We start from the raw sequence: 57,671 nt of genomic DNA, 5'->3' as shown, positions 1-57,671 counted from the left end.
GCCCGCGCGGTCGGCATGACCCCGACCCAGGTGGACCTGGTGATGCGCGGGGCGGGCCTGCGGATGCCCCCGATGTCGCGCGCCGACATGTACCGCGAGCCGGGCGGCTTCAAGCTGATGGAGCTCAACACCGGCAGTTCGCTCGGCGGTTGGCAGATGGGCGAGTTCTCCCGGCCCGCCGCGCGCAACCGCGCCTTCCAGGAGTTCGCGCACGCCGAGCACCTGGTCCACCCCGACCCGATCGGGAACATCGCCTCGGTGCTGCGCGCCGAGGCCGCGCACGCGGGCTTCGAGCTGCCGGCCCGGCCGGTGCTCGCGCTGACCGAGTGGCCGGACGGGTTCACGTACACCAAGCCGTGGCTGGACTTCGTGGTGCCGGACTTCCTGCGGCACGGCTTCGACGCGGTGGTGTGCGGCCTCGACCACTTCGAGTACCGCGACGGCGTGCCGTGGGTGCACGGCCGCAAGGTCGACGTGGTGTACCGGATCTTCCTGCCCGGCGAGATGGCCGACGAGCAGCGCAGCTACGACCTGGTGGACCCGCTGCTCGACGCGGTGGACGCCGGTCACACGTTCCTGTTCGCCGGGCTCGACTGCGAGCTGTACGGCAACAAGGGAAGCCTCGCGATGCTGAGCGACGAGCGCAACCGGGACGCCTTCACCGCGGACGAACTGGCGCTGGTGGAGCGGATCCTGCCGTGGACGCGGTTCCTGCGCGACGAGCACGTGCACCGCGCGGGCGAGTCCGTGGACCTGGTGCCGTACGTGCTGGCGCACAAGGACAGCCTGGCGCTGAAGCCGACGCTGCTCTACGGCGGGGTGGGCGTGATACCGGGCTGGTCGGTGGGCCAGGACGAGTGGGAGGCGCGCGTGCGGGCGGCGGTGGACGGGCCGTTCGTGGTGCAGGAGCGGGTGCTCCCGGTGGCCGAGCGGTTCGCCGCCGAGGACGGCGAGGGCTTCGAGCGGATGGTCGTGGCGTACGGCGTGCTGATGGTGGGCGGCGCCTACTCCGGGATGCTGGTGCGCGGCACGCCGGATCCGACGGTGGGGATCGTGTCGATGTCCAACGGCGCCCAGATCGGCTGCTGTTACCACGTCGAGGACACGGCGGACGACGGCGTGGACGAGGGCGGGCGGGGCCCGGCGTGAGCGGCACCCGGTTCGGCGGGCTGTGGCGCGACGCCGACTTCCTGAAGCTGTGGGGCGGCGAGTCCGTCTCCCTGATGGGTGCTCAGATCACCCAGCTGGCGCTGCCGTTGGCGGCCGTGTACCAGTTCCACGCGTCCTCGACGCAGCTGGGCGTGCTCAACGCGGCGGGGTTCCTGCCGTTCCTCGGCGTGACCCTGTTCATCGGGGTGTGGGTGGACCGCAGGCGGCGCAGGCCGCTGATGCTGTGGAGCAACGTCGGCCGTGCCCTGCTGGTGGGCAGCGTGCCGCTGTGCGCCTGGCTGGGCGTGCTGCACATCGAGTACCTGTACGTGGTCGCGCTGCTGATCGGCGTCCTGACGGTGCTGTTCGACGTGTCGTACCAGTCGTACCTGCCCTCGCTGATCGCGCGGGAGCAGCTGGTGGACGGCAACAGCAAGCTCCAGGCGAGCGGTTCGGTCGCGCAGATCGGCGGGCCCGGCCTGGCCGGCCTGCTGGTCGGCTGGCTGACCGCGCCCTTCGCCCTGCTGGCCAACGCGTTCTCGTACGTCGTCTCGGTGTTCACCCTGGCCGCCATCCGGCGCCCGGAGCCCGAGCCCGAGGTGCCCGAGGAGCGTCCTTCCACGTTCCGCAGCATCGGCGAGGGCCTGCGGGTGGTGTTCCGCAACGGCTCGATCCGGGCGATCGCGCTGGAGGCGGGGACGTACAACTTCTGCTGGATGGCGCTGCAGACGGTGTTCGTCCTGTACGCGGCGCGCGAGCTGGGCATGACCCCGTCCACGATCGGCCTGATCCTGGGGGTCGGCGCGATCGGCTCCCTGGTGGGCGCGGCGCGCGCCAACTGGCTGAAGAACCGGCTCGGTCTGGGCCGCGCGGTCGTCGCCGAGCTGGTGCTCTGCTGCGCCGCGCCGGTCCTGATCCCGCTGGCGCCGGGTACGGGCCCGCTCTCGTACGCGATGTACGTGCTGGCGATCGCCGCCTGCGGCGCCGGTTCGACCATGTCCACCGTCCACGTCGTCAGCCTGCGCCAGGCCATCACGCCCGACCGGCTGCTCGGCCGGGTCAACGCGGGCTGCCGGTTCATCGCCTGGGGACCGCTGCCGCTGGGCGCGCTGCTCGGTGGAGTGCTCGGCGACGCGATCGGCCTGCGCCCGACCCTGTTCGTCACCTCCCTCGGCTTCCTCGTCGCCCTGCTGTGGATCGTCTTCTCGCCGGTGCCGAAGCTGAAGGACTTCCCGGCGCGGCCGGTGGAGGAGGAGCCCGTGCCCGAGAAGGCCTGAGCCGTCCCCGCCCGCCCCGCCCCCTTGCGTACCCCCCGTCCCAGAGGAGTTCCCCCGTGTCCACGCCCGCACCCGGACCGCTGTTCCGGCCCGCAGGAACCCATGACGGTCTGGAGAGCGTCCGGACCCTGGTCAACTCGGCCATCGACATCCTCCAGGAGGTCTCGGCGCAGCGCTCCGGGCCCGTCCCTCCGGGCGGCCCCGAGGGCGCCAGGAACGCCGCCGCCCAGGTGCTGACCGGGCCGCTGCTGCCCGAGGACGGCACCGACGCCGAACAGGTGCTGCTCGACCTCGTGCGCCCGTACGCGCAGTGGTCCGCCGACATCACGCACCCGGCCGCGCTGGCCCGGATGCAGCCGCCGCCGCTGGACGTGACCGCCGCCACCGAGCTGGCCGCCGCCGTGCTCAACCAGTCGCTGCACGCCTGGGAGAGCGGCCCGTTCGCCCTGGAGCTGGACCGCTGGGTGGTGGCCAGGCTCGCCGAGCTCGCGGGCTACGACCCCGAGGAGGCGGGCGGCACGCTCACCCCCGGCGGCAGCGTGTCCAACCTGATGGCGATGACCATGGCCCGCGACACCGTGCTGGCCGAGAAGACCGGCGCGTACCCCTTCCAGGGCGGGCTGCGCGCGCTGGACAAGACCCCGGTGGTGCTGTGCCCGGAGGGTGTGCACTTCTCCATCGAGCGCGCGGTGCGCCTCCTCGGCATCGGCGAGGACAACATCGTCACCGTGCCGCTGGACAAGTCGGGCCGCATGATCCCGGAGGAGGCCGACCGGCTGCTCACCGAGCTGCCCGAGGACAAGGTCGCGGTCGCCCTGGTGGCGGTCGCCGGCTCCACCGACCTCGGCATCGTCGACCCGCTGCCGCAGCTCGCGGAGATCGCCCGGCGGCACGGCGTGTGGCTGCACGCGGACGCCGCGTACGGCGCGGGCGCGCTGTTCTCGCCGAAGCTGCGCGGCCTCCTGGAGGGCGTCGAGCTGGCCGACTCGATCACGGTCGACCTGCACAAGTTCGGCTGGTCGCCCGCCTCTTCGGCGGTGCTGCTCGTGCGCCGCGCCGAGGCGCTGGTCTCCTTCGGGCTCCAGCCGACCACCTGCCTGAGCGCCGACGACGACACCTGCGCCGGATACATCGGCCTCCAGGGCTCCTCGCTGCAGACGACCCGCCGCGCGGACGCGCTGAAGATCGCGGTGACCATGCGCACGCTGGGCGCCACGACGATGGCCGCCATGGTGGACGCCTGCCACGGCCTGGCCCGGTACGCGGCGGACCGGATCGCCCGCGAGCCGCGCCTGGAGCTGTTCACCGAACCGCCGCTGACCGCCGTGCTGTTCCGCTACCTGCCGCAGGACGGCAGCGACCCGGACGCGTTCAACGGCCGGCTGCGCAGGCGGCTGATGGAGGAGGGCCGCACGCTGCTGGCCCGTACGCACATCGCGGGCGACGACGGCGTCAGCCGGGTCTACCTCAAGCTCATGCTGCTCAACCCGGAGACCACCCCGGCGCAGCTGGACGCGGTCCTCGACGACCTGCTGGCCGCCGCGGCGGAGCAGGACGGGGCGGGGCAGGGCTGACCGGGGCGGGGGCCGCGCCCGCCACCCGGCCCGGCCCCCGCCCTGTACCAACCAGCAACCAGAAGCCAGCAACACTCGCACGGCACTTGGCAGTTCGGCAGTCCGCACAGAGAGATCGGGAATGTCCGAGGTGAACTCCCCGCGTACCCCGTCCGCGCCCGCCCCCGTCGGGACGGACCCGGTCCGCGAATCCATGCAGGTGCTCCCGCGCGCCCTCGCAGGGCCGCTCACCCTGCTGACCGGCCGGCCGTACGCCGGTCAGCGCGCCCCCGGCCTCACCCCCACCCGGCACCTGGTGAACGCCCTGGTCTCGGTGGTCCTCGGCGTCGCCGCGAGCTGCGCCGGGCTCGCGGTCGGCGGCTGGTGCCTCCTGCTGCTCGTGCCGGGCTGGGCGATGGCTCTGCACGGCGCCCGCAACCTGCGCATGATGATCTACCACCAGTGCGCGCACCAGAACATGTGGCGCAAGCGCCGCGCCGACGAGCTGGTGGGCAAGCTGATCGCGGCCTGCCTGATGATCCAGGACTTCGACCGCTACAGCGCCGAGCACGTCGGCGACCACCACGCCCTGCACCACATGACCCGCCGCGACCCCACGGTCCAGGCGTTCCTGGTGACCCTGGAGCTGCGGCCCGGGATGAGCCGGGGCCGGATGTGGCGCCGGGTCCTGGGCAAGGCCGTCTCCCCCTGGTTCCACGCCCGCTTCCTGTGGGCCCGGGTGCGCTCGTACTACGCGTACGCGACCCCGGCCTGGCGGGCCGGGACCACCGCCGGGTACGCGCTGGTCGCGGCGGTCGTCACCTGGCAGGGCCTCTGGCCGTACGCGCTGCTGGCGTGGCTGCTGCCGATGACGCTGTTCTTCCAGGTCAGCAATGTCTTCCGGCTGTGCGTCAAGCACTCCTTCCCGCAGCCGGGGCAGGAGCCCCGGCGCGGCAAGGACTACTTCGCGAGCCTGACCAACGCCATCTTCATCGGCGAGCGCGCCCCTTCGGCCGAACTGCCCTTCATCGCGCGCCAGTTGGCCTGGTCGCGGTGGTGGCTCCGGATGGCGCTCGTGCACTTCCCCTCCCGCTACCTGGTGCTCACCGGCGACACCGTGGTGCACGACTTCCACCACCGGCACCCGATGAGCCGCGACTGGGCCGACTACGTGTTCGCCCGCGAGGCCGACCACGTCAAGGGCTCCCCCGGCTGGCCCGCCTACCACGAGGTCTGGGGGCTCGTGGCGGCCATCGACCACGTCTTCGACTCGCTGCGCACGGCCGACCCGGAGGAGTACGACGCGGGCCGCCTCGCCGAGGTCAACCACCGGGCGCTGTTCATGGCGTTCGAGGACTGACCCGCCCCGCCCCGTCCGCACCGCCCCCTTCGAGAGGAACCTGCCGATGCACCCCCGCCAAGGCCAGGGCGATCGCCTCGTCGTCCTCGGTGTCGCGGAGAGCGACGCCCACGCGGTCGCCAACCAGCTCATCGCCCTCCAACTGCGGGAGTACGGCTTCACGGTGGTCAACCTCGGGGTCTGCACCCCGCTCACCGACTTCGCCGACGCCCTGGACCGCCACCCCGAGGCCGAGGCCGTGCTCATCGGCAGCCTCAACGGCCACGCCCACCACGACCTGCGCGACCTGCCCGCCCTGCGCGCCGCGGGGCGCCTGGACCGGCCGGTGATCGTGGGCGGCAACCTCTCCGTCGGCAGCCGCAAGAGCGAGGCCGACCACCAGCGCCTGCTCGACCTGGGCGTGGACCACGTGCTGCCCGACGCCGGGGAGCTGGTCCTGCTCCTGGACCGGCTGCACGGCACCAGCAAGGCGGCCGAACCCCAGCATGGCTGACCTGGAAGACCTTCGGCTCGACCCCGAGGTAGCCGCCCAACTCCCCTCCTGGGGCGAGCTGGTGGAGCACCTCGGTGACCCGGGGCTGCCCCGGGTCGTGGACGTGCTGCGCGCCGCCGAGGCGCGCGGGCGGCCCGCGGTGCAGCCGCGCTGCGGGGTCGGCGGGCACGCCGAGATGCTGGACCTGCTGCACGCCCTGGAGGGTGCCGGGCCCGACGTCCTCTCGGTGACCATCGACTCGCACACCCGGCTGCGCAACTTCACCACCGCCCGCGAGGTGCTGCGCCGCGACCCGGCCGACCTCAACGGCTACCCGCTGGTCGCGCACGGCTGGCAGCGCGGCCGCGAGCTGGTCGCCTCCGTCGGCGTACCCCTGGAGGTGCGGCACGGGTCGCCGGACCCGCGCGAGCTGTTCGCGGTGTCCCTGGCCGCGGGGATCACCTCGTTCGAGGGCGGCGCGATCGGCTACAACCTGCCGTACTCCAAGAACGTCCCGCTGGGCCGCTCGCTGCGCGCCTGGCAGCGGGTGGACGCGGTCTGCGGGGAGCTGGCGCGCCACGGCGTCACGGTGGACCGCGAGCTGTTCGGCACCCTCACCGCCGTCCTCGTACCGCCGTCGGTGAGCCTGGCGATGACGCTCCTCGAAGGCGCGGCGGCCGTCGCGGAGGGCGTGACCTGCCTGTCGGTGTCGTACCCGCAGGGCGGCGAGGTGCACCAGGACGTGGCGGCTCTGCGGGCGGTACGGACCCTGGCCAGGCGCTACCTGGGCGCGGACGTCGAGGTGTACCCGGTGCTCCACGAGTTCATGGGCGTCTTCCCCTCGACGCCCGAGTTCGCCGGCGCGCTGATCCTGCTCGGCGGCCTGACCGCGCGCCTCGGCGGCGCGACGAAGGTCATCAGCAAGACGACGCAGGAGGCGCACGGCATCCCGGACGCGGCAGCCAACGCGGCCGGCATCCGCACGGCCGCGCTCGGCGCCTCGGACCTGATGGACTTCGTCACCGTCGACGAGGACCGGGTGGCCGAGGAGCAGCACTGGATCGAGCGCGAGGTCGCCGAGCTGGTGGAGCCGGTCCTGGAGGGCGAGGACCTGTTCGGCTCCATCGAGAAGGCCTTCACCGACGGCCGGCTCGACATCCCGTTCAGCGCCAGCGTCCACGCGCGCTCCGAGGTCGTGCCGCGCCGCGACCGGCGGGGCGCGGTGCGGTACGGGAGCGCGGGCGCCCTGCCGTTCTCCGGCGCGGTGCTCCGCCGCCAGGCCGCACTGCTGGCCGACGACCCGGCGGGGCCGGTGCCCGGCAGCCTGATGGCCGCGGTGCACGCCGACATCCACTACTTCCCGGCGAAGGAGAGCGCCCTGTTCCCCGCCCGTACGCCGGGTCCGACGCGCCCGCCGCACGCGGTGGCCCCGACGCCCTGAAGCCCTTCCCTCCTCCTGTCCGCACCTGAAGACCCCTCCCTGATCGAGTGATTGAGGTTCCGATGACGAGCACCGCAGACGCCTTCTCCCCTTCCCCGGCCGCACAGCCCGACCCGGAGGCGGGTGCCCGTGTCGTGGCCGACGACCGGGCGCACCTGTTCCACTCCTGGGCCGCCCAGGGCGCGGTCAACCCGATCCCGGTGGCCGCGGGCGAGGGCCGCTACTTCTGGGACTACAGCGGCAAGCGCTACCTGGACTTCTCCTCGCAGTTCATCAACCTGAACATCGGACACGGGCACCCCAAGGTGATCGCGGCGATCAAGGAGCAGGCCGAGCGGATCTGCATGATCGCCTCGACGTTCGCCAACGACAAGCGCGGCGAGGCGGCCCGGCTGATCGCGGAGATCGCGCCCGGCGACCTCAACCGGGTGTTCTTCACCAACGGCGGCGCCGAGGCCAACGAGCACGCGGTGCGCATGGCCCGGATCCACACCGGCCGCCCGAAGGTCCTCTCCGCGTACCGCTCGTACCACGGCGGCACCTCCACCGCGATCAGCCTGACCGGCGACCCGCGCCGCTGGGCCAACGAGAACTCGGGCAGCGCCTCGGGCAACGTGGCGCACTTCTTCGGCCCCTACCTCTACCGCTCGCACTTCCACGCGACGACGGAGGCGGAGGAGTCGGCGCGCGCGCTGGCCCACCTGGAGCAGGTGATCTCCTTCGAGGGCCCGAACACGATCGCGGCGATCGTCCTGGAGACGGTCGTGGGCACGGCGGGCATCCTGGTGCCGCCGGCCGGTTACCTGGCGGGCGTGCGGGAGCTGTGCGACAAGTACGGGATCCTGTTCATCGCCGACGAGGTCATGTCGGGCTTCGGGCGTACCGGTTCGTGGTTCGCGGTCGACCACTGGGGCGTGACGCCGGACCTGATCACCTTCGCCAAGGGCGTCAACTCCGGTTACGTACCGCTGGGCGGCGTGATCCTGTCCGACGCGGTGCACGACACGTTCCGCGACGTCGCCTACCCGGGCGGCCTGACCTACTCGGGCCACCCGCTGGCGTGCGCGGCGGCCGTCGCCACGATCACGGCGATGCGCGAGGAGGGGATCAACGAGAACGCGGCCCGCGTCGGCGCCGAGGTGATCGGCCCCGGCCTGCGCGAGATCGCCGAGCGCCACCCGTCGGTCGGCGAGGTGCGCGGCCTGGGCGTGTTCTGGGCGGTGGAACTGGTCCGCGACCGCGAGACCCGCGAGATGCTCGTCCCGTACGCGGCCGGCGGCGAGCTGGCCCGCCCGGTGGACGAGGTGGTCGCGGCGTGCAAGGACGGCGGCATGTGGCCGGTCTACAACTACAACCGGATCCACGTGGTCCCGCCGTGCACGATCACGGACGAGGAGGCGCGCGAGGGCCTGGAGATCCTGGACCAGGCGCTCAACGCGGCGGACAAGTACGTGGGCTGAGAGCACGTCGACCTCGCGGGTCGCGTCCCGGCGCGGGGACGCGACCCGCACCGCGTGCGGTGACGGCGCGCGGAGGTCTGAGGGGGGTGTGCGGCGGGGTACGCATGGGGTACGGCGAGCGCCCCGCAGAGGGGCGGGGTGAACGGGGGGCACGTGAGCGGATCGGACGCGGCGGACGGGCGGCCCGGCGAGCAGGACCCGGCGGGCGGGCCCACGACCAGGGCGGACGTCCTGGTCGTGCACGGCATCTGGAACCGCCAGCGGGGCATGACGCCCGGGCAGGCCGCCGCGGGCCTGGCCGGGGCCGCGCGGGAGCACCTCGCGCGCGGCCTGGCGGGAGCCGGGCTCGACCACGTGCCGCCGCCCTCCGTGGCCATGGCCTACTACGCGCACCTGCTGGGGGACGAGCCCCCGCCGGAGTCGGTGCCGGACAGGGCGTACGTACGCGCGTGGCTGGCGGCGGCCGGTGCGCCCGAGCCCGAGGAGCAGCAGGCCGCGCTCCTGGCACCCGTGCGCCAGGCCCTCGGGCTCCTGGTCCGGCAACGGGCCGGGGGCGGCGTCCTGGAACGGGTGCGGAAGGAGACCACCGAGCGGTTGTCGCGCCTCGTCCTGGCCTTCGTGCAGGACACCGACGCGTACACCTCCCGGCCCGAACGCCGCAGGGCGGTGCGCGACCTGGTGGCCGAGGCGGTGCGCGACAGCGGGGCGCGGGTCGTCGTGGCGCACTCGCTGGGCTCCGTCGTCGCGTACGAGACGCTGCACGCCCACCCCGACCTGGAGGTGGACCTCCTCGTGACGCTCGGCTCGCCGCTGGGCCTGCCCGCGCTGATGCGGAAGCTGGAGCCCGAGCCGCACGGGGGTCGGGGGGCGCGCCCGCCGGGGGTGGGCCGCTGGGTGAACATCGCCGACATCGGTGACCTGGTGGCCCTGCCGCCCCGGCTCACCGGGGCCTACCCCGTGGACACCGACGTCGTCACGGACATCGGCCTGCTCGACCCGCACACGCTCGGGGGCTATCTGGCCAACGGCCTGACCGCGGCGGCGCTCGCACCGTACCTTCCGTCCTGACCCGGGCCGCGGCAGCGGGGCTTGCGGGAACGTGCGACGGGGAAGCGGGTCTTCATGGGCGTCAGGTCACTGGTCATCGGGGCGGGCGGCTTCCCGGCACGCGTCGTGACCGAGGACGAACTCGCTTCGGGCCGCGCGGCGTTCGGCCCGCTGCCCAGCGTGGACCGGGCCGTGGAGGGGGTGGCCCGCGCCCTGGCGCGGGCCGGGACCGAGGCGGCCCGACCGCTGCTCGACCCCGACCGCGACGGGTTGTACGCGGCCTGGCGCGACGCCCTGGGCCGGGCCGGCGGCGACCCGCTGGTCGTCCACTTCAGCGGACACGGCGCCGCCGGTGTCGGTGACGGGCTCTACCTGGCGGTGCGCGGGTCCGACCCGGCGAGCCTGCGCGCCACCGCCGTCGAGGTCGACGGGCTCCTGAAGGACGTTGAGGGCGGTGCCGGCGGGCCCGTGCTCTTCCTGCTCGACGTGTGCGGCGCGGGAAAGGCGGTCGCCTCCCAGCTCGCCCACCGGATCAGCGGGACCGACCGTCGGGCGTGGGTGGTCGCGGCCTGTGCCGGGGACCAGGCGACCAGCGGGGCGCGCTTCAGCAGGGCCACCACGTTCGTCCTCGACCGGCTCGCGCGGGGCTGGCTGGACGTCTCCCCCGCCCTGGAGTACGTACCGGTGGACACCTTCGCCGCCGAGGTCGACCGGGAGCTGGGCCGCACCGCTGTCCGGGACGGCGCGCCCGGGCAGGCCGTGGTGCGGACCACGCACGAGGAGGCTGTGGTGTCTCCCCCGCCGTTCTTCCGCAACCCCGCGCACGCGAGCGACGCGGAGAACAGGTTCGTGGCACGTACGGACGCGGCGCTGAGACAGTTCGCGATCGACAGCGACCCCGGGCTCGACCTGATGCACTTCGCGGCCCGCGCGTCGGGGACGAGCCGGGCCGACAGTTGCCTGTTCAGCGGCCGGGCCTCCCAACTGCGCCGCCTGCGGGACTGGATGGACGACCCCATCGGGGCCCAGGAACCGCTGCTCGTGATCACCGGCGGCCCGGGTTCGGGCAAGTCCGCCCTGCTTGGGGTCAGCGTCTGCCTCACCCACCCTGCGCTGAAGCCGCTGCGGCCCCGCATCGTCACCCGGGTGCGCGGCTTCCGGCCTCGGCCCGACGCCAAGGTGGTCGCCGTGCACGCCCGGCAGCTGTCCACCGAGCAGATCGTCCGGTCGCTGCTGAACCAGCTCGCACCGCAGCAGGACCGCAGTGCGCAGGCGCACCTGCGGGCGAGCGGGACGGCCGACCGCGTCCGGCACCTCCCCGGCGCCGTCGGCGAGCTGGTCACGGAACTGCGACGGGCGGGGCGCACTCTGGTGGTGCTCGACGCGCTGGACGAGGCCGCCGACCCCGCGGCCGTCCTGCGTGACCTCGTACAGCCGCTCCTCGGCGGGCCGGGCGCGGGACCCGCGGTGCCCGGCTGCCGGATCCTGATCGGCACCCGTCCCTGGTGGGACACCCTGCAGGAGCTGCACCGCGTCGCGACCGAGCGGCCCGGGCGGATCATGGACCTGGACGCGCAGAGCCGCGAGGAGCTCACCGCCGACCTGACCGACTACCTCGGCGACCTGCTCTACCCCCACTACGGATCCGGCTCCGCGGCGAAGATCGCCCACCGCCTCGCGTACAACGCCGAGCACGGGGCGTTCCTCATCGCCTCGCTCTACGCCGACCACCTCCTGGGCGAGGCGGCGGCGGGGCGGATGTTTGACGACCTGGAGGTCACCCGGAGCCTGCCCTGCGACATCACCCAGATGTTCGACCTCCACGTGGCGGGCCTGGTGCGCGCGCGCCCCTGGACCGGCCCCGTTCTCTGGGTGCTCGGGCGGGCGCGCGGCCAGGGCATGCCCCTGGACCTCCTCCACCATGCCGCCTCGGCCCTCGCGCCGTCGCCCGGCGACGCCCTGGTCCCCACGCTCCAGGACTCCCGGGAGGCGCTCACCCACGCGTCGTTCTACCTGCGCACCTCCGTCGACAGTGACCACCGGCTGCTCTACCGCTACTTCCACCAGGCGCTCACCGACCACACCAGGTCGGCCACCGACGCGGGGAAGGTCCTCGCCGCACTCCTGGACACGGTCCCCTCCGGACCGGACGGCGCCCGGCTCTGGGCGCTCGCCCCTCCGTACCTGCGGCGCCACGCGGCCGCGCACGCCGTCGACGCGGGCCCGGCCGCGCTCGACGCGCTCCTGGAGGACCCGGGCTTCCTCCTGCACGCCGACCCGGACCAGCTGGTGCCGCTGCTCAGGTTCGCCACGTCCCCGACAGCCGTACGCCACGCCCACATCTACCGCACCAGCACCGGCCACCACCCCGAACGCCACCTCGTCGGCACCCGACGCGACCTGCTGGCGCTGGACGCCGCGGCCTGGCGTGCACCGGGGCTCGCACGGCGGCTGGCCACCACGGAACTGGACCACCGCGCGGCCCCGACGGTGCCGCGCTGGGCGACGAGCAGCACGGCGGACCCTGCGCGGTTGCACTCGCTCACCGGGCACACCGCTGCCGTGCACACCGTCCACGTAGTGCCGCGCGAGGACGGCGGACTACTGGCCGTCAGCGCGAGCGGAGCGGAAACCGTCGCGTGGGACCTGCCGTCGGGGTCGCGGCTGGGCGAGTACGCCGGGGTCAGCGGCAGCGCCCTGTCCTTGACGGTTCACGGGGACCACGGGATCGCGTTGCTGGCCACGCCCAAGGGTGCGCGCTCACTCGCTCCGGCGTCCGGCGTGGCCCTGCTCCTCCTGCGCGACCACGAACTGCGCACGTGGGATCCGGTCACCGGCGGCCTCCTCTCCACCCTCTCCACCCTCTCCGCGCAGGACGACTTCGCCGGCCTGTTCAGCGCGTGTGGATTGGCGGACGGGCGGACGGTCGCCGTGATGCCCGGAAGCCGCAACAAGGTGAACGCCCGCGAGACCGGATCCGGCTCGTGGCTGTTCTCCCTGGACGGACACGATCGCCCCTGCATCGCCGTGCACGCCCTGTCCGCGGGCCCGGGTCCGGCCCTGGCGGTCACGGCCAGCGCGACCGAGGCCATCGTCTGGGACCTCGACGCCAGGAGGAAGCTCCCCCGTCTCGTCGCCCTCCACCAGCGACTCACCGGCGTCGCGCTCGCGCGGCTGCCGGACGGGCGGGCCGTCGCGGTCACCGTGGCGAACAGGGGTCCCGCCGTCGTCTGGGACGCCCTCACCGGGCGGCGCGACCACACGCTCGGGGAGGATCCGCACCCCGCCCAGTGCGTCGCGACCGTCACGCTGCCCGACGGCCGCGCCCTGGCCGTCACCGGGTACGACGCCGCGGTGGCCCTCTGGGACCTCGCGACGGGTGAGCGGCTGCGCACCCTGACCGGCGCGCCCGGCCGGGTCGTCGCGGTGTCGGCGAGCGCGCTCGCCGACGGGACGCTGTTCGTCACCGCGGCGAGCCGGGACCTGGTCGTGGTCTGGCGGGTGACCGGAGACGAGTCCCAGGAACCCTTGCGCGGGGCCGGTGGAGGCGTGAACGCGCTCGCCGTCGCCCCCGAAGCCGACGGGCGCACCGCCCTCGTCGCCGCCGAGGCCGACGGCGCGCTGTCCGTACGCGACCTCGCCGACGGCGAGCACCTGCGAAGCCTCACCACCCACACCCGGGGTGCCACCTCCCTGGCCGTCGAGCGGATGGCGAACGGGCGCTGGGCAGCCGTCAGCACCGGTCTGGACAAGCAGATGCACGTCAGGGACATCAGCACCGGTGAGTCCCTGCACTCCGCGACCGCACATCCGCAGCCGGTCAACGCGGTACGCACCCTGCGGCTCTCGGACGGCCGTGTCGTGGCCATCACGACCGCCCACCGCGAGGCCTCCGTGTGGGACCTCGCCAGCGGAAGGCGGCTGCGCACGCTCGCCGGGCTGCACGGTCGAGCCGTCAACGCCCTCGCCTGCGCGCTGCTCCCCGACGGCCGCCCCTGCGTGGTCACGGCTAGCTACGCGGAACCGCTCGTCGTCAGGAACCCCGGGTCCGGCTCCTGGCTGGGCGAGCTGACCGGGCACAAGGCGGCCCTGAACGCTCTCGACACGGCCCCGGGCGGCGCCGGGGGCGTGCTGGTCATCGGCGGCGGGGACGAAGGCCACCTCTTCGTCTGGGAACTGACCGCTCCCGACCGGCCCCGCCGCATCCCGCTTCACCGGCGCTCGATCCGCGCCCTCGCCACCACGGAGCTCCCCGGCCACGGCACCGTCGTGCTCACGACCGGCACCGACCGCACGGTCCACGCCTGCGTGCTGGCCACGGGCGAACCCCTCTGCCCACCGGTCCGCCTCCCCGAGGCCGGCCGCGCGATCACCGCGACCGAGGACGGCTTCGTCGTGGCCTACGGCGACGACGTCGCCCGCCTCGCGTGGAACCTGCGCACGCCCCCTCCCCCCGGCCCGCCTGCTCCGTCCCCGCCCACCCCACCCTTCGGAGACACATGACTGACGACCGCACGCCCCCTCCCGTGGACCACACCGCCGTCCGCGTCGCCCTCTGGCGCGCCCTGCACACCCTCGTCGACCCGGCCCCCTACGTCCTCGACGACGTGGTCGGGCTGCGGATCGCGGCGCCCGGGGACGACTGGCGGGCGCGCCCCGACATGGACCCGGAGGGGTCGCGCACGATGCGGGCCTCCGTGGTGGCGCGGGCGCGGTTCGTGGAGGACCTGGTGGTGGGGCAGGGGCCGGGCAGTACGTGGTGCTGGGCGCCGGGCTCGACACCTTCGCCCAGCGCAGGTCCGACGTCGCGTCCCGGATGCGGGTGTTCGAGGTCGACCAGGCCGGTACGCAGGAGTGGAAGCGGCAGCGGCTCCAGGAGCTGGGGTACGGGGTGCCCGACTGGCTGCGGCTGGTGCCGGTCGACTTCGAGGCGGACGGGGACTGGTGGGAGCGGCTCGCCGAGGCCGGTTTCGACCGGGCGGCGCCCGCGATGGTGGCCTCGACCGGGGTGTTCATGTACCTCAGCGACGAGGCGGTCGCGGCGACCCTGCGCCAGGTCGCCCGGCTGGCCCCGGGGTCCGTGTTCGCCGCCTCCTACTTGCTGCCGCCGGAGCTGTTGCCGCGCGACGAGAGGGAGTTGCTGGAGGGCTCGGGGCGGGCGGCGCGGGACTCGGGCACGCCGTTCGTCAGCTTCTTCACGCCCGAGCGGATCACCGAGCTGGCACTGAAGAACGGCTTCCGGGAAGTGCGGACCGTCTCCGGGGCCGACCTGGCCGCACGCTACTTCGGCGGGCGCGCCGACGGTCTCGTGCCGCCCAGCGGCGAGGAGGTCATGGTCGCGACCGTGTAGGGACGGGGCCGCCTCCGTGCGGGGCCGGGGAACCGGCCCCTGCCGTGATGGCGTCCTCGCCTGGACCCGCATGTCGCTCGACCGGAAGGCCCGCCATGCCCGCCGCCCGCTACCTCTACCTGGCCCGTCACGGTGAGGCCACCGCCGACGAGAGCCGGCTCACCGACGCCGGACGGCGCCAGGCCGCGCTGCTCGGCGAGCGACTGCGGGACGTTCCGCTCGACGCCGTCCACCACGGGCCGCTCCCCCGCGCCGCCGAGACCGCGCGGCTGGTGTGCGAGCAGCTGGACGGCGTGGCCCCGCGGGTCTCCGAGCTCGCCGGGGACTACGTGCCGTACGCGCCCGTGCGGGACGAACTGCCGCCGGAGCACGCCGATCTGCTCCTCGGACGGATGGCCGGGTTCAGCGAGGAGGAGCGTGCCGAGGGGCCGAAGGCGGCCCTGCGCGCGCTCGACGCGTTCACCGGGCCGGTCGAGGGCGACGAGGCGCGCCACGAGCTGGTCGTCACGCACAACTTCCTCGTCGGGTGGCTGGTGAGCCGGGCGATGTACGCGCCCGGGTGGCGCTGGCTCGGGCTCAACCACGGCAACGCGTCGCTGACCGTCATCCGGTACGCGCCCGGGCGGCCCGCGTCCGTGCTCCTCACCAACGACATGGGGCACCTGCCGGGCGAACTGCGCTGGACGGGCTTCCCGCCCGAGCTGCGCGCCTGAGCGCGCGGGGCACGGCGTCGCGCTCGCGTGAGCGCGCGGGACCCGGCGTCGCGCTCGCGTGAGCGCACGGGACCCGGCGTCGCGCTCGCGTGAGCGCACGGGACCCGGCGTCGTGCGCCTGACCTCGTGGGCAACGGCGTGAGGGGCACCCGGCCGTCAGGAGCCGGGTGCCCCTCGGAGCCCCTACCCGGTCAGTCCCGCGTCACCCCCTTCCGCACGGCCGTCGCCGCGCCGTTCGGTGTGCCGTTGATCACGAACTGGGAGCCGGGCTCGATCAGGACGCTGCCCTGGGCCGAGTTGGTGACCGTCACGTTGGTGAGCGTGGCGCTGCCGCGCGCGCCGCTCATCGCGAGGATGCCGGACCCGTTGTTCGACTTGTCGATGGTCACGTTCTCGACCTTGACGCCGGGCATGGTGCCGCCGCCGGTCTTGAACTGGATGCCGTCGTAGGTCGAGTCGCGGATGTCGGTGTCGCGGATGGTGACGCCCGGGATGTCGGTGCCCTGCGCGAACAGGGTGATCGCGCCGAACTCCTGCGCCTCGCCCCAGAACGCGCCGCCCGTGCGGTACAGACCGTTGTTCGCGATCAGGGTCTGGCCGGAGAACGGGATCGGGTCGTGGTCGGTGGCGAGCATGATGCCCGGGTAGTTCATCGTGTCGTAGACGAGGTTGTTCTCGATGGTGTTGCCGTAACCGCCGTACACCGCGATGCCGTTGGCGCGCCAGGGCAGCTGGATGGTGTTGTTGCGGAAGTGGTTGTCGTGGCCGACGTCGACGGAGGTGTCCTTGACGTACTTGCTGGCCCACACCGCGAGCGCGTCGTCACCGGTGTTGCGGAACGAGGAGTTGTAGACGGTGGAGTTGCGGGTGCCGTTGGCGAAGTTGACGCCGTCGGCGTAGGTGTTGCGGATCCGTACGCCGTTGAACTCCAGGCCGTCGCCCGGTCCCCACAGCTCGGGGATGTTGGAGTAGTCGCGGCCGACCCAGGCGGCCACGTTGGCGTGCTCGATCCACACGTTGGTGATCTTGGTGTTCTTGCCGAAGCGGCCGTTGAGCGCGACGCCGCCCTCCGCGTTGCCGTCGCCGCCCCGGATGGTGCCGGAGCCGAAGATGGCGATGTCGGAGATCTTGGTGTTGTCGTCGATGTCGAAGCCGAAGTTGCCCTCGTGCGGGTGGTTGATGCCGCCCGCGTCCTGCGGCGGGATCAGCGAGTAGAGCTGGGAGTGCCACATGCCGGCACCCTTGATCGTCACGTTGGAGATGCCGACCTGGTTGTACTGGCCGCGGTTCAGCGGGTCGTCCGTGAGGATCTTCTTCTCCTGGCGCCACTGTCCGGCCGGGATCCACACGCAGGGGATGTCGCCCTTCTGGTCCGCCGTCACCGCGCGCTGGATGGCGTCGGCGTCGTCGAGGCCGTCGTTGGGCACGGCGCCGTACTCGGTGATGGAGGCGCACTCGGCGGGCTTGGCGGCCGGGGGCGCGACCTGCTCCAGGTCGACCAGGTCGATCACGTAGTACGCGGCGTTGTCGCCCGCGTCCCGCTGGAGGCGGAACTTGGTGCCGACCGGGTAGGTCTGGGCGAGCAGCGCGTGGGACTCGTCGAACAGCCGGCGGGCGTCACCGCCGGGGCGGTTGGTCAGGCCCTCCGGGTCGTCGGTGGAGCCGTACAGCCAGCTGTGCTTGGAGGACAGGGTGAGCTTCTGCACGAACTGGCCGTTGGCGTACAGGCTGATGGTCGCCTCCTGGCCGCCGCCGCTCGCCCCGTCCGGGATGGAGTTGCGCACGACCACGGAGTTGGACGGGGTCGTGGAGGTGAACTCCACGTACTGGCCCTGTGAGTTGAGCCGGACCGACTGGCGGCCGGAGGACTCGGTGGCGAAGTTGGTGTGGCCGAAGGTGCGCTCGGCGTCGGTCTGGAGCAGGGCTCCGGTGTACTGGCCGTCCTCCGCCTCGTACTCGGTGTACGGGACGGCGGCGCCGCGCCCGACGACCAGGGAGCGCGCGTAGGTGTTGTTGTTCTCGTTGGTCTCGGTGACCGTGCCGGTGGCGTCGGCGGTGGCGCTCAGGGTGGCGCCCCCGCTGGTGGCGGTCCAGTCGCCGCTGATGGCGACCGTGGCGGTGGCCCCGGCCGCGAGGGCGGGGGTGGTGCCGTTCAGGGTCGTGCCGGCGACGGTGAGCCGGGTGACCGTACCGGCCGCGACCGCGCTGGTGCCGCGGTTGTGGACGGCGACGGTGAAGGTGACCTTGACGCCGACGGCCGGGCTGCTCGGGTTGGTGGTGATGCCCGTGACCTCCAGGTCCGGGCCGGGTGCCTGGCCGACGACCAGCTTGGTCGCGGCGGTGCGGCTGTTGTTGGTGTCGTCCAGCTCGGGCAGGGTGCCGCTGGGGTCGACGACGGCGGAGACGGTGTAGGTGCCCTGGGCGCGCTTGCCGACCGCGACGGAGACCTTGGTGGAGGCACCGGCGGCGAGGGCGCCGACGGAGGCGCTGCCCGCGACGGCGCCTTCGAGGCTGACGCTGACCGTGGTGGCCGTGGACGCCGCGGTGCCGGCGTTGCGGACCGTGGCGTCGACCGTGACGGCGTCCGTCTCCGAGGGCGAGGCGGGTGACCAGCTGAGGTCGGTGACGGTGAGGTCGGGCGCGGGGGCCGCCGTGCCGACGACCTGGAACTCGGCGACCTGGCCGCCACCGCCGCCGCTGTTGGTGAAGAACTGCAGCCGCACGTCCGCGTACCGGCCGGACACGGCGATGTTCACCGTGTTCTTGTTGCTCGCCGGGTTGAACGTGTAGTCCGCGCGGTCCTTCAGCGAGGTGAAGTCCGTGGCGCCCGCCTTGCGGCCGAGGACCTGGATGGCCTGGGTGCGGGTCTGCCAGGCGGCGTCGGGGTTGAGCTTGACGACGACGCCCGACAGGTCGGCGTCGGCGCCCAGCTTGACGGTGAGGGTGGAGGGCTGGCCCGCGGCCTCCCAGTAGGTGGAGGTGCTGTCGTCGTTGGCGTTGGTGGCCGTGTAGTTCTGCGTGGTCGAGGACGCCTCGATGGGCTTGCGCAGGGCCAGGTTGGTCCCGGCGGGCGGCGGGTCGCCGGGGTCGGTGCCGCCGCCCGTGCCGCGGACCTCGACCTCCGACAACTGGGCCGCGTTCCAGCCGGTGTTGGCGCTGACCTGGACGCGTACGTAACGGGACTTGCCGGTCACGCCGAGCGTCACGGTGTTGGCGGAGGACGGCGAGAACGCGCGCCCGGCCGCGGCGGACAGGGTGCTGAAGGTGCTGCCGTCGGTGCTGCCCTGGACGGCGACCGTCTCGGTGCGGGCCTCCCAGGAGGACGGCAGTTTCAGGACGACCTGCTGGAGGTCGGCCGCGCTGCCGAGGTCGATCTGCACCCACTGCGGGAAGGAGCCCGCGGGCCCCTCCCAGTAGGAGGCCTGGCTGCCGTCGGTGACGTTGGAGGCCGGGTACTGGCCGTGCGCTCCGCTGGTGGTGACCGGCCTGCCGAGCGCGAGGTTCGTGACCTCGGCGGCGTGCGCGGTCCCCGGTACAAGGCCGAACGCGAGCAGTCCGGCCGTCAGCAGGCCGGCGAACAACCGCCGCCCCGGACGTCTTTGTCTCATGACGCTCATGAGTCCCTCTCGTTTCCTCTCCCTCTCGGCGCCCGGACCCGTCTCCACCGCCCCGTTCGGCGAGCAATCCGAAACTTGAGTGATTCCGTCAATCTTTTGCGTCGCTGAGGTGACAGGTTTCTAGCAGGTATCGACTTTGTCAACGGATCTGTACGCAGAGGCTGTTCGGGCCCGGTGCGGGGAGCGAGCCTCGCGTCAGCACCGAAAACCGGCCACACCGACGCGGCACGGACATCCGCCGAACGACCGCCCACACCGTGATCCGGATCACGAAATCGGACGTGTGTACCGGTGATTGAGCCCCGCGGCCCGGGGCACACGCATGTCAGGTCCCGCCGCGTTTCCCCCGTCGCGGCGGGGCCTCTTCGCTTCCCGGGACCCGACCGCCCGGGCACGGGGACCGCCCCGGCCGTCACGAAAGTCCAAGTCCGCACGGCGAACTGTCCGTGGACGCCCCACGGCCGCGTGAGGAGACTGCGGGAGTCGCGGCGGGCCCCTCACGCCGCGCGCCTCCCCTCCCCCACCGGACGGAGCGCTCCGTGACGCCTCACCTCACCCTTGCTTCAAGGCCGTTCACCACTCTGTCGGCCCTGCTCGCCACCGCCGCCCTCCTCCTCGCCGGAGGCGCCGGCGCGGTACCCGCGGGCGCCGCCCCGCAGGCGGCCCGCGCCGCCGCTTCGTACACCATCGCCGTCGGCTCGCCCGTGCCGTACACCCACCCGTCCGACACCCCGGCCAACGGGTACGTCGACAAGGACGGCACCTTCCACTTCCAGCAGTCGGCCGCCCTGTACGGCAAGGACGACCCGCGCCACTGGGAGTTCTTCTCCGGCACCGACTTCGACAGCGCGACGCGCGACGCCGCGATCAGCGACGCGGTGAACCCGGCGAACCCCCAGGACCGGAACGACGACACCACCTGGCGGTGCAACAACAGCCCGACGGGCCGCGAGTCGACGTACGCACCCGCGAACTCCGGCTACGCGCAGCGCAATTACTGCGACCTCTCCGGCGTGTGGGTCGACCCCGACACCGGGGACTGGTACGGGCTCGTGCACAACGAGTTCACCCCGCAGCCCTTCGGCGACGGCATCCACTACGACGCGATCGACTACGCGGTCTCCCGCGACCAGGGCAGGACCTGGGACGTCAAGGACCACGCCATCACGTCCCCGTACAGCACGAAACGCGGGGACAACACGGCCTTCCCGCACGAGACGTACAACTACGGGGACGGCGACCAGCGCCTCTTCGTGGACACCGCGTCCGGCTACTTCTACCTCTACTACGGCTCGCGGATCGTGGCGAAGAACGGCAACTGGGAGGACAGCCTGGCGCACGTCGCCCGCGCGCCCATCGCCGCGAAGATGGCGCCCGGTTCCTGGCGCAAGTGGTACGACGGCGCCTGGTCACAGCCCGGCACGGGCGGTCGCGAAAGCAACATGGTCCCCGTCGACGCCGCCGGCACCACCGGCTACACGCCCGTGTCCGGCGACTACGACCCGGCCAACGCCGGCACCGTCGCCCAGCAGATCGCGGCCGGTGAACTCCCGCCGAAATCACCCCTGTTCGTGATGAACATCGCCTACGACGCACACCTGGGCCTGTACGTCGGGGAGCCCGAGGCCGTGTCGGGCTCCGCGCCGCAGCGCTTCTACGTGACCGACGACCTCGCCACCCAGAAGTGGCGCCTGGCGGGAGACACCGGAAGCTACCGGACCAACTCCTGGTACCGCTGGTTCCTGGACAGTGCCAACCGCACCAACTCCCAGATCGTGGGCCGCGGTTTCCGCTCGTACTGCGTGTGGGAGTGCGCGAACGGCGCCAACGGCGAGTACGTCGACGTGACCATCGACTCCTCGACGCCCGCCGCTCCCCCGGTCGACGCCTCGCGCGCCCACCGCATCGCCGCGGGCGACGGCCGCGTCCTCGCCCAGGCCGCCGGCTCCTCCGCCACGACCTCGGTCGCCACGCCCACCGGATCGCCCCTGGAATCCTGGGTGTTCACCCCGGACGGGGACGGCTCGTACCGGATCTCCAACGCCTCCACCGGGCAGCTCCTCGGCGTCGGCGCCTCGTCCACGGCGGGCCGCGCCTGGGGCGCAAAGCCCAGCGCGACCGCCCAGGCCACCGGCAGGCCGGCCGTCGGCCAGCAGTGGTTCCTCGTCCCCGGCACCACCGCCGACGACGCCCCCACCGGCACGTACCGCCTGGTCAACCGGTACAGCGGCCTGGTGCTCGGGCTGTCCGCGAACGCGGCCCGCACCGCCGAGACCACCCCGACCCGCTCCTGGACCGACACCACGGGCAACCCCGTCGGCGGCAACCGCACCACGGCCGAGCAGACCCTCACGCTCTCGGCGACCGGCCCTGCGCCCGGCGGCGGCTCCCTGGACGGCGTGCACACCCTCACGGCCGGCGGCAAGGCGCTCGACGACCCGGGCCACAGCAAGGACCCGGGCACCCAGCTGGTCACCTGGACGCCCAACGGCGGCGCCAACCAGCAGTGGCGGTTCACCCGCCAGGCCGACGACACGTACCGCATCGCCAACGTCGAGTCCGGCCTGTGCGCCGACGTCGCCGACGGCTCCACCGCGTCCGGCGCCCGCGTCATCCAGTGGACCTGCACGGACGGCGGCAACCAGCGGTGGCGGGCGACCCGGCGGCCCGACGGCACGTACACCCTGGCCTCGGCGGTCAGCGGCCTGCCGATGACCACGGCGTCGACCTCCGACGGCGCCCCGGTGACCCAGCGGACGGACACGGGCTCCGCGCTCCAGCGGTGGACGGTGGGCTGAACACCGAGGTGCGGCACGTTGTGCGGTGCGGACCGGGGGCGTACGTCTCCGGTCCGCACCGTCCGTAGGCCGGGACGTACGTTTCCGGTCCGCACCGCCCGTCGGCCGGGCGTGCGGACCGGAGGCGCAGTCCGGGGGCGCGGGCCGGGGGCGTACGCGAACACTATGAACGCAAACGCCCGGCTCATGGCCAGGCGGCCCCACCCTTCCTAGCATCGCTGCCCGCGCCGCACCCACGTGGCGCGGGAACCCGGCCGCCGCCAGGAAGCGAGTCGTCGACCATGTCCAGCACCCGCTCGACCGCACCACGCCCATGGACCACGCCCCTCGGGCCACCCCGCGCCCGGCTGCGGACGCCGGCCCTCACCCGTACGGCCTCGACGGCCGCCGCGGCGGCCCTCGCCCTCGGCGCGCTCACCGGGGCACCCGCGTCCGCCGCCGACCGCGCGTCCGGCCCGGTCGTCGCCGCGTGCCCGGCCGCCCTCGCGGGCAAGGCCACCTGCTACACCGGCACCGACAGCCACGGCGCCCACTACGCGCTGGCCGTGCCCGCAGGCGGAAACGGCAGGACCCCCTGGAACGGCAAGCTCGTCGTCCACGCGCACGGCGGCCCCGACCTCGGCGACGCGTCCGACCCCGCCCGCAGCGTCGACGACCTGGGCCGGTGGGCGGTCGTGGTGGACCAGGGGTACGCCTGGGCGGGATCGTCGTACCGGCGCGGCGGTTACGGTACGCGGATGGCGGCCGAGGACACGGAGAGCGTGCGGCGCGTCTTCGTGGCGACGTTCGGCCGGCCCCGACGCACGTACGTGCACGGCCAGTCGTGGGGCGGGGACGTCGCCGCGAAGGTCGTGGAGACGTACGGGCGCGCGGGCGGGCCGTACGACGGGGCGCTGCTCACCAACGGCGTCCTGGGCGGCGGTTCGCGCGGTTACGACTACCGGGTCGACCTGCGGGTGGTCTACCAGTACTACTGCCGGAACCATCCCCGGCCCACCGAGCAGCGGTACCCGCTGTGGCAAGGGCTGCACGCTGACTCCACGATGACCGCCACCGGCCTGCGCGCCCGGCTGCGGGAGTGCACGGGCTTCGACGCGGCGCCCGGGGACCGCACCGCCCTCCAGCAGCGCAACCTGGACGACGTCCTGGCCGTCACGAGGATCCCGGAACGCACCCTTGAGTCGCACCTGCGCTTCGCGACCTTCACCTTCCGGGACATCGTCCACACGCGCCTCGGCGACCGAAACCCCTTCGGGAACAAGGGTGTCGTCTACTCGGGCTCGCACGACGACGCGGCCCTGAACGCCGGGGTGGAGCGCTTCGGCCCGGACCCGTCGGCCGCGCGGGACCTCTCGTACGACAGCGACCTGACGGGCCGGGTCGACATCCCCGTACTGACGATGCACGCGATCGACGACCCGACCGCGTTCGTGGAGCACGAGGCGGCGTACCGCGCCACGCTGGAGGGCGCGGGGCGGCAGCGGAACCTGGTGCAGACGTTCACCGACGAGCACGAGCACAGCGAGCTGAGCAACGCGGAGTACGCCAACTCCCTCGCCTCGCTGGACTCCTGGGTGCGTACGGGACGCAAGCCGACCGCCCGCTCGGTGGCCGCGTCGTGCCCGGCGTTCGACCGCGTCTACGGCACGGGCTGCTTCTACCAATCGGCCTTCCACCCGGCGCCCTACGCCTCGCGCGTCAACGCCCGCCCGGGCGGCCTGCGTTGGCCCGCGATGAGCGCGGCGCGGGAGCGGGCGTGGAGCAGGATCCCGGGGGTGGGGATCGCTCCGTAGGATCCGGAGGCCGACCCGGGGTGACGGCGGGGACGGGGACGGGGAGGTTGACTTCGAGTGCACTCCAGCTCATAGCGTCTCGTACCAGCAAGATCGACTTTGTCGAGGCAACCGGCCGAGCAGTCATCGGAGCATTCGAGCGCAGGAGGCACCACCATGAACCACGTCCCCACCCGCCACCTGGGCGGACTCGCGGTCTCCGCCCAGGGCCTGGGCTGTATGGGCATGAGCCACGGGTACGGCACCTCGGACGACGAGCAGTCGATCGCGACCCTGCACCACGCCCTCGGCCTCGGGGTCGGCTTCCTCGACACGTCCGACTTCTACGGCTCCGGGCACAACGAGGAGCTGATCGGCCGGGCCATCGCCGGGCGACGTGACGACGTGGTCCTGGCCACCAAGTTCGGCTTCGCCAACAAGCTCGGCGAGCCGACCCGGCTGCGGGGCGACGCAGCCTACGTCCGCGAGGCGTGCGAGGCGTCGCTGCGCCGCCTGGGCGTCGACCACATCGACCTCTACTACCAGCACCGGGTGGACCCGCAGGTGCCGATCGAGGAGACGGTCGGCGCGATGGCCGAACTGGTCGCCGAGGGCAAGGTCCGCCACCTGGGCCTGTCCGAGGCGGGCGCGGACACCATCCGGCGCGCGCACGCGGTGCACCCGATCGCGGCGCTGCAGAGCGAGTGGTCGCTGTGGACCCGGGACCTGGAGGCGGAGATCGCGCCGCTGTGCCGGGAGCTCGGCATCGGCGTCGTACCGTTCTCGCCGCTCGGGCGCGGCTTCCTGACCGGGAAGTACGCGTCGGTGGCGACCATGGAGGCGGGTGACGTCCGCCGTACGCAGCCGCGCTTCGCCGACGGCAACCTGGAGCGGAACCTGGCGATCGTGGCGAAGCTGGACGAGCTGGCGGAGGCGAAGGGCGTCACGGCCGGGCAGCTGGCCCTGGCGTGGGTGCAGCACCAGGGCGAGAACGTGGTGCCGATCCCGGGCACCCGGCGCGTGAAGTACCTGGAGGAGAACCTGGCGGCACTGCGCGTGGAGCTGACGGCCGAGGACCTGGCGGCGATCGAGGCGGCGGCTCCGGCGGGCGGGGTGGCGGGCAACCGGTACGACGACAACAGCATGGCGTTCGTGAACGGCTGAGCGGGCGGGCGGCGCGCACTCGGGAGGCTCGGGTGCTGGGAGCGGGTAGCGCGTACGGACGCTACAGCGACAACGAAAACGGGACCGGGCGGACGAGAGGTCTTCTCGTCCGCCCGGTCCCGTTGGCGTACGCGCGGTCGCGGGGGCACTCCGGGCCCGTGGGCGTAGGCGCGACCTCGGAGGCCGGGCGCTCCCGGCCCGTCAGGTGGCCGTGGACGCGCGGTGCTGCTCCACCAGCTCGACGGCCTCCTCCTCGGTGGCAACCGAGGGCGGCGAGCCGTTCAGCGGCTTACCGGCCGTCTCCGTCATGAAGAAGACGGCGATGGCGCCGACGGCACCGGCCAGCATCGTGTAGAAGGCGGGCATCAGGTCGTTGCCGGTGGCGCTGATCAGCGCGGCGACGACGAGCGGAGTGGTGCCGCCGAAGAGCGACACGGAGATGTTGAAGCCGACGGACAGCGAGCCGTAGCGCACCTCGGTGGGGAAGAGCGCGGGCAGCGAGGCGGACATCGCGCCGAGGTAGCAGACCAGGGCCAGGCCCAGGATCAGCAGTCCGGCGAAGACGAAGGCCGTGCCGCCGTGCTTGATCAGCAGGAACGCGGGCACCGCCAGGACGACGAACGCGATCGAGCCGGCCATCAGGACGGGCTTGCGGCCGACCCGGTCGGAGAGCCGTCCGACGCTGTTGATCAGCAGCATCAGGATCACCATCACCACGACGATGGACATCAGCCCGCCGGCCTCGCCGAAGCCGAGCTCGGTGAGGTACGTCGGCATGTACGACAGCAGCATGTAGTCGGTGATGTTGAACGCGGCGACCAGCGCGATGCACAGCGCCATCGCGCGCCACTGGCCGGCGAAGGTCTCGCGCAGCGTCCGCTTCGGGGCGTGCTCGACCGAGCCGGACTCCTCCATCTTCTGGAAGGCGGGCGACTCGTCCAGGCGCATCCGCAGGTAGAGGCCGATCAGCCCGAGCGGCGCGGCGACCATGAACGGGATGCGCCAGCCCCACGACTGCATCGAGCTGTCCGAGAGGACCGTCTGCAGGACGGTGACCAGGACGGCGGCGGCCGTGTAACCGATCAGGGTGCCGAACTCCAGGAACGAGCCCCAGAAGCCGCGGCGCTTGTCGGGCGCGTACTCGGCGATGAACGTCGCCGCGCCGCCGTACTCACCACCGGTGGAGAAGCCCTGCACCATGCGGCAGAGGACCAGCAGCACGGGCGCCCAGAAGCCGATCGTGGCGTAGCTCGGGATGAGGCCGATCGCGAGGGTCGCGGCCGACATCATGATCATCGTGAGCGCGAGGATCTTCTTCCGGCCGACGCGGTCGCCGAGCGGCCCGAAGAACATGCCGCCCAGCGGGCGCACCAGGAAGGCCGCCGCGAACGTCGCGAGCGAGGAGAGCGTCTGGGCGGTGGCGTTGCCCGACGGGAAGAACTCCTTGCCGATGATGACGGCGAGGTAGGCATAGACGCCGAAGTCGTACCACTCCATGGCGTTGCCGAGCATCGTGGCCTTGACGGCCCGCGAGACCTGCGCCTCTTCCGTGACCGTGATGTCCGACTTGCGCAGCCGGGGTCGACGGCGGCGCTCGGCAGCGCGGAACAGGGACCGGTGTCGGGACACGGCCTCCGGGTCCGGCTGCGGGTCGGCAGGGGGTGCAGGAGCTTCGGCACTCAAAACAGGATGACCTTCTGTCTCGTACTAACGCCTTACGTAGTAAGAATTTGCCACCCGCGACACGCCGGGCTGCGCGCCGAAGGTCCCGCCGACCAGGGCCGAAAGTCCCGTCGAGGTAGGGCCTAAAGTCACATTCCGGAACGATCATGCGCGGGAGGCGCGGTGCCGCCTGGCCGGTGTCCGGCCTTTGATGTAGGGGGCAAGGAGGCCTTGGTTAATGACGCTAACTAGGTAAATGGCGTTCACCGTGAGGGCTCGCTAAAGGCATAGGACGTTTGCATCACATCGATAGGCCGTTTGAGGGACGGAACGAGCGGTTTCAGGGGCCCTCGCAGCGGGGTCGGGTGCCGGCCTACGCCAGCGGGGTCGAACACCTACGTAGGAGGCTCGCCCCCCCTTCCCGCCCCGCCCTTCGCCCCCTCCCTCGCGCACCCCCGCCCCCAGCGCCGCCGCCCGCAACGCCTCCGCCACCCGCAGCACCGGCTCCGCCGGAACCCCGGGCACACGGGCCAGCAGCACCCGCCGCTGCTCCTGCGGCCCGCCGCGCACCGGCAGGACCCGCACCCGGCGGCGCGGCGTCCGCGAGAGCGGGCGACACGGTGGTCAGCCCGTATCCGGCGGCGACCAGGTGCAGCTTGGCCGGCCAGTCCCGGACGGTGTGCGCGATCTCCGGCCGCTCGTCGAGCCCCGGCCACACCCCCATCAGCCGGTCCTCCCACGAGGACGGCCCCGCGATCCACTTCTGCCCGCGCAGATCCGCGATGTCCACATAGGCGTCGCGGGCCGGCGGGTCGCGCGCCGACATCGCCACGCACAGCGGCCGCTCGGTGAGCGTCTGCAGGACCAGCGGCAGCGACTCCGTCCGGGGCCCGGAACGGCGGCGCCGACGCGAGCAGCGCCAGGTCCAGGCTGCCCGCTCGCAGGACCCGCACGAGCACCGGGGTCGTCCCCTTCTCTACTCACCACCCGCAGCTCTCTCCTCACCACCCGCAGCCCCGGGTCCGTACCCCGCAACGCGTCGAGCACCACCGGCAGCAGCGACGCCCCCGCGCTCGGGAACCAGCCGAGCCGTACCGTCCCGGATGGCTCCGGCATCCCTCCTCAGACCAGCCGCCGGATCTCCCCCCTCACCCGGTAGAACCCGCGCGTCGACGAGTGCAGCGCGTCCACCACGTACCGGGCGCCCGCCTGGCGTATCGCCCTCGGGAACTGGACGTTCCAGCCCGACTCGTAGCCGTCGGATATGACGTGCACCCGCAGGCGTCCGCCCGCCTGGACGCACTCCACGACCACCCCGGAGCCCGGCGCGGGTGCCGCGCTCACCGTGGCTATCGCCGCGGGGCTGGCCGGCGGCACGTACGTCGGCAGGGCGGCGGCGAGCTTGATGTCCTGGGCGACCGGCACCGAACCGGCCTCCGCGGCCTCGATGGCCGCAGGACTGGCGTCGACGCAGGCCAGGGAGCCATCGGTCGACACGAGATAGAGGCGCTCCTCGTGGTACTGCATCGACAGGGCGGAGCCGCCGCCGGTCGACAGCTTCCAGAGGCGCGTGCCGTCGGCGCGGAAGCAGTAGACGGAGGACGACGAGTCACCGGCGAAGACGTACTCGCCGCCCGGTGAGGTGGCGCAGGAGTACACCGCGGCGTCGCACGTGTACGTGGCCTCGACCCGCCCGTCCGTCTTGGCCAGGCGCTGTACGACCCGGCGGCCGGTGCCCGCGTACACGGCGTCGGACTCCTGCCAGCCGAAGAGGACGTTGCCCTGCGTGGCCGTGTGCCACAACTGGCCGGTGCCGTCGGCCGCGTACGCCGTCACGCCCGTACCGTGCCCGTGGTAGACGGCCCGGTCGTCGGCGCGCACCATCCAGGCGCTGTCACCGGCGGAGTTGCGGGACCACTGGAACTCGTCCTCGTGGTCGATGACGGTCAGACCGCCGTTGCGGTCCGCCACGTTGAGCACGCCCTCGTGGATGTCGAGCCAGAAGATGTCCACGTCATCCGCGATGGCGTACGCGGCGAACGGCACCTTGGCCGACAGGTCGTACACCCGGCCGTCGTCGCACCCGGCGTAGATCCAGAAGTCGTCGGCGACCAGGCACTTCACGCCTTCGGGCAGCGAGTAGTGCGCCAGGACCTCGCCGTCGTGGGCGAGGGAGTAGACGTCACCGTTCTGGTTGCCGACCCAGCAGCGGTCGTCGTCCACGTGGATGCCGAAGGCCGAGGCGCCGGTCCGGAAGCGCCACAGGACCGGGGCCGTCGCCCGCGCCGTCGAGGGGGCGGAGGTGACCTGGCGCCGCGTGACCGCTCGGGCGGCGCGCTGGCCCCGCACGGCGGGGGCGTACCCCTTGCGGACCTTCTCCCCTATCTTCTTGGCGGCCGCGGCCCGGGCCTTCTCGGGGGTGGGGAAGCTCGACTGCTGCAGCTGGCCGTCCGCGCCGATCCGCCCGTAGCGGACCGACACGCTGGTGCCCTGCACCGTCACCTCGTAGAACTTGTGGGCACCGCCGCCGTCCTCGGACAGCTCCAGGTACGTCGTCTCCGCCACCTGGCCGGTCTGCGCAGCACTCAAGGCACACCCCTCCCCAACAGCGGGGCAACCTGGCTCGGTTGGCCCCTTCACTGGAGACAACGCTACGGGGCACCACTGACAACGGCCCCCCGAGCCCACCCGCCCAGGCCGCCCGCCCCGCCACCAGGCATGACGCCGGAGGTCCTTCGAGGTGGTGGGCCGACCGGTCCAGGTTCAGGTCCGAGTCCATGACCGCGTACGGCAGACCCACGCCTCCCGCGACACTAATCGCGCACGACGCTCACTCCGCCGAGGAGCCCCCAGGCGTTGACGCGTACGGTCGGTCCGCCCGGCACGCTCGGGCCTTCGTCGCTGACGCCGCCGAGGCGGATGCCGGTGACCAGCACGCGCACGTCGGGGCGCACCCTCAGCTTGACGCCGCCGATCAGGCTGAGCTTGGTGATCTTCAGCTCGGAGCCGTCGGGAACGTCGACGCCGGTGAGGTCGATGTCGGCGCCGCCCACGAGCGAGACGGTGAGGGTCTTCTCGTGCACCTGCTTGCCTTCGAGGCGCGTGCCACCCATGAGACTGACGTGGACGTCGGTCTTGTCGGACGCTGTGCTCTCACCCTTGCTCATGCTGTCCCCCGTCGGCTCTTGCGGCTTCGTCATGCCCTAGAAGGTAAGGGCGGTGGCGCCCTCCGGCACAGTGTCTGGCGTCCGGGTCGGCATATGACAGATGTCAGGTGGGGGCGCTCCCGCAGGACACGGGCACGGCCCGAAGTCCGCACGGACGCGGCTCACTTCGAGCATTGGCCGGACAGCGGTCCGAGACCGGAGCGAGAGAGCCCGATGTGATGATGCGGCGACTCCTCCTCGGCCAATCCCGGGGTCTTCGGGTCGCCGCGCCGTCGCGTCGCCGAGACTTCGAGAGGCCGAGTGTTCGAGACTTCGAGAGGAAGTCACCGTATGCAGTTGTCGCTCACGTGCCTGCGCATCGCCGCCGCCGCGCTCGCAGTCCTGGCCCTGGGCGCCGGCATCACGATCCAGGCGTCACCCGCCGCGGCGGACGACGACTCGTCCCTGCACGGCCGGGGCAACACGGTCTCCATCGGCGCCGTGTTACCCGCCACGGGCAAGGCGATCACGATCGTCGTCACGTACTCCTGCGCGCCGTCCTCGGAGCTCTACCTGAGCGTGGTCTGGCGACTGGCCGACGCGCGCGATGCGCACGTCCGCAGTCCGCGCGGCGTGGGTACGGTGTACCACCCGGGTCTGACGTGCGACGGCCAGAAGCACGACGTCCAGGTGACGGTTCCGGTCCTGCTGGACGACAGCCTTCCGTTCGGTACGGGAGACCCGGTCCGGGTGACCGTACAGCTGAGCAATCCAGAGGGTGCACCGTACGCACGGACGGAGAGGGTCACGACCCTGTGAGGCACCCCATCGAAGACAGCTGAAGACACCCGCGGTCGCCTGTGCGATGCTCCCTCCGTGTCACAACCAGGTTCGGAAACACGCGTGCAGACGGAGCGGTTCACCGAGGTCGAGGCCGCGGACGGACAGCGGTTCCCGCTGCTCGGCTTCCCCCGACCGGAGAACGACAGTCCGGTGGTCCTCATCGCCCCGGCAATGGGCACCCCGGCGGGCTTCTACCGACGCTTCCTGTACGAGTTGCACGGCGCGGGCGCCACGGCCCTGGTCCTTGACCACCGGGGCAGCGGGGACCGGTCGCAGGCCCCTCGGGACACCGCCTACCACCACCTGGTGGGCGACATCGGCGCCGCGATCGGTGCGATCCGCACGAGCAGGCCCGAGGCCTCGGTCACGGTCTGCGGACACAGCCTCGGCGGCCAACTCGCACTGGTCCAGGCAGCCCTGGCCGGCGAGCGCGCCGAACCCGCGCCGGACGCCGTGGCCATCGTGGCCGCAGGTTCCGTCCATCACCGGGCGTACGGCTCACGCTCCCTCGGGCTGCTCGCCGCGACGCAGAGCGCGGGGCTGATCGCCACCGTGCTAGGCCACTGGCCCGGCCACCGCCTGGGCTTCGGCGGACGCCAGCCCACCGGGGTCATCCGCGACTGGGCGCACCAGGCGAGGACGGGCCGCTACCGGGTGAACGGCACCGACACGGAGGCCGCCCTCCAGCGCCTGCGCCTGCCGCTGCTCGCGGTGGACGTGGAGGGCGACCACATGGCCCCACCGGGCGCGGTCACCCACCTCTGCGACAAGGCCCCTCACGCCCGCCTGGAACGCCGCGCCTACACGCGCGCGGAGGCGGGCGAACCGGTGGACCACTTCCGCTGGGCACGCCACGGAGGACCACTGGCGAGGGACCTGGTGCAGTGGGCGCGGGCGTCGCGGGACGAGGCCTAGCCGGCGCTCTGCCCGCCCCACACCACGATGGGCTCAGCAGTTCACCCTCAGTCGGCGCCCGCCAGGTACGGCCGGATCCGCGTCACGAGCACCTCGGAAGCGGCGAACTTCAACTGGGTTTGCGGTGCCTGCACGATAACGTGCATCGCCTCCTCTTCCCGGACCATGGCGATGTGCGCGTCGCGCACATCGGCGTTCCACCCTGCGACAGCCAGGTCCCGAACCCCTGTGAAGCGCAAGAAGAATTCCACAGTGTTGTACGGCTTATCCGCCCAATCGGCCGGCGGGTTATCCGGAAGGACACGGGTGTCGAAACCAAATGTCACCGAGACGCCCCGCTCGTCGAACTGCGCATAGAAGAGCACGCATTCATCAAGCGCCGGCGGGTCTCCATAGAGCTCCGAGAGACCATTCTCCGAGAAAATCTTCGAGGTCCAGTCAGATGCGGCCATGGAAATTCTTCTCGTCGGTTGCGGGCAGTGAGCGGTAACGGAGAGAGTCCATCCGCTTAGTGAAGATTCTAGGCCCCTCGTCCGTTCCATCTACGCCCATCTTGAAGGCGCTCACGTGCCCCAGACGTACGGAGGAAGCGCTACGGAAACCCAGATCGACGCCGTCACCAGCCACACTCACGGTCACTCTTCCCTGTTCGCCCAGCGCCGCAATCGCCATGCGGACCGGAGCCACGGAAGGAGCCCAATCCCTCAAAACGAAATCTGACACAGCGATGAACTGCAAGTGGCACTGGACCGTGTCCACGTCCACGCCTTCCCACTGGGATGGCAAGGTGGAAGGGAAAGTGGAAAGGTCCACTCTCAACGTGACCATCGGACCGTGCCAGTCGAGATGAAAGGACCTCAGCCTAAACACGTCCAGCGGCGGCACATTTCCGTAGAAGGACGCCAGCTCCCCTGGGTTCAATAGCATGCGGTCAGCGTACATAGTAATAATGCGGCTCCGTACCGGGAATCTGTCCGTTTCGGGTGTCTTCGAACGGCCTCACGTGGACGTGTGACGGCTGATAGCCATCCTCCCCTGGTTTGCGATGACCGAACCAGTGGTCTTGGAATACCACGTAATCCTGACCGTTGGGATGTTCGTAGACTTCTTCACGATAGTAGATAGGCTGATGGTTCTCGTCCATCAACTGCTTCGCCCCCTGCCATTCAGGTGTCGTGGCAGGGACGTAGTCGTCGATCTCGATGGGAGTCGCCCCCTCGGGTATCCCGGCTTCTCGCAGGGCGTCCGCCTTGGCGGTCGCAAGGTCGGGTCGGACCTTGGACTCCGCATCTCCACAACCTTCCGGTGCGAGACCCAGCGGATCCGCCCAGGTGAGCGGATTGTCCACGTACGCGGTCGGATTGGGGGCGGGGGCCAAGCCCAGGGGGTCCGAGGACAGGTAGCGGGCGGTAGCGGGGTCGTAATAGCGGAAGTAGTTGTAGTGGAGCCCCGACTCCGGATCGAAGTACTGACCTGGGAAACGCAGTGGGGTGTATGCGGTGGCGTCGCGAGTCCAGGCAGTGGAGCCCCACAGGGTCGAGCGGCTGCGCCAGGCCAGCGATCCCGACTCGTCCACCAGTTCTGTAGGGGTTCCTACGAGGTCTGTGACGATGGCGAAGAATCGCCGCTCCGTGGAATCCGTTCGGCGCTCGGTCTGACCCAGTGGACGCGTGCCCGCGTAATCCCAGGTCAGCACCGTGTTCGTGGTCGCCTGTTCACATAGAGAGGCGCCGTCCCACGTGAAGTGGATCGTCTCACTGAGTGAGGACTTGGCGATCCGGCGACCGAGCGGATCGTAGGCGTAACGCCAAACCGTTCCGTCCGGAGTCGTCACCTCGGTCAGGTGATCTTCTGCATCCCACGCGTAGCGCCACGTTTCCGGCTTCTTGGAGAGCCGGGTGTGTTGGCGCAACGTGATACGGCCGTGGGCGTCGAACTCGTACCGCACGGATCCGGCTCGGGTCAGACGGGTACCGCTGTAGGTCCGCGAGCCCCTCGCCTCGTCGTGCGCATGGCCGCTCGGCCAGTGGGCCTCCGTCTGGTTGCCTGCGGCGTCGTAGACATACTGTTCGCTCCAGCGGCCCGAACGGACGGCCGTGACCCTTCCCGACGTATCGAGGTCGAAGTGTCGCGTGCCCGAGAACTCGTCCGTGACTGACAAAGGTGCGCCATCCGCCCGATAGGCATAGGCGCGGTGCTGGAGGCGTCCCCGAGGCGAGGTGACTTCCTGGGAGCTCAGCCTGCCCTGGCTGTCGAACGAGGAACACAGCGATACAACGCCTTCGACCGACCGGTGCACTTCACGGCCCAATGCGTCGTACGAGAAATCGACAACCCTTCCTGATGTGGTTAGCCGTGTTCTTCGGCCTGCCGCATCGTAGGTCCAATCGCTGACCGAACCGCCAGGAGTGGACCGGCGTATGCGCCGGCCGAGTGTGTCGTACGCATAGGAGACTGTACGGCCATTGACAGTTTCGGCCTTCAGCCTTCCCAGGCGGTCCCGAACGCGCTCCAGCCGGGCGTCCGGACCCGTGGCCATCGCCAGTGAGTCGAAAAGGTCATACTCGAAGGTCGTGGTACCGCCGTCGTCAGCGGCCTTCAGGACGATACGGCCAAGCGTGTCCCGACCGTAGTGGATCGTCTGGCCCAGTCCATTGGTCCGGGACAGGAGGCGCCCGGCCACGTCGTACGAGTAGGCCAGCGTACGACCGTCGAAATCGGTCTCCGCGACCGGACGACCCGCCTGGTCGTAGGTGTAGTCCCAGCTCAACCCCTGGGGGCCGGTTACCTCTATGAGTCTCAAGTTGGCATCGTAGGAAAACTCGTAGCGCCTGCCGTCCGGATCGGTACGGGACGCCGTCAAGTCGAAGTCTGTATAGGTGAAGCGGGTCGTACCCCCAGCAGCATCCGTATGAGCAAGGCAGTTCCCTTCCCCGTCATACGACCACGTCTCGACCGCGCCATCGGGTGCTGTGCGCCGGGCGGGCCGCCCCTCGATCGTCCATTCCATGTGGGTCACGGCGCCGATGGCGTCGGTAATCCGCACAGCCCGACCAAAAGCGTCGCGTTCGTACCGGGTGACGGCGCCCAGCGGGTCGGTGATCTCAAGCAACAGTCCACGACTGTCGAGTACCAGGTTGGTGACCGCACCCAGGCCGTCGGTCACGGAAGTGAGTCGACCCTGCTCGTCATACGCGAAGTGTTTTGTGGCACCTGAAGGTACGGTCACCGACGTGCGGTTGCCTCGTTGGTCGAAGGTCTGTCGTGTGACATTTCCGTCGGTAGCGGTGATGACCGTGGGGTTTCCGCATTCGTCGAATTCCGCCTGGGCGATCCGGCCATCTGGCCGCTCCAGCGCGACGATCCTGCCTGCGGCGTCATAGGTGGTCCGCGTGGTGTGCCCCAGAGGATCGGTACGGGAGAGCGGTCCGCGATGACGATCGTGCGTGTAACGGGTGATGGAGCCCAGCGCATCTATCTCGGCGACCACCTGGTCTCGGTCATTGATGAGGTGGCACTCGGTGTGCCCGTACGCGTCGGTCAGCGTGGTCATCCGCAACCCGGTCGCCGGGTCAGTGCCGTCCCAGGTGAAGCGGGTCTCAAGATGGCCACGGTCGCCTGCCTGGTAAGTACACCGGTCCTTCTCGTCATATACGTATTCGAACCGACTGTCGTTGCTGTCCGTCCAGGAAGTGATGCGCCCGAGGTGATCACAGGCGAATCGCGTGGCACGGTCGCGGGAATCGGCGACCTCGGTCAGGTGCCCCCCGGCATAGCCGTAACGCACGAGAGCCTGATCGGAGCCGTCCGGAGCGGCACCTGCCAGGTGCAGGGCCGTGACGCGACCATTCGCCGTGCCCAATTTGAGGTAGTACCCGCCATGGTGGCGGATGCCAAGAGGAGCGCCCTCATCGTCGTACTCGAACGCGATCCAGTTTCCGTTGCGATCCTTCAACTCTGTCAACAACGCAAGGGCGCCGTCATGGTCGCTGAAGCGGCGCACCAGACCACTCGACGGATCGGTCAGGGTGTACCCGTCGGCAACACGGTCGAGAGGCCACTGTCTTCCGTGTGTGGGAACGACCGGAACGCCGGGAGCCGGATGAGGGTAGGCCAGAACGCTCCCCTCGTCGCAGGCGAAGACCACTCCTTCGGCGTCGATCTCCAAGCGCTGGTCCACCGTGCTCGACCAAGTGGGCCCGAACCAGCGGCCCGAGCGTCGGGACGAGTCGTACACCCGCCGGAAGACCAGAGGCAAGAGGCCAGGAAGGGTGACGTCCGTTCGGGGCAGCAGAACGCGGCCTGTTGCGATGTCGACGGGGTCCCGTTTGCAGACCGTCTCGCTGCAGCGCTTCCCGTTGCTCTCAGGGCTCTTCTCGTGATCACCACGGATTCCTCCGGGCTTCTCGTGCGGCAGGTGTCTGCCCCCTTCACGCAGTCCCGCACGCAAACCACCGCGCACCAGACCAGTGCCCTTGGTCCCGATCAACTCGGGTACGAGCCTGCCGAGGAACTCGGAGGGGTCCCCCTTCGCCGAGTCCCAGGCGTTCTTGAGTACGCGATCGGGGTTGGCAGCGGAGGAGACCAACCCGGCGAGCGTGGTGTTGACACCCTTGTAGTACTCGGCCGGGTGGGTCAGGTTGTACATGTCTGTCGGGTTGACCGAGCGTACGAAGTTGATGAGCCCGGCACCGCCCTTCACGATGCCGCCGCCGAAGTGCGCAAGCTCGAATCCCTGGCCCAGGGCGTGATCCATCAGTTCCAGCTGCGCCCTCTCACGGCCCGTGGGCATCTCTGGCGCCTGCGCCACGGCAGTACGGATCGCTGCTCTGGCTGTCTCGCCGGCTTCGTTGCGGGACTTTCGGGCCTCGCTCAGGATCTCCTGGGCGCGCGCCCGCTTCGCCTTGCCGGTATCAGTGAAGTCCGTCGGTTTCGGCAGAGGGTTATCGTCCGCCCGGCTCGCTTCGTAGGCCAGGACCTCTTTGCGATGGGTGGCGGCGGCGGTTTCGGATTCCTTCGCACCCTCCTTGTAGAGGATGACCGCCTCCCGAGCCTTGCCCTGAGCAGTGACGACGGTGTGCCCATAGGACTCCAGCGCCTTGGCCGCGGCCTCCATCGCGTCGGCGGCACGCAGCCAATCCGTGGGCAAGGTCTGAAACTTTTCACGGAAGGAGTCGGCGGCCTCCCCCTTCCAATGAGCTGCGTCCAGCCGCTTCATCCCGCTGCCGACGAGGTCGAACGCCTTCTGGAAGTCCCTGAGGTTCCTGACCGTCGCGGTGATTCTCTCAGGATTGCCGTGGATCAGCTCGTTGGCTTCCTCGGTCTCCCCGAGCTGCTGTTCGCCCACCTCGGCACCGAGCGATGAGGCCGTCTGGTCACCCCAGTCCTCGACGGCGTCGGCCCAGTCGTGCGCACCGACCTTATCGAGGCCCTCCCCGGCTTTGTCCGTAACGTGGTCAATGCCCTCGCCGACGAGTTCCTTGCCCTTATCGATCCCGTCACCGATCTTGTCGATGCCCTTGTCGACCAGTCCGCCCCAGTCCACCATCAGCGGTTCGTCCCCCAGCGCGGCTGGTCTGCCTGGTCCAGAGTCGCCTGGTCAGGATCGAGATCGCGCTTGAGCCGCTCGTCCACGCGCTCGCGCACCGACGGGTCGATCATTCCCTGTCGCTCCATCGAGTCCAGCTGTGCGTCCATGACGTCATAACCGGTGTTCTTCCATGTCTGCTTGACATCGTCGTTCGCCCGCGAGAGCGACTCGGCGCTCCAGTCGGCTCCGTCCGATGCGTGCTGATCGCGGATCTTCTCCCAGCTCATCTGCTTCACTTCGTCCTCGGACAGGTGCGGATTGCCGTTGAGGGAGTTCACACCGATCTTGAAGGCATCCTTGATGTATCGCTCCTGTTCAGCGAACGAACCCGAAGAGAGACCAACCCCCTGCGCGAAGGAATTGCCACGGAGGGTGAGGGCGCGCACACCCCACTCCCATCGCCCGCAGAAGTTCTCCAGTTCCGCCGTCAGACCACCGTGGCCCAACTCGACTCCGGACAGAGCCAGATCGGAGAATCCACGACCCACCGATGCCTCGCCCGTCATACCGAGGTCCTTCAACTCGGAATGCGCCAAGTCGATGCCGCGCGCAATCTCTGCCAGCGCCTCCGGTGGGGCTGCGAGATCTGGTTCCTTACCGGTCATCCGGCCATCTCCCCTTCGCCGATCACGGCCACTTCGTCGGGAACGATCCCCACGACGGGGGGAAACAGCGTGCCCTCCGTACCGCCGGCGTCCAGGGCCACGCCACCCGGCTCCGGCAGCATCGGCACCATTACGTCAAGGAGCCTGGCGCCCAGGACACTCTGGTACGTCCACTCTCGCCCCGCCTCCCCACGAGCTGCCGCGAAGCGTGCCAAAGCCTGTTCGTCAGAGAACGCACAGATCCACCGGACCCCACCGAAATCGGAGGTCCACAGGCTGCCCTGCCCGTCGAACGGCACAAGCACCGCAGCACGCCGAAACTCTCCGAGCAGCCTCGCGAAACCTCGACGTGCAGCAGCTGCAGCCGTCGGCATACCTGCGGCTGGGGCCGTCCCCTGCACTCCTGGCTGAGCCTCCCCGGTTGCTCTCTCGAGCTCAGCCGACTCATCTTGGCCGGGCGGCTCGGAGTTCCCCCGGGCCTTGTCCGACGTTTCGAGCCCGTTCACGCCCGCCAGCTCCGTCAGACTCGCAAGGCGCAAACCTTCTCGCTCGTCCCCGTTTTCAGTCACTCCGGCATGCTGTCATGCGAACATTCACACGAGCAACGAGACAGAGATATCACGCGCACGAAAGGAGCGAACCGGCTCACTTCGCCGATCGAAACGACGTCACGTCCGGCAGGGTGACAGAACGACATCGAGACCGCATCTGTTCGGGCCGGACGCGTACTGCCTCGCGCTCGCCCCTGTGAGCAGTTGCAGCGATGGCGGAGCCACCGTGCACCCTCAGTCCTCGATCCACCCATGCGCCTGCGCCGAGTTCACCAACGCCGCCCGGATCGTCAAGATGTCCGTGCCGGAGAGCGTCGGGACGGTGCGGAGCAGCAGTTCCGTGACCTCGCGCTGGTACTCGTCCCTGCTCAGCACATCGCAGTCGCCGTCCTGCGGGTCCACGTGGCGCGCCACCGCGTGCGTGGCGGCCTGGGGCGGGTTGTCGGCGGAGAGGCGTACGAAAGCGGCCTTCGGGCCGCGGTCGCCCTCGACGATCTCGAACTCCAGCATGACTCCCGGGTGGACGCGCTCCTCGCCGAACGACAGGTCGTTGACGTGGAGGAATACGTCCTCTCCTCCCGTGTTCGGCGCGATGAAGCCGTAGCCACGCGCCGTGTCGAACCGCAGGACCTTACCCGTAACCACCACAGCAACCCCAAACCCCAGGACAGACACCTCTTTTGTCTGCCGCGTCCGGCGAGTTTAGTCACGCGCCACCGGCATGGCAGCAGGAGACCTCGTCATGTAGCTCGCAGGAGTGGCGTCCCCGGTTCACTCACCGCGAGCTCACTCACCGCGAGCGCGCGTACCGTCCCGGCGTCACCCCGACGACCCGCTTGAAGTGTCGTGTCAGGTGTGCCTGGTCGTAGAAGCCGACCTCGGTCGCCACCTGGGCGGCCGGGTGCCCGTCGAGCAGCAGACGGCGTGCCCGGTCCACCCTGCGGGCCATCAGGTACTGGTGCGGCGCGATGCCGAAGGCCCCGCTGAACGCCCGTACGAGATGCGCGGGATGCGCGTGCACCACTTCCGCGGCCTCGCCGAGCGTGACACCGCTCAACACGCGCGCGTCCAGCAACTCGCGCAGTTCGACGGCCAGTCCGCGATCCCTGCGGTGCACGGGCACGGCGAGCCGGGGACGCAAGTGGTCCCGCAGTCGCTCCTCGATCAGCGTCAGCCGGCTCTCGGCCTCCAGCTCGTCGCCGGGGTGTTCCAGGGCCGTGTGCAGCCGTCCGACGCGCCGGCGCAACAGCTGGTCGGCCATGTCGGGTGCGTCCACGGCCGCGCCGATGAACGTCTCGTCGAGCTGCGGCAGGTCCAGGTAGAGGACCCGCTTGCGGAAGCCGTGGGCGGTGGCGGGCTGGCCGTTGTGCGGAACGTGGGGCGGGAGCAGGGACACCGTGTCGTGGGGGGTCCCGCGCTCGCGGCGCTCCAGGTCGTAACGCACAGCGCCGTCGTCGACGATGAGCAGGGTCCACGCGTCGTGGACGTGCATGGGGTAGGCGTGCTCGGTGAAGTGGGCGTGGAAGACCTCCACGACCCCGGCGACGCGCGGGTGCCAGGCGGACACCTCCTGCGGACCCCGCGCGGGCTCCGGGCCCCGCGCAGAGGAGGCGGGTGGCTTCGACGGCATGCAAAGAACGTACAAGACCTTGGGGCGAGCCGGGAGCGAGCCTGAGGGCATGACGTACGAGACCGCCTCAGCTCCCGCCCCTGCCCCTCACTCCGCTGCCGCCGCCCCCGCACCCATGGCCACGCCGGACGACAGCGCCCCCGTGCGCTTCGACACCAAGATCGCGGTGCTGCTGCGCGACGACCTGGAGACCTGGCAGCGGCTCAATGTCACGGCGTTCCTGGTCAGCGGGCTCGGGCAGGCCGCCCCTGAGGTGATCGGCGAGCCCTACGAGGACGCGGACGGCACCGAGTACCGGCCGATGTTCCGCCAGCCGGTGCTGGTCTTCGAGGGCGCGAAGGAGACGCTGACGACGGCACACGGTCGCGCGCTGTCGCGTGGTCTCTCGCTGGCGGTGTTCACCTCCGACCTGTTCTCCACCGGGAACGACCGGGACAACCGTGCCGCCGTACGGGCCGTCCACCGCGATCACCTGGACCTGGTGGGCATCGCCGTGTACGGGCCGCGCAACGCGGTCGACAAGGTGCTCAAGGGTGCGCGAATGCATCCGTGAGACAGCCGGGCGCCACGGGCCCGTTCGTCCTTCCCTGGGACGCCTCTGGTGCGCCTCTGGGACGCCGCTGGTGCGCCTTTGGGACGCCCCAGGGAACTCGATCGTGCGCCCACGCCGTGATCACTAGGGTGGGCGTCCTCGCCCTTCCCGTCCCCCGCCCCTGGAGACTCCGATGACGCCCGCCCTCCTGGAGCTGAGCGCCGTGACGCTCGACTGCGCCGACCCTCTGGAACTCGCCGCCTTCTACCAGCAGGCCCTGGGCGTCGCGCCGCACGCGCGCTCGGACGCCGACTTCGCCGGGCTCACCCTGGCGAACGGCCTGTTCATCGGCTTCCAGCGCGTCGACGGCCACCAGCCGCCGAGCTGGCCCGGTCAGGGCGTACCGCAGCAGCTCCACTTGGACTTCGACGTGGACGACCTGGAGCAGGCCCGTGACGCGCTGGTGGCGCTGGGAGCCTCGGAGCCGGCGCACCAGCCGACGCCCGACAAGTGGCTGGTGCTCCTCGACCCGGCGGGACATCCGTTCTGCCTCTCACCCCGCAACCGCACCTGACGTCTCCGGAACAGAGCGCCGGACCAGGGAAACGATAAATGGAGCGGCCTCAGTCCCACCAGAAGTCCCAGCAGTCCGCACCCATCAGCCGCTCGGCGTACGCGTCGAGTGTGGCGTCCGGGCCCTGCCAGATGTTGTCCGGGCAGAACGCGAAGTGTTCGGCGGCGACGCGCAGCGCCTGCCCCTTGTCGACCGGCGGCGACGCCACGCTCAGGTGCAGCGTGGCGAACCCCACGCCCACCACCCTCACCCCGAAGCGGTCCTCCCAGCTCCGCAGGACGGCCGCGTACTTCCCGAAGTCGTTGTCGTAGTTCATCGGCCCCGACCAGCCGGCCGTGGCCAGCGCGTCGGCGCCACGCGCCGCCGCGACCAGGCCCAGGCGCACCTCGTCGCGGAAGTCGGTGAAGAAGCCCGCACACTCGCGTGCAGCCGCCTCGGGGTCGGCGGACGGCGTGGTGGCGGGGGCGGGACCGGGCCAGAAACGTCCGAAGGGAGCGGTGACCGCTGTACGCGCGGGCGCGTCGAGGACGCCGTCCTCGACGCGCGGGCTGTGCTGCTCCCACCACTGGGCGAGCAGTTCCTCCGCGTCGTGCTTCCCCGGAGACGTCATGCCCTCGGGGAACAACTCCCCCGTGGACCAAGGCCTGAAGTCCTCCTCGCCCGTTCTCAGCGGCTCCAGAAGCAGCGGCCATATCCCGGTTCGGGTGTGCTGGGCGTGCACGCGCTTCCACAGGTCGAACGCGACGGGCCCCTCGCTCACCCACAGCGCGGGCGCGTCGCCGTCCCCCTCGCCGGACAGCACGATGCGGCCGGGCGGAAGGGACACGTCGAGGCTGTGCAGCAAATCGGTGTTCATGACGGGGATGGTAGGAGGAGGGTCTGACAATGCCTACCGCTCCTCAGCTCCGACTCAGCGCCCTCGCACGCCACTTCGTCTTCGCGGAGGGCCCGCTGCCCGGCCTGCGGACCCACCACCCGGCGAGCACCAGCACCGCCGCCACCGCGTACGCCGTGGTCCCTACGGTCGCCGGGTCCGCGAAGGCCCGCCCGGTCACGTACTTCGCCGCGCCGGCCGCCGCGACCGCCAGCCACTCCCAGCGGCCGTCCAGGGCCACCAGCGCGACCAGAAGCAGGGCGTACCAGGAGTAGCCGGGGGTGAGCAGCAGGAACGCCGTGCCGGTCACCAGCAGCGCGCCGCTCCACGGCCGCTCGGGGTCGCCGCGCCACAGCACCCACCCGCACACCACCGCGAGGATCACCACCAGCACGGGAAGCGCCCAGTCGTCGGGCAGCAGCAGGCGCAACAGTGCGTAACGGTTGCCCGCACCCGCGTCGTCATAGCCCTCCTCCTCCACGTACCCGCTGAGGTAGCCGAACACGGAGTCGCGGGAGGCCAGGGCGTACGGAAGGTAGGCCAGGGCGACGAACAGGCCGGCCGGGACGAGTACCGCCGCCGCGTCCCGTACGCGCCGTACTCCTGACAGCGCTCCGGGCAGGACGACGGCAGGCATCAGCTTGGTGGCGACGGCCGCTCCCAGCAGCAGGCCCGCTCCGACCGCGCGCCGTCCGGCCGGCCGCGCCGCACCCGCCCCTCGCCGCGCGGCGACCAGCCCCAGTCCCGTCACTGCTAGCAGCACGCCCAGCACGTCGACGTGGGCGTTGTTCACCGCCTCGATCGACACGGCGGGGCACCACGCCCACAGGGCCGCCCGTCGCGGGTCGGCGCCACGGCGGCGCAGTACGACCAGCAGGACGGCCGTGACGGCCACCGACAGTGCGGCGCCGCCGATCTGGAAGGGCTTCAGGCGGCTGTCCTCGGGGGACAGCGCGTGGACGGCCAGGAAGTACCCCTCCGCCACGGGCGGGTAGATCGTGTGCACGGAGGGACGGTTCAGGCGTGTGCAGTGCGGGGCCGTCGGCTCCGGGTCCCCTGGTGGTGCCGCGACCTTCGCCCTCTCGGGCTGGGCGCACTGGGCTCCCGTCGGGAACAGCCACGCATCGCGCAGGGGCGCGAGCCGGGCGTCCCCAGGTGCGTAGTCGTACGGGGAGACACCCGCGGCCTGCACCCGGCCGTCCCACGCGTACCGGTAGGCATCGCTACTGGTGCGGGGCTCGGCCACCAGGCCCGTTGCCGCGACCAGTGCGGAGCCGGCCAGGACCAGCGCCACCACGCGCCGCAGCGGAACCCGGCGCACCGCCCAGGCAGCCAGTGCGAAGAGCAGCCAGCAGGCCGCGTACAGCCAGGAGAGGCCCGCCGGGTCGGTGTAGTACCCGTCGTAGCGCACTGTCACCACCAGGACGGCGATCAGCGCCCCGAGCGCGGTGACGGAGAGGGCGGTGGCGCGCCGGGCGTGCGACGTCCCGGCGGCGGCCGGTCCGGAGGGGGCGTGGGCGCTGTCTGTACGTGTTTCGGGCACGGTCCCACCCTCGCAGCGGCCACGCCCGGCTGCGGCGCCACAGACCCTGACGTCCGCGTTTCGTAAGGAGTCGCTGGCCCCACGCGAGGCCTTCGGCCGGTGTGATGGAGGGCATGAGCCACCTCCCCGCGTCCCCCGGAGGGCGCCCCCCGCGTGCACGGCCACGGTCGCCCCGCTTCAGGCTCCCGGCCGCGCTGAAGCCCTCTGGGCTGCGGCCGCCCGTCTTCGCGGGCCGTCTGCACGACGCCCGGACCGCGACCGTGCTCGGACGGTGGCTGGGCGCGGCGGTGCTGGTCTGCTTCGTCACGGGTGTCATCAGCCACTACCTCCAGCACCCTCCGGGCTGGCTGGCCGATGATCTGCCCAGCAGGCCCGCCTGGGGATACCGGTTCACCCAGGGGTTGCACGTGGCGAGCGGGATCGCCGCGATCCCTCTGGTGCTGGCGAAGCTGTGGGCGGTGTACCCGCGCCTGTTCGTCTGGCCGCCAGTGCGTTCGGTGAAGCACGCGCTGGAGCGCCTCTCCATCGGCGTCCTGGTGGCGGCCGTGCTGTTCGAGTTGTTCACCGGACTGCTGAACACCGTCCAGTGGTATCCCTGGCCGTTCTCCTTCGTCCCCCTGCACTATGCGGTCGCCTGGGTCATCGTCGGCGCCCTGCTGCTGCACATCGCTGTGAAGTGGGAGGACATCAGGGCGCACTGGGGGAAGCGGTCGAGTGGAACGCTGTCGCTTCCGGCGCAGGACACTCCGGACCGACGGTCCCTGTTGCTCGCTGTGGCGGCTTCCGTGGGCGCGGTGACGGTGACGACGGTGGGACAGTCGTTCACCCCGCTGCGCAGGCTCGATCTGCTCGCGCCACGCCATCCGGACCACGGCCCTCAGGGTCTTCCGGTGAACAAGACGGCCGCGGCGGCGGGAGTCACCTCTGTTCCGGAGAGTTGGCGGTTGTACATCGAAGGGCCCCGGCCGTACTCCCTCAGCCTCGCCGAGCTGCGCGGTCTTCCTCAGTACGAGGTGGAATTGCCGATCGCGTGCGTCGAGGGGTGGAGCAAGTCCGCGCGCTGGACGGGTGTGCGGGTTCGGGACCTGCTGGAGCGTGCCGGTGCCGGGCCGGGCGCGCGCGTGCGCGTGGAGTCGCTGCAGCGAGGCGGCGCGTACCGGGTGATGGAGATGGGTGCCTCGTACGCGCGCGATCCGCTGACGCTGGTCGCCCTGCGGTTGAACGGAGAGGTCCTGGCGCCCGACCACGGCTATCCGGCGCGCATCATCGCGCCGAACCGCCCGGGCGTGTGGCAGACCAAGTGGGTCGCGAAGCTGGAGGCGCTGTGATGTCGGTCGGGCGTGCGGTCACGGGTGGTACCGGCCTCGTGCTGCTGGGCTTCGGGGCCTGGCTGATGGCGGGGTTGCCGGCGCCGTGGGACGCGCTGGTGTGGCTGGCGGGAGCGGTGGCCGTGCACGACGGGCTGGTGGCACCGCTGGTGCTGGCGGCGGGGCTGCTGGTCGCGGCGGTACCGGCGCGCGGTGTGGTGCGGGGTTCACTGGTGGCGGCCGGGTGCCTGACCGTCGTGGCGCTCCCGGTGCTGCTGCGGCCCGGCACCCCGGCCAATCCCTCGGTCCTGCCGCTGGACTACCTGCGCAACTGGCTGCTGCTGCTCGCGGTGGTGGCCGGGGCGGGTGCCGGGCTGGCCTGTGTCCTGTGGGCCCGTCAGCGGCGCGCGGGACGCCGCAGCTGAACGAACCGGCGCTCCCCCGCCCGCCACCGCTCGGCGACGGCCCAGCCGGCGGTGGCGGCGTACCGCGTCAGGGCCCGGGTGCCCACGCGGGCCCACGGGAAGGCCCCGCCCCGGGCTCCGCTGCCGTCCTCGACGCGTACCTCGACGCGTTCGTCGACGTCGTGGGGTGCGGCCTCGGCGATGACCGTGCCGTCCGGGGCGGCGAGTTCGCCGGCGCGGCGCAGCAGGGCGGCCGGGTCGCCGCCGATGCCGATGTTGCCGTCGATCAGCAGGACGGTTCCCCAGGCGCCCTCGCGGGGCAGCGTGTCGAAGACGGACCGGCACAGTGCCTGGCCGCCGAGTCCGTGCGTGCGTTCGACGGCCGCTCGGCTGACGTCGATGCCCAGGACGGGGCGGCCGCGCTCCGCCAGCGCCGCGACCAGTCGTCCGGGGCCGCAGCCGACGTCGAGGACCGCTCCCGCGCAGCGCGTCAGTACGGTCGTGTCGGCGTCGTCGGCCCGCGCGCACCAGCGCTCGACCTCCAGGGGCAGCAGCCATCCGTCGCCACGCCGCAGGAACAGCGGGCCGCGTCCCGAGCGCAGCGCATCGGTGTACGGGTCGGCGCTCCAGGTCCGCGTCACGGTCGGGGACTCCAGGGCGTTCACCGGGCGCCTCCCCGCGTGAGCCCCTCGGATTTCCGTGCGAGCGCGGCGTGTTCAGTGGCGAACCGGCTGTCGGGGGCGAGGGCGGCGACCGCGCGGGCGTCCTCGGCCGTGTCGACGTCCCTCAGGGCGGGCAGGTCGCGGACGGTGAGTCCCGCTGAGGTGAGGCGCCTGCGCTGTACGGCGCCTGTCGTGGCGGTGGACATGGGGACGCCGCGTACGAGTTCCGGATCGGGTGCGGCGAGGCCGAGTGCCCAGAAGCCGCCGTCGTCGGCGGCCCCGAAGCGTGCGTCGCAGTCGGCGAAGTCCAGGCCGGCGGCCAGGAGCTCGGGAGTGACCTGGGGGGTGTCCATGCCGATGAGGAGGGCCGGACCGGTGCAGTGGGACAGCGCGGCGGCCAGGCGCTCGTCGAGTCCGCCCGGGCACTGCGGTACGACGTCGAACCCGTCGGGCAACCAGGGTCCGGGCCGTCCGTCGAGGACGAGGACGCGCCGCCGCGCCGGGGTGGCGCGTACCGCGTGCAGCGTGTCGGTGAGCGAGGCACAGGCGAGTCGTGCGGCCTCCTCGGGAGAGAAGGGTGGTGTGAGGCGGGTTTTCACACGTCCGGGCACGGGTTCCTTGGCGATGACGAGCAAGGTGCCCCGCGCGACGGGAACGGCCTCGGACTCCGTACCGTCCAGGCCGCCCTCCGGGTCCGTACAGCCCTTCACGAGGCGACCTCCCGCGCGGTGCCCGGACGGCGGTCCGCGCGGGCCGTCACGGGCGGTTCCCGGAGCACGCCGCGCATGTCCTTCACCGCGTGCCAGGTGCCCCGCCAGGTGCCGGTCACCTTGGACTTGCCGGTGCGCGGGCGGTAGGGGACGTCGTGTTCGGTCACCCGCCAGCCCGCGTCGGCCGCCCGCACCACCATCTGGAGCGGGTAGCCGCTGCGCCGGTCGGTCAGTTCGAGGCCGAGGAGTGCCTCGCGGCGGGCGGCCCTCAGGGGGCCCAGGTCGTGCAGGCGCAGTCCGGTGCGGTGGCGCAGCATCCGGGCGAGGGCGATGTTCCCCGCCCTGGCGTGCGACGGCCAGGCGCCCTTCCCTTCGGGCCGCCGTCTGCCCAGGACCAGATCGGCCCGCCCTGATGCCACTTCGGTGACGAAAGGGGCCAGGAGGCCGGGGTCGAGGGACGCGTCACAGTCGCAGAAGCAGACGATGTCGGCTGTGGAGGCGAGCAGACCCGCGTGGCACGCGGCGCCGAAGCCCCGTCGCGCCTCGCGCACCACGGTGGCGCCCAGTTCGAGCGCACGTTCCGCCGAACCGTCGGTGGAACCGTTGTCGACGACGATCGCCCGCCAGCCTCGTGGGACGCGTTCGAGGACCCAGGGCAGGGCGTCGACTTCGTCGAGGCACGGCAGGACGACGTCGACCGTGCAGGCAGTCCCGTCCACGCCGGACCGTAGGTCCGTCTCGTTCACACTGTTCACGTCTTTCACGGTAGGGATCGAAGGCCGCTGTTCACGGGCCGAGGACCTTACGAAACGAGGACGTCAGCCCTCCTGGGCGCGGGCGTCATCCCTCCGGGACGGAAACGGCGACCGTCCCCCGCAGCCCGGCGTGGGCGAACTCCGTCATCCCTTCGGTGAAGCCGACGGCCGGGCGCCATCCGAGATCGGCCCGCAGGCGCCGGGAGTCGGCCGTGATGTGGCGTACGTCGCCGAGCCGGTACTCGCCCGTCACGACGGGCGCGGGACCGCCGTGCGCCGCCGCGAGGGCCGCTGCCATCTCACCGACGGTGTGCGGTTCGCCGCTACCGGTGTTGTACGCGGTGAGCACGCCAGGCGTGCGGTCGGCGAGGGCCTCCAGGACGGCGACGTTGGCGGCGGCGACATCGCGGACGTGGACGAAGTCGCGGCGCTGGCCGCCGTCCTCGAAGACGCGGGGCGCCTCGCCGCGTGCCAGGGCCGAGCGGAAGAGGGCCGCGACCCCCGCGTACGGAGTGTCGCGGGGCATCCTCGGGCCGTACACGTTGTGGTAGCGCAACGACACGGCGCGCCCGCCTGTGTCACGCGCCCAGGCGGCCGCCAGGTGCTCCTGGGCGAGCTTCGTGGCGGCGTACACGTTGCGCGGGTCGGCGGGGGCGTCCTCGGCGACCAGGCCGGGCACGAGGTCGGTTCCGCACTCGGGGCAGAGAGGTTCGAAGCGGCCTGCTGCGAGGTCGTGCTCGGCGCGGGGGCCGGGCCGCACCAGGCCGTGCCGAAGGCAGGCGTACCGGCCCTCGCCGTAGACCACCATGGACCCGGCGAGCACCAGGGCGCGCACGCGCGCGTCCGCCGCGGCGGCGAGGAGCACGGCGGTGCCCAGGTCGTTGCAGCTCACGTACTCGGGTGTGTCGGCGAAGTGCTTGCCGAGGCCGACCATGGCGGCCTGGTGGCAGACGGCGTCCACGCCGTGCAGCACCTCTCGGACGGTGTCCGGGTCGCGCACGTCCCCGTAGGTCCACTCGGCACCGGGAACAGGCGGTACGGCGGACGGATCGGGCGGGCTGCCGTGGGCGCTGGGCAGCAGGGCGTCCAGGACGACCGCTTCATGGCCCCGCCGGACGAGGGCCTCGACGATGTGCGAGCCGATGAAGCCCGCACCTCCGGTGACGAGTACACGCATGCTTCGACGCTAGGCCGGAACGGACACGTGACGCGCTGTACGCGCACCGGCGTCATGGACCCGTAAGGATTGCGCGGGGCCGGCCGACGGGGGCCGGACCACGACGACCGGGCGGCGCGCGGGTGCGCACCACGCGGTCCCGGACTGCGAGACGGGCATGGTCAGACGACTCAGGCAGTCTTCACGAATTCCGCTAAATCCGGCGCGCGGCAAGAAAACCGTGGGCAGGGACCGCCAAAGCGCCCGCGATGTAACGGCCTTGCGAACGACCGTACGCCCGGTCACCGGCCTGGGGGACGCCAACTGTGCGGAACATGGGGGCGTTGTGCGCATCCCGTGACCATGTCCTCCACGGTGCGACTGTGTTGGATCTCGCCGGGCATCCCGTGGGATGGTGAAGACCTCAGTCCTCATCCGCTTGGGAAGCAAGGCGGGTAAGAGCAGGACGGCGCGAGGGGCTACTTCGTGACGAATCGATTCGTTCGCCGCAGCCATCGGCGTGACACGTCGGGCACGTCGTGCGCCCACGGCACGCGTGCCCCTTCACGCCCTCGACACGACTCGACGCCACCGTCCGGAACCGGGCACCATCTCCGTGTACGGCACCTCCTGCTCGACGTGCGGCCGCGGCCGCACGGTCGGCTCCCTAGCAGCGGAAGGTGGTGGGGTGCGCATCGCGCGTTCCCGAGTGACATGACTGCTCCCCGGCAGGCCGACGAACATCTGCGAGGCCGTTCCGAACACCTCGCGGAGGCATGGGACGACGCGCCGTACCCGGTGTTGATCGCGGACTTCTCCGGCGAGGTCCGTGCGGTCAACAGGGCGGCGTCCGTACTGCTGCCCGACGCGGACAGCGGCAGGTCCCTGGGCGACGTCGCTCCCGCGTGGCTGGCCCACGCGCACGCCGAGCTCGCCCGGGGCGGTCCTCGACGGCACACCATCGAGCATGACGCGCGCGCGGGCGGCCGGGGGCACGGCGGACAGGTACCGCCGCAGGGCACTCCGGGCGGGCCCGGCGACCGGACGCCCTCCCCCGCGCGCGGTGACATCGGCGGACGCAGCTTCGCGGCGCACCCCAAGCCCCTGGACGAGGGCGGTGTCGTGTGGTGGCTGACCGAGGACACCCTGTTGCGGCGCCTGGAGGGCGAGCTGCGCCAGGAACGCGAGCGCACGGAGTTCCTCGCCTCGGCCTCCCAGGAGCTGCTGGCTTCCTTGAACGCCGGGCGCTGCATGGAGGTGACCGCCTCGCTCGCCGCCCGCCACCTGGGCGACGCGGCCGTGGTGATCGCACCCGGGCGCGGCCAGCGGTACCCGGTCACGTCCTGCGGTCCGAACGGCGAGGTCTCCCGCACGACCGTCGTGGCGGACCTGGCGGACGTCCCCGGCCTGATGGAGGCCATGCAGGGCTTTCCGCCGGTGCCTTCGCGGTGGATCGACCCGGCCGCGCTGCCCGAGTGGGTCCTGCCCGAGCCCTTGGCGGGCGCGGTGTCGTCCGTTGTGGTCACGCCGCTGCCCGGACACGGAGTGCCGGCCGGGGCGCTGATCCTGCTGCGCACCGCCGGGCACGAGGCGTTCACGGAGGCCGAGGAGGTCTTCGCCCGGATCTTCGCCGCACGCGCGGGCAGTGCCCTGTCCGCGGCACGGCTGTACGCGGAACAGACCAGCATCTCCGACACGCTGATGCGGGAGCTGCTGCCGCCGACCCTGCGGTCCGTGCACGGCGTGGAGTTCGCGGGCGGCTACCGCTCCTCGGGCGAGTCCGAGCGCGTCGGGGGCGACTTCTACGACGTGCACCCGGGCCGGGACGAACAGGCCGAGACCCTCGTCGTCCTCGGCGACGTGTGCGGCAAGGGGCTCGACGCGGCCGTCCTCACCGGCAAGATCCGCAACACCCTCCAGGCACTGCTCTCGATGCAGGGCGACCACCTGCAGATGCTGCGGCTGCTCAACGGCGCGCTCGTCAACTCGCACCACACGCGCTACGCCACGCTCGCGCTGGTCTCCGTGGCGCGCCGCAAGGCCCGCGTGGACCTGCGGATCACCAGTGCGGGTCATCCCCCGCCGCTGCTGGTGCGGGCCGGCGGCACGGTGGAGGAGGCCCGCACCCGGGGCACGCTGGTGGGCGCGCTCCCCCACATCACGGCCACCAGCGCGCTCACCCGGTTGGAGCCCGGCGAGGTCTGCCTGATGTACACCGACGGGATCACCGAGGCCGTCGGAGGGCCGCTGGGCGACGAGATGTTCGGCGAGGAACGCCTGAAGGACGCGCTCTCGGAGTGCTACGGACTGCCCGCGGAGGCAGTGGTGGAGCGGATCCAGATGCTGGCCTCCGAATGGGTCGGCAGCGGTCCGCACGACGACATCGCGGTCGTGGCCATCGCCGTGCCGCGCCACAACCACCTCAGCGCGGTGGACGGTCACACTCGGGGCAGGTACACAGCATGAACGCTTCTCAGGACACTCCCGCGTCACTCCGTCCGGACACGGACGTCGTGGCCCGCGCGGGCGAGGCGCTCTGGGCCGCCGTGCGCGACGGCGACGAGATCACGGCCTCCATGGTCGTGCTCGACCTGCTCGAGGCCGGCACCGACCCGGTGACGGCGCTCCTGGACGTCGTCGCCCCCGTACAGGCCAGGGTCGGGGCCGAGTGGGCCGCGAACCGGCTGACCGTCGCCCAGGAGCACGCCGCCACCGCCATCAACGACCGCGTCATCGCCGCACTCGCGCAGGCGACGCGCGACAGCGCGGCGGCCAGGGGCCGGTCCCCGGTCCCGGTGCCCGCACAGGGCGGCCCGTCGCTGCCGGAGGAGCCCGCCGCGCCCGGCTCGCGGCCCCCGGCACGCCCGGAGCCCATCGCGCCCTCGCGCGGGCGCATCACGGTGGCCTGTGTGGACGGCGAGTGGCACGCCTTCCCCGCACGGCTGCTCGGCGAAGTGCTGCGCCTGGACGGCTGGCGGGTGGACTTCCTGGGCGCCCACACGCCCACCGCCCACCTCATCCACCACCTCCACCAGACCGGCCCCTCGGCCGTCGCGCTGTCGTCCTCGCTGCCCACCCACCTGCCGACCGCGCACGCGGCCATCACGGCCTGCCAGGCCATCGGCGTCCCGGTCATCACCGGCGGCAAGGCCTTCGGCCCCGCCGGGCGGTACGCGCACCTGCTCGGCGCCGACGCCTGGGAGCCCGACGCCCGTGCGGCGGCCCGACGGCTGGCCGAAGGCCTGGAGCGACCGGTGGCACCGCCCCACCAGGCGGTCGACGACCTGCCGCACCTGATCGACCAGGAGTACACCCTCGTCGTGAAGACGCGCGGGGACCTGGTCAGGGAGACCATCGCCGGCCTGGAGAAGCTCTACCCGCCGATGCGCGCGTACTCGGCGGCACAGCGCCGGCACACCATCGAGGACATCGCGCACATCGTGGAGTTCCTCGCCGCCGCGCTGTACGTCGACGACGACGAGCTGTTCACCTCGTTCCTGACGTGGACGGCCGACATCCTCACCGCCCGGCAGGTACCCGTGCGTTCCCTGGTCCCGGCCCTGGACGTGCTGGAGCACAGGCTCATCGACTTCACCCGAGCCGGGCGGGTGCTGCGCGCGGGCCGCGCCGCACTCGACGCGCGTGTCCCCGACCATCGCGACGGGAAGTCCGAATGACCACCTTCCAGCCCGACTTCAGCCTCCAGACCGAGCGCCAGGGAGGTGTGGTGACCATCCGTGTCACGGGCGACCTGGAGTACGGCGTCAGCGACGAGCTCGTCGAGCTCGTCCGCGAGGAGCTGGTCCCGCCCGCCGGGCGGTCCGGACCGCGGGAGCTGAGGGTGGACTGCGGGGCGACCCGGTTCGTGGACTCGATGGGGCTCTCGGCGCTGCTGATGCTGCGACGGATCGCCGACGACGCGGGTGTACGACTGGTCCTGGAGCACTTCCCCGACGCCCTGCTCCGGCTGATGGACATGACCGGCACACTGCAGTACCTCACGGGCACGGAGAGTGCCCGTGAGGCAGCGGACCCGGCGCCGTCCCCGCGCGCGGACTAACGCACGCGCGCGTACCCCCGCGGCGTGATCCTGCTCGACGCCCTGGAGCACCTGCACCAGGAGGCGCGCGTGCAGCGGGCCAGCGGCTGACGGGCCCGCGACCCACGCGCCGGGATTTCTCGTGAGAACTCGCCCGGCAGCGATGACTTCGACGCGACGGGCCGGTCCTACCTCTCGAAAGCACCAGTCTCCGCCCGGCAGCCGGTCGACGGCCGCCGCGCACTCCCCGAGGAGCCAGAGATGACCGAGCCCGTCACCCGCACCCTGGACGCGATCGGTGCCACGATCACGTACGACGTACGCGACGCCGGGACGCCGGAGGGCGCCGGGCAGCCCCCGCTGTTCCTCATCGGGTCGCCGATGGGCGCCGACGGGTTCGCGACGCTGGCCTCTCACTTCGCCGACCGTACGGTCATCACGTACGACCCGCGCTGTGCCGGGCGCAGCCCGCGTACCGACGACGCGTCCGAGACGCTACCGGAGGAGCACGCGAACGACCTTCGGCTGGTGATCGAGGCGGTGGGGGCGGGCCCGGTGGACCTGTTCGCCAGCAGCGGCGGCGCCGTGAACGCGCTCGCCCTGGTGGCCCGCCACCCCGAGCTGGTGCGCACGCTGGTGGCGCACGAGCCGCCCGCCGCGTCCGCGCTGCCCGACCGCGTGAACGCGCTGGCGGCGTGCGAGGACGTGCACGTGACGTACCTCCGGTCGGGCTTCGGTGCGGCGATGGCCAAGTTCATCGCGCTGACCGCCTTCGAGGGAGAGTTCCCGGCGGACTGGGCGGAGCGCCCCGCGCCGGACCCGTCGGCGTTCGGCATGCCGACCGGCGACGACGGCACCCGCAACGATCCGCTGGTCGGCCAGAACATGCGCAGCTGTACGGCGTTCGCGCCGGACTTCGGGGCCCTGCGTACCGCGTCCACGCGTGTCGTCGTGGGAGTCGGCGAGGAGTCCGGCGAACAGATGGCCGCCCGTTGCGGGCGCGCGGTGGCCGAGGGCCTGGGCTCGGAGCCCGTCGTCTTCCCGAGCCATCACGCGGGCTTCCTGGGCGGTGAGTACGGCCAGCACGGTGCGCCGAAGGAGTTCGCCGCGAAGCTGCGCGACGTCCTGGCCGAAATCGGCTGACCTCCGCCGGGAACGTGGAATAGCCGTCACAGTAGGACGGGTTGGTAACCAGGACAGACGACAAGGTCCCCGCCAGCCGCACCACCGAAGGAGTTCCCCGATGCCCCTCAGCGTCGAAGAGCGCGAACAGTTCCTGGCCGAGCCCCACATCGGGGCACTGTCCGTCGTGGCCGAGGAGGGACGAGCGCCTCTGACGCTGCCCATCTGGTACCAGTACGCGCCGGGCGGAGACTTGTGGGTGATGACCCGACGGACGTCGAGGAAGGGCCGCTTGATCGAGTCGGCGGGGCGCTTCTCTCTGATGGTGGACCGGACCGACCCGACGGTGCGGTACGTGTCCGTGGAGGGTCCCGTGGTCCGTACGGAGGACGCCACGAAGGAACACCTGCGCGAGATCGCCGCACGCTACCTGCCGGCCGACAAGGTCGACGGGTACGTGGAGTTCGCCACCGACGAGCACGGTGAGAACGTGCTGTTCCACCTGCGGCCCGAGCGCTGGTACTCGGCGGACCTCGGATCGGTCTGACGGCCCGGGGCCACGGGTCTCGGATCGCAGAGTGCCGTGGCGCCCGCCCCGGGAGGGGGCGGGCGCCACAGTTTCATCCCGTCAGTGCACTTCGCGTCAGCCGAACAGGTTGTACGACTTCCAGCCCGTGCCGACCTTGATGCGCTGGGACGTCACGAACGGCACCGTCGCCGAACCGGTGCTGCGGTAGGCCCACATGTCGCCGGCCGCGTCGCGGACGATGAAGTCGGCACGACCGTCACCCGTGATGTCGCCGGTGGTGACGTACGCGGTGAAGTTCCAGCCGCTGCCGATCTGCACGCGCGCGGAGAACGGCGAGTTCGGGTTCCCGGTGCCCTTGTAGACCCACAGGCGGGCCTGGGCGTCGCGGGCCAGCAGGTCGGGGATGCCGTCGCCGCTGTAGTCGCCCTTGCCGTAGACCTGGTAGGTCGACCAGCCCACGCCGATCTTCTTGGCCGCGTTGAGGCCGCCGTTGCCCTTGCCGCTCCACAGCCACAGCGCGCCGGCCGCGTCCGTGGCGACGACGTCCGGGGCGCCGTCACCGGTCACGTCACCGGGGACGGTGATGTTGCGGTACGAACCCCAGCCGCTGCCGATCTGGTGGTCGGTGTACTCCTCCTCGTTCGCGTCGTAGCCGAACCAGTACAGCTTGCCGTCGGCGGTGCGGAAGAGCAGGTCGACGTCGTCGTCCAGGTTCAGGTCCGTCTGGCGGACCACGTTCGCGCCGCCCCAGTCGCCGAGCTCCGCACGGCTGCCCAGGGAGGTGCCGCGGGAGAGGTAGGCGTACGCGTTGCCGTCCGAACCTCGGGCGAACAGGTCCGCCTTGTCGTCGTAATTGAGGTTGGTGTCGTCGACGCGCGGGTTGATCAGCCCGGTGAACGTGCTGGTCTTGGTGAACACGCCGCGCGCACCGGAGGTGGAGCAGTCCTTCTCGCTCCACGACACGATGCCCGCGATGCGCCCGCCGATGACGAGCGGACCACCGGTGTCGCCGTGGCAGGGGGTGACCGTGCCGGTGTCGCTGCCGGTGGCCGCTTCGCCCGCGCAGAGCATCTGTCCGGCGGTGAAACGGGCACCGTACTGGTCGGTGCAGGCCTTGTCCGCCTGGACCGTGAGGGTGGCCTTCTTCAGATTGGGGGCCAGGGCGTCCGAGGAGGAGCTGGGGCTGCCCCATCCGTAGACCGTGCCGGTCGTCCCGGGCGTGTACGACGCCGTGTTGGCGGCGGCGGTCGGCTGGAGGCCCTTGAACGGCAGCAGGCCGCGCAGGGTCAGCACGGCGACGTCGCCCGTGTTCTTGGCGTCGTCGTAGGCCGGGTTGGTCCAGGTGCGCCAGATGCCGACACGGCGGCCCTGGGTGCCGTCGTACAGCTTGGTGCTGCCCGCGACGACAGTGCCGTGGTTGACCCAGTCGCGGCCGGCCACACAGCTCGCGGACGTGACGATCTTGCTCTGGTTGACCAGGGTGCCGCCGCAGAAGAACGACTCGTCGTCGCCCACGTCGTCGGTGCCACGGTCGTCGTTGTAGAACAGCTGCACCATCCACGGCGCCTCGGTCGTGGTGGCGTCGTCACCCCCGATGATGCGGGGGTTCGCCTTGCCGGTGCGGGGCTTGCCCTGGCCCTCGGTGTCCTTGCCCTTGGCCGCGAGCGCCGCCTTCACGGCGTCCACGCGGGCCTGGAGCTCCGCCTGGCTCGCGGGAGCGGGCCGCCCCACGGAGGCCGGGCGCGGGTCGTGTCCGGCGGCCTGGGCCGGTGCGGCCGTCAGGACGGCTCCGGCCAGGGCGCCCGCGACTGCGGCCGCGGGGACCGCCTTTCGAAACGTGTGACGCGCAGATGTCATCCAGTTCTCCTCTCGCTCGCGTCGCAGCGCGCGGGTGAGAGTCCCCCCGGACCAGCCGACGTATACGAAAATACGTTCCCCCCAGCTGCGACCGGTTGATCGTATAGCGCTCCGCCGCCCTTCGCCCCGGCATTGGGCACTCGCCGTCCACTATTCGCCAAAGCTGACAACCGGACCGACACCGCCGGGAGTTGGGAGGTCAGTGCGTTCCAGGGGACGAAAGTGGTAACCATGAGTGAACAAGTGCCGCCGAACCGTCACTCTTCGTGGCCTTGGCGCGTTGTCCCCTTCCGCTTGCCCGCCCCTGGACGTCCCGAAAGGTCCCCCATGCAGTTCACGTCCCCACCCCGCCGTCGCCGTCCCCTGGCGCTGGCCTGTCTGCTGCTCGCCACGGTCGCGGCGACCATCGCCCCCGCCGCCGCTCCGCACGGCGCGCAGGCCCATGCCGCCGACTGCCGGGGCATCGGCTCCTCGTTCAGCGACCGGCTGCTGCCCGGCCAGTGCCTGCGCAACGGCAACAACCGCCTGGAGATGCAGTACGACGGCAACCTGGTGCTCTACTCCGGCGACCGCGCCTGCTGGGCGAGCGGTACGGAGGGCACCGACGGCGTGTACGCGCAGTACTCCGGCGACTGGAAGTTCGACTCCCCGTACATGTCACTGGAGTCACAGTTCGGACAGCTGCGCAAGTACCGCGGCAAGTACACCGGTCTACACAAGTCCGGCGACATCAGCCTGAACGGCAAGGGCGAGGTCTGGATCGCGTACGAAAGGTTCGCGGGATGCTGAGCGCGCGCACCGGCCTGCGGGCGGCGGCCCTCCTGTTCGCGGGGCTCGCCCTCACCGTCGGTACGTCCGGCACCGCGCCCGCCGTCGCACCGCCCCGGCCCGCGGGGTACTGCGACGCCAATGACAACCTCGGGGAGATCGCGAACAACTTCATCTCCCGCTGCCGCAAGGGGTCGATCCGCCAGGTCTTCCCCGGACAGCATTACGGAGACACCCTCGGGTACCTCAAGGACTGCGGCGACCGCACGTGCAAGACGGCGTGGAAGCTGCTCAACGACAACCGCTTCGCGAAGTAGGGACGTCACCATGCCCCGTTACGTCGCCGTCCTCGTCCTGGGGACCGGGACCTCTCCCGGGCTGCCGCCGCTGTACCAGGAGAACCTCGTGCTGCTCGAAGCACGCGACGAGGAGGAGGCCAGGCAGCGGGCCCGCAGCCGCGGGCTCGACATGGAGACGAGCTACGCCAACGAGCGGGGTGAGCAGGTGACCTGGCGCCTGCTGCACGTCGTGGACGTCGCCGAGGTCACCGACGACCTCGGTGACGGGGCCGAGCTGTACACGCGCCACTTCCGCGACTACGACGCGTACCGCACGTTCGAGCCCCTGCTGTCAGACATCCCATGCCGTAGCGGTGTCAAGCTGCGGTTGGGAGGGTTGCGTGGTGTGACCAGGCGGTGGCCTCGTCGTAGGGGGTACGGGTCTT

General features: G+C 71.5%; 45 protein-coding genes and 2 pseudogenes (1 of these 47 running past the window's edge). 28 read left to right on the top strand and 19 right to left on the bottom strand.

Annotated elements, in window-relative coordinates; genetic code table 11:
• From ABT160_RS10120 to ABT160_RS10070, 11 genes and pseudogenes are all read left to right on the top strand, one after another.
• On the top strand, positions 1 to 1,149 hold the 3' portion of the coding sequence (locus ABT160_RS10120; RefSeq protein ID WP_351645949.1) for an ATP-grasp domain-containing protein. The gene continues 1,506 nt to the left of window position 1, outside the view; only the last 1,149 of its 2,655 coding nucleotides appear in the window; its start codon lies off the left edge, out of view; its stop codon occupies positions 1,147 to 1,149.
• Positions 1,146 to 2,426: an MFS transporter gene (locus ABT160_RS10115; protein WP_351645947.1), complete on the top strand. Its 1,281-nt coding sequence runs from the start codon at positions 1,146 to 1,148 to the stop codon at positions 2,424 to 2,426. The genes ABT160_RS10120 and ABT160_RS10115 overlap by 4 nt, the downstream gene beginning before the upstream one ends.
• 56 nt (positions 2,427 to 2,482) lie before the next feature.
• A complete protein-coding gene (locus ABT160_RS10110; protein WP_351645945.1) occupies positions 2,483 to 4,000 on the top strand; it encodes a pyridoxal phosphate-dependent decarboxylase family protein in 1,518 nt (505 codons plus the stop codon).
• A gap of 121 nt (positions 4,001 to 4,121) precedes the next feature.
• Positions 4,122 to 5,339, top strand: a complete 1,218-nt coding sequence (locus ABT160_RS10105) for a fatty acid desaturase (protein ID WP_351645943.1) — start codon at positions 4,122 to 4,124, stop codon at positions 5,337 to 5,339.
• 46 nt (positions 5,340 to 5,385) lie between these two features.
• A complete protein-coding gene (locus tag ABT160_RS10100; protein ID WP_351645940.1) occupies positions 5,386 to 5,832 on the top strand; it encodes a cobalamin-dependent protein in 447 nt (148 codons plus the stop codon).
• Positions 5,825 to 7,252 (top strand): methylaspartate mutase, encoded by a 1,428-nt coding sequence (locus ABT160_RS10095; RefSeq protein ID WP_351645938.1) that lies wholly within the window; start codon positions 5,825 to 5,827, stop codon positions 7,250 to 7,252. Before ABT160_RS10100 ends, ABT160_RS10095 begins: the two co-directional genes overlap by 8 nt.
• A 62-nt stretch (positions 7,253 to 7,314) precedes the next feature.
• Positions 7,315 to 8,712, top strand: coding sequence for an aspartate aminotransferase family protein (locus ABT160_RS10090; protein WP_351645936.1), 1,398 nt, complete (start codon positions 7,315 to 7,317; stop codon positions 8,710 to 8,712).
• Between the two features lie 153 nt (positions 8,713 to 8,865).
• The gene (locus tag ABT160_RS10085; RefSeq protein WP_351645934.1) at positions 8,866 to 9,780 is read left to right on the top strand and encodes a hypothetical protein; all 915 of its coding nucleotides are present in this window, start codon (positions 8,866 to 8,868) and stop codon (positions 9,778 to 9,780) included.
• A 54-nt stretch (positions 9,781 to 9,834) separates the two neighbouring features.
• Positions 9,835 to 14,262, top strand: a complete 4,428-nt coding sequence (locus ABT160_RS10080; protein ID WP_351645931.1) for an AAA family ATPase — start codon at positions 9,835 to 9,837, stop codon at positions 14,260 to 14,262.
• Positions 14,259 to 15,109 (top strand): annotated as a pseudogene (locus ABT160_RS10075) (class I SAM-dependent methyltransferase). Before ABT160_RS10080 ends, ABT160_RS10075 begins: the two are co-directional and overlap by 4 nt.
• Positions 15,110 to 15,204: 95 nt before the next feature.
• A complete protein-coding gene (locus ABT160_RS10070; RefSeq protein WP_351645929.1) occupies positions 15,205 to 15,822 on the top strand; it encodes a histidine phosphatase family protein in 618 nt (205 codons plus the stop codon).
• A gap of 191 nt (positions 15,823 to 16,013) precedes the next feature.
• Here ABT160_RS10070 and ABT160_RS10065 read toward each other — a convergent pair whose 3' ends face one another.
• The gene (locus ABT160_RS10065; protein ID WP_351645926.1) at positions 16,014 to 19,430 is read right to left on the bottom strand and encodes a CARDB domain-containing protein; all 3,417 of its coding nucleotides are present in this window, start codon (positions 19,428 to 19,430) and stop codon (positions 16,014 to 16,016) included.
• Between the two features lie 548 nt (positions 19,431 to 19,978).
• Here ABT160_RS10065 and ABT160_RS10060 point away from each other — a divergent pair.
• From ABT160_RS10060 to ABT160_RS10050, 3 genes are all read left to right on the top strand, one after another.
• The gene (locus ABT160_RS10060; protein ID WP_351645924.1) at positions 19,979 to 22,237 is read left to right on the top strand and encodes an RICIN domain-containing protein; all 2,259 of its coding nucleotides are present in this window, start codon (positions 19,979 to 19,981) and stop codon (positions 22,235 to 22,237) included.
• Positions 22,238 to 22,518: 281 nt separating this feature from the next.
• A complete protein-coding gene (locus ABT160_RS10055; RefSeq protein ID WP_351645921.1) occupies positions 22,519 to 24,030 on the top strand; it encodes a hypothetical protein in 1,512 nt (503 codons plus the stop codon).
• A gap of 156 nt (positions 24,031 to 24,186) precedes the next feature.
• On the top strand, positions 24,187 to 25,173 hold the full coding sequence (locus ABT160_RS10050; RefSeq protein ID WP_351645920.1) for an aldo/keto reductase: 987 nt from the start codon (positions 24,187 to 24,189) through the stop codon (positions 25,171 to 25,173).
• A gap of 201 nt (positions 25,174 to 25,374) precedes the next feature.
• On the opposite strand, the gene ABT160_RS10045 is transcribed toward ABT160_RS10050, so the two are convergent.
• The 4 genes and pseudogenes from ABT160_RS10045 to ABT160_RS10030 all read right to left on the bottom strand — a co-directional run bounded on the left by ABT160_RS10045 (position 25,375) and on the right by ABT160_RS10030 (position 30,035).
• Complete coding sequence (locus ABT160_RS10045) at positions 25,375 to 26,802, bottom strand: MFS transporter (protein ID WP_351645918.1); 1,428 nt, start codon at positions 26,800 to 26,802, stop codon at positions 25,375 to 25,377.
• 489 nt (positions 26,803 to 27,291) lie between these two features.
• A pseudogene (locus tag ABT160_RS10040) lies at positions 27,292 to 27,954 on the bottom strand (LysR substrate-binding domain-containing protein); the annotation flags it as partial.
• Positions 27,955 to 27,957: 3 nt separating this feature from the next.
• Entirely contained in the window at positions 27,958 to 29,424 is a 1,467-nt protein-coding gene (locus ABT160_RS10035) for a WGR domain-containing protein (RefSeq protein ID WP_351645916.1), read from the bottom strand.
• A gap of 224 nt (positions 29,425 to 29,648) precedes the next feature.
• Complete coding sequence (locus ABT160_RS10030) at positions 29,649 to 30,035, bottom strand: hypothetical protein (RefSeq protein ID WP_351645915.1); 387 nt, start codon at positions 30,033 to 30,035, stop codon at positions 29,649 to 29,651.
• A 297-nt stretch (positions 30,036 to 30,332) separates the two neighbouring features.
• On the opposite strand from ABT160_RS10030, the gene ABT160_RS10025 reads away from it, so the two are divergent.
• A complete protein-coding gene (locus tag ABT160_RS10025) occupies positions 30,333 to 30,800 on the top strand; it encodes a hypothetical protein (protein ID WP_351645913.1) in 468 nt (155 codons plus the stop codon).
• An 84-nt stretch (positions 30,801 to 30,884) separates the two neighbouring features.
• Positions 30,885 to 31,739 carry an alpha/beta hydrolase family protein gene (locus ABT160_RS10020; protein ID WP_351645911.1) on the top strand — a complete coding sequence of 285 codons (855 nt, stop codon included), beginning with the start codon at positions 30,885 to 30,887 and terminating at the stop codon, positions 31,737 to 31,739.
• A gap of 47 nt (positions 31,740 to 31,786) precedes the next feature.
• Here the strand turns inward: ABT160_RS10020 and ABT160_RS10015 are convergent, their stop codons facing one another.
• The 7 genes from ABT160_RS10015 to ABT160_RS09985 form a co-directional block, all read right to left on the bottom strand.
• Entirely contained in the window at positions 31,787 to 32,191 is a 405-nt protein-coding gene (locus ABT160_RS10015) for an Imm50 family immunity protein (RefSeq protein WP_351645910.1), read from the bottom strand.
• Entirely contained in the window at positions 32,178 to 32,666 is a 489-nt protein-coding gene (locus ABT160_RS10010) for an Imm50 family immunity protein (RefSeq protein WP_351645909.1), read from the bottom strand. Before ABT160_RS10010 ends, ABT160_RS10015 begins: the two co-directional genes overlap by 14 nt.
• A 4-nt stretch (positions 32,667 to 32,670) precedes the next feature.
• A complete protein-coding gene (locus ABT160_RS10005; protein WP_351645908.1) occupies positions 32,671 to 37,287 on the bottom strand; it encodes a putative T7SS-secreted protein in 4,617 nt (1,538 codons plus the stop codon).
• Positions 37,287 to 37,934 (bottom strand): hypothetical protein, encoded by a 648-nt coding sequence (locus ABT160_RS10000; RefSeq protein ID WP_351645906.1) that lies wholly within the window; start codon positions 37,932 to 37,934, stop codon positions 37,287 to 37,289. Before ABT160_RS10000 ends, ABT160_RS10005 begins: the two co-directional genes overlap by 1 nt.
• Positions 37,931 to 38,308 carry an SseB family protein gene (locus ABT160_RS09995; protein ID WP_502984195.1) on the bottom strand — a complete coding sequence of 126 codons (378 nt, stop codon included), beginning with the start codon at positions 38,306 to 38,308 and terminating at the stop codon, positions 37,931 to 37,933. The genes ABT160_RS10000 and ABT160_RS09995 overlap by 4 nt, the downstream gene beginning before the upstream one ends.
• Positions 38,309 to 38,719: 411 nt before the next feature.
• A complete protein-coding gene (locus ABT160_RS09990) occupies positions 38,720 to 39,130 on the bottom strand; it encodes a cold-shock protein (protein ID WP_351645902.1) in 411 nt (136 codons plus the stop codon).
• 145 nt (positions 39,131 to 39,275) lie between these two features.
• Entirely contained in the window at positions 39,276 to 40,115 is an 840-nt protein-coding gene (locus ABT160_RS09985; protein WP_351645900.1) for a helix-turn-helix transcriptional regulator, read from the bottom strand.
• Between the two features lie 115 nt (positions 40,116 to 40,230).
• On the opposite strand from ABT160_RS09985, the gene ABT160_RS09980 reads away from it, so the two are divergent.
• Together ABT160_RS09980 and ABT160_RS09975 are read left to right on the top strand one after the other, a co-directional pair.
• Entirely contained in the window at positions 40,231 to 40,668 is a 438-nt protein-coding gene (locus ABT160_RS09980) for a DUF2000 family protein (protein WP_351646043.1), read from the top strand.
• A gap of 172 nt (positions 40,669 to 40,840) precedes the next feature.
• Positions 40,841 to 41,221, top strand: a complete 381-nt coding sequence (locus tag ABT160_RS09975; protein WP_351645897.1) for a VOC family protein — start codon at positions 40,841 to 40,843, stop codon at positions 41,219 to 41,221.
• A gap of 49 nt (positions 41,222 to 41,270) precedes the next feature.
• Here the strand turns inward: ABT160_RS09975 and ABT160_RS09970 are convergent, their stop codons facing one another.
• Both ABT160_RS09970 and ABT160_RS09965 read right to left on the bottom strand, forming a co-directional pair.
• Entirely contained in the window at positions 41,271 to 42,077 is an 807-nt protein-coding gene (locus ABT160_RS09970) for a DUF4253 domain-containing protein (protein WP_351645895.1), read from the bottom strand.
• A gap of 43 nt (positions 42,078 to 42,120) precedes the next feature.
• Entirely contained in the window at positions 42,121 to 43,638 is a 1,518-nt protein-coding gene (locus ABT160_RS09965) for a glycosyltransferase 87 family protein (protein WP_502984194.1), read from the bottom strand.
• 260 nt (positions 43,639 to 43,898) lie between these two features.
• Between ABT160_RS09965 and ABT160_RS09960 the strand changes: the two genes are divergently transcribed.
• Both ABT160_RS09960 and ABT160_RS09955 read left to right on the top strand, forming a co-directional pair.
• A complete protein-coding gene (locus ABT160_RS09960; protein ID WP_351645893.1) occupies positions 43,899 to 44,966 on the top strand; it encodes a molybdopterin-dependent oxidoreductase in 1,068 nt (355 codons plus the stop codon).
• Positions 44,966 to 45,370: a hypothetical protein gene (locus ABT160_RS09955; protein WP_351645890.1), complete on the top strand. Its 405-nt coding sequence runs from the start codon at positions 44,966 to 44,968 to the stop codon at positions 45,368 to 45,370. The genes ABT160_RS09960 and ABT160_RS09955 overlap by 1 nt, the downstream gene beginning before the upstream one ends.
• Here the strand turns inward: ABT160_RS09955 and ABT160_RS09950 are convergent.
• The 4 genes from ABT160_RS09950 to ABT160_RS09935 form a co-directional block, all read right to left on the bottom strand.
• Positions 45,343 to 46,014 carry a class I SAM-dependent methyltransferase gene (locus ABT160_RS09950; RefSeq protein ID WP_351645888.1) on the bottom strand — a complete coding sequence of 224 codons (672 nt, stop codon included), beginning with the start codon at positions 46,012 to 46,014 and terminating at the stop codon, positions 45,343 to 45,345. The two genes, ABT160_RS09955 and ABT160_RS09950, sit on opposite strands and share 28 nt — an antisense overlap.
• Complete coding sequence (locus tag ABT160_RS09945; protein WP_351646038.1) at positions 46,011 to 46,691, bottom strand: TIGR04282 family arsenosugar biosynthesis glycosyltransferase; 681 nt, start codon at positions 46,689 to 46,691, stop codon at positions 46,011 to 46,013. The genes ABT160_RS09950 and ABT160_RS09945 overlap by 4 nt, the downstream gene beginning before the upstream one ends.
• Before the next feature lie 26 nt (positions 46,692 to 46,717).
• The gene (locus tag ABT160_RS09940) at positions 46,718 to 47,476 is read right to left on the bottom strand and encodes a glycosyltransferase family 2 protein (RefSeq protein WP_351645885.1); all 759 of its coding nucleotides are present in this window, start codon (positions 47,474 to 47,476) and stop codon (positions 46,718 to 46,720) included.
• 85 nt (positions 47,477 to 47,561) lie between these two features.
• Positions 47,562 to 48,653: an NAD-dependent epimerase/dehydratase family protein gene (locus ABT160_RS09935; protein ID WP_351645883.1), complete on the bottom strand. Its 1,092-nt coding sequence runs from the start codon at positions 48,651 to 48,653 to the stop codon at positions 47,562 to 47,564.
• Between the two features lie 693 nt (positions 48,654 to 49,346).
• Between ABT160_RS09935 and ABT160_RS09930 the strand changes: the two genes are divergently transcribed.
• The 5 genes from ABT160_RS09930 (at position 49,347) to ABT160_RS09910 (ending at position 54,340) form a co-directional block, all read left to right on the top strand.
• Complete coding sequence (locus ABT160_RS09930) at positions 49,347 to 51,098, top strand: PP2C family protein-serine/threonine phosphatase (protein WP_351645880.1); 1,752 nt, start codon at positions 49,347 to 49,349, stop codon at positions 51,096 to 51,098.
• Complete coding sequence (locus ABT160_RS09925) at positions 51,095 to 52,309, top strand: cobalamin B12-binding domain-containing protein (protein WP_351645878.1); 1,215 nt, start codon at positions 51,095 to 51,097, stop codon at positions 52,307 to 52,309. The genes ABT160_RS09930 and ABT160_RS09925 overlap by 4 nt, the downstream gene beginning before the upstream one ends.
• Positions 52,306 to 52,692, top strand: a complete 387-nt coding sequence (locus tag ABT160_RS09920; RefSeq protein WP_351645875.1) for an STAS domain-containing protein — start codon at positions 52,306 to 52,308, stop codon at positions 52,690 to 52,692. Before ABT160_RS09925 ends, ABT160_RS09920 begins: the two co-directional genes overlap by 4 nt.
• Positions 52,693 to 52,932: 240 nt before the next feature.
• Entirely contained in the window at positions 52,933 to 53,814 is an 882-nt protein-coding gene (locus ABT160_RS09915) for an alpha/beta fold hydrolase (protein WP_351645873.1), read from the top strand.
• 100 nt (positions 53,815 to 53,914) lie between these two features.
• Complete coding sequence (locus ABT160_RS09910) at positions 53,915 to 54,340, top strand: pyridoxamine 5'-phosphate oxidase family protein (protein WP_351645870.1); 426 nt, start codon at positions 53,915 to 53,917, stop codon at positions 54,338 to 54,340.
• Positions 54,341 to 54,436: 96 nt separating this feature from the next.
• On the opposite strand, the gene ABT160_RS09905 is transcribed toward ABT160_RS09910, so the two are convergent.
• A complete protein-coding gene (locus ABT160_RS09905) occupies positions 54,437 to 56,179 on the bottom strand; it encodes a trypsin-like serine protease (protein WP_351645868.1) in 1,743 nt (580 codons plus the stop codon).
• 327 nt (positions 56,180 to 56,506) lie between these two features.
• Here ABT160_RS09905 and ABT160_RS09900 point away from each other — a divergent pair, with 327 nt between their 5' ends.
• The 3 genes from ABT160_RS09900 to ABT160_RS09890 all read left to right on the top strand — a co-directional run.
• Positions 56,507 to 56,968, top strand: coding sequence for a hypothetical protein (locus tag ABT160_RS09900; protein WP_351645865.1), 462 nt, complete (start codon positions 56,507 to 56,509; stop codon positions 56,966 to 56,968).
• A complete protein-coding gene (locus ABT160_RS09895) occupies positions 56,962 to 57,264 on the top strand; it encodes a hypothetical protein (RefSeq protein WP_351645863.1) in 303 nt (100 codons plus the stop codon). Before ABT160_RS09900 ends, ABT160_RS09895 begins: the two co-directional genes overlap by 7 nt.
• Positions 57,265 to 57,274: 10 nt before the next feature.
• Positions 57,275 to 57,671: DUF4288 domain-containing protein (locus ABT160_RS09890; RefSeq protein WP_351645860.1), on the top strand; the 397-nt coding region annotated here is incomplete at its 3' end.

Origin of the sequence: Streptomyces sp. NPDC001941 (assembly GCF_040296945.1) — a bacterium.
Taxonomy (GTDB): Bacteria; Actinomycetota; Actinomycetes; order Streptomycetales; family Streptomycetaceae; genus Streptomyces.
This window is presented reverse-complemented; position numbering and strand designations above follow the sequence as displayed.

Bases quoted from the DNA above. Each gene is read 5' to 3' on its own strand.
- ABT160_RS09925 (WP_351645878.1), top strand. From the start codon at position 51,095: ATGAACGCTTCTCAGGACACTCCCGCGTCACTCCGTCCGGACACGGAC.
- ABT160_RS09900 (WP_351645865.1), top strand. From the start codon at position 56,507: ATGCAGTTCACGTCCCCACCCCGCCGTCGCCGTCCCCTGGCGCTGGCC.
- ABT160_RS10000 (WP_351645906.1), bottom strand. From the start codon at position 37,934: ATGACCGGTAAGGAACCAGATCTCGCAGCCCCACCGGAGGCGCTGGCA.
- ABT160_RS10025 (WP_351645913.1), top strand. From the start codon at position 30,333: ATGCAGTTGTCGCTCACGTGCCTGCGCATCGCCGCCGCCGCGCTCGCA.
- ABT160_RS10105 (WP_351645943.1), top strand. From the start codon at position 4,122: ATGTCCGAGGTGAACTCCCCGCGTACCCCGTCCGCGCCCGCCCCCGTC.
- ABT160_RS09985 (WP_351645900.1), bottom strand. From the start codon at position 40,115: ATGCCGTCGAAGCCACCCGCCTCCTCTGCGCGGGGCCCGGAGCCCGCG.
- ABT160_RS10080 (WP_351645931.1), top strand. From the start codon at position 9,835: ATGGGCGTCAGGTCACTGGTCATCGGGGCGGGCGGCTTCCCGGCACGC.
- ABT160_RS10050 (WP_351645920.1), top strand. From the start codon at position 24,187: ATGAACCACGTCCCCACCCGCCACCTGGGCGGACTCGCGGTCTCCGCC.
- ABT160_RS09895 (WP_351645863.1), top strand. From the start codon at position 56,962: ATGCTGAGCGCGCGCACCGGCCTGCGGGCGGCGGCCCTCCTGTTCGCG.
- ABT160_RS10005 (WP_351645908.1), bottom strand. From the start codon at position 37,287: ATGGTGGACTGGGGCGGACTGGTCGACAAGGGCATCGACAAGATCGGT.
- ABT160_RS10100 (WP_351645940.1), top strand. From the start codon at position 5,386: ATGCACCCCCGCCAAGGCCAGGGCGATCGCCTCGTCGTCCTCGGTGTC.
- ABT160_RS09920 (WP_351645875.1), top strand. From the start codon at position 52,306: ATGACCACCTTCCAGCCCGACTTCAGCCTCCAGACCGAGCGCCAGGGA.
- ABT160_RS09975 (WP_351645897.1), top strand. From the start codon at position 40,841: ATGACGCCCGCCCTCCTGGAGCTGAGCGCCGTGACGCTCGACTGCGCC.
- ABT160_RS09910 (WP_351645870.1), top strand. From the start codon at position 53,915: ATGCCCCTCAGCGTCGAAGAGCGCGAACAGTTCCTGGCCGAGCCCCAC.
- ABT160_RS09905 (WP_351645868.1), bottom strand. From the start codon at position 56,179: ATGACATCTGCGCGTCACACGTTTCGAAAGGCGGTCCCCGCGGCCGCA.
- ABT160_RS10015 (WP_351645910.1), bottom strand. From the start codon at position 32,191: ATGGCCGCATCTGACTGGACCTCGAAGATTTTCTCGGAGAATGGTCTC.
- ABT160_RS09995 (WP_502984195.1), bottom strand. From the start codon at position 38,308: ATGCCGACGGCTGCAGCTGCTGCACGTCGAGGTTTCGCGAGGCTGCTC.
- ABT160_RS10090 (WP_351645936.1), top strand. From the start codon at position 7,315: ATGACGAGCACCGCAGACGCCTTCTCCCCTTCCCCGGCCGCACAGCCC.
- ABT160_RS09935 (WP_351645883.1), bottom strand. From the start codon at position 48,653: ATGCGTGTACTCGTCACCGGAGGTGCGGGCTTCATCGGCTCGCACATC.
- ABT160_RS09955 (WP_351645890.1), top strand. From the start codon at position 44,966: ATGTCGGTCGGGCGTGCGGTCACGGGTGGTACCGGCCTCGTGCTGCTG.
- ABT160_RS09930 (WP_351645880.1), top strand. From the start codon at position 49,347: ATGACTGCTCCCCGGCAGGCCGACGAACATCTGCGAGGCCGTTCCGAA.
- ABT160_RS09970 (WP_351645895.1), bottom strand. From the start codon at position 42,077: ATGAACACCGATTTGCTGCACAGCCTCGACGTGTCCCTTCCGCCCGGC.
- ABT160_RS10055 (WP_351645921.1), top strand. From the start codon at position 22,519: ATGTCCAGCACCCGCTCGACCGCACCACGCCCATGGACCACGCCCCTC.
- ABT160_RS10065 (WP_351645926.1), bottom strand. From the start codon at position 19,430: ATGAGACAAAGACGTCCGGGGCGGCGGTTGTTCGCCGGCCTGCTGACG.
- ABT160_RS10095 (WP_351645938.1), top strand. From the start codon at position 5,825: ATGGCTGACCTGGAAGACCTTCGGCTCGACCCCGAGGTAGCCGCCCAA.
- ABT160_RS10030 (WP_351645915.1), bottom strand. From the start codon at position 30,035: ATGACGAAGCCGCAAGAGCCGACGGGGGACAGCATGAGCAAGGGTGAG.
- ABT160_RS10010 (WP_351645909.1), bottom strand. From the start codon at position 32,666: ATGCTATTGAACCCAGGGGAGCTGGCGTCCTTCTACGGAAATGTGCCG.
- ABT160_RS10070 (WP_351645929.1), top strand. From the start codon at position 15,205: ATGCCCGCCGCCCGCTACCTCTACCTGGCCCGTCACGGTGAGGCCACC.
- ABT160_RS09980 (WP_351646043.1), top strand. From the start codon at position 40,231: ATGGCCACGCCGGACGACAGCGCCCCCGTGCGCTTCGACACCAAGATC.
- ABT160_RS09915 (WP_351645873.1), top strand. From the start codon at position 52,933: ATGACCGAGCCCGTCACCCGCACCCTGGACGCGATCGGTGCCACGATC.